The organism is Occultella glacieicola (genome assembly GCF_004353825.1).
In the GTDB taxonomy this organism is placed as follows: domain Bacteria; phylum Actinomycetota; class Actinomycetes; order Actinomycetales; family Beutenbergiaceae; genus Occultella; species Occultella glacieicola.
On the sequence record NZ_SMNA01000006.1, the window covers coordinates 1 to 57671 of the forward strand.

Consider the following 57671-nt stretch of genomic DNA (forward strand, 5'->3'; position numbering starts at 1 on the left):
TGCCGGTATGTTCGGTCGCCCACCACGGCCCGCCCGGCGCCGGGACTCCCGCCGCGGGGATCGGCGCCCTCGTCCGCCCCGGCGGTGCACCCGGGGCCGGTGGGGGCCGCCGCGGCGACCACGCGGGAACGCGCCGTCGGCGTGTCGGTGCAACACGCCGTCGGGCTCCGGGCACCCACGCCCGACCCCGGCGGTGACGCGGGCGACCTGGCCGACGCGATCGCCGCCCTCCTCGACGACGAGGCGGACCTGCGCGGGGTGCGACGGCCATGACCGCCTCCATGCCCCTGGTGGGCGACGTGCCCCTCGCGTCGGTGCAACGCATCGAACACGAGCTGGACGGCGGGTTCGAGGCGGTCGGTGTGCCCGGCCTCGACGGAGACGTGCTGCAGCGCGCCGGGCGCGGCGCCCACGTGATCCGCATGAGCGGCGTGCTGGCCGGTGAGACCGCGCGGGACGACCTCGGCACCCTCCAGGGCCTGGCCGGCGCGGGCGAGGAGGTCGTCTTCTCGGCCGACATCACCAGCGCCCTGGAACTCGAGCGGGTGGTCGTCGCGTATCTGCACGTGCAGGAGGTGGCCGGCACCCAGAACCTCATCGGCTACGAGGTGCACCTGGTGGAGAGCCCGCCCCTGCCCCCGCCCGCCGAGGTGAGCGCGTTCGGGGGCCTCGGTGACTTCGGGCTCGGCGACCTCGGCTTCGACACGGACGTGCTCGGCGACATCGCCGGTCTGGCGGGTGAGGTGGCGGGTGCCGTCGACGCCGTGATGGAGGTCGCCGACCAACTCGCCGCCCTGGCCGCCCTCGGATCCATCGACGTCGGTGGCCCGCTCGCCCCGATGAGTGACGCGGTCGGTGCCCTCACCTCCGGCGCCGGCACATTCGCGACCGTGACACAGTCGCTCGGCACCCTCCTCGGGGGGCCGTGATGAGCGTGTTGACGGTCGCCGCGAGCGCCACGGTCGGCAGCCTGAGCTACGCCTCGAACATCTCCTCGGTCCGGGTGGACCTCGCGCTCGCCCCCGGAGTGGCCAGCGCACTGCTGGTGCTGCCCCGGGACCTGCGCGTCGAGGCCGAGCCGGGCGAGGACGTCGAGATCGCCCTCCGCGGCGAGGGCGAGGATGAGGTGCGCGTGTTCACGGGCACCGTGCAGGCCGTGCGGCGCTCGCTCGGCGAGGTCACCGTGATCTGCGGCGACGCTGCGGCCGCGCTCGCCGGGATCCGCACCGGTGCCACCTTCGAGCAGCAGTCGGCCGGCGCGATCGTGCGGGCCCTGATCCGGGAGGCGGGCGCGCGGGCCGGTACGGTCGACCTGGACCTCGACCTGGTCACCTACGTGGCTCATCAGGGCCGGACCGCACTCGAGCATGTCGCCACCCTCGCGGGCTGGGCGGGCGCCATCGCCTCGTCGAACCCCGACGGCGGCCTGGACGTGCTGCGGTTCCCGTCACCGCCGGCCGACGTGGCGCTTCGCTACGGCCGGGAGATCGCCGAACTCACCCTGACCGCCGGGCAACGGTCGGCCGACGTGGCCCTGGCCGGTTCCGGGCCGGCCGGGAGCACGTCCGCACCGGGTGCCCGCCGGCAGAGCACCGGCGTGGTGCCGAGCGACGCCGCCGGTCCGGACGCGACCACTGTGCGCGAGGCGGCCCCGGCCCTGCGCACGCCGACGGCCGTGAGCGGGGCCACCCGGGCCCGGAACGCTCGCAACGGCGCGCCCCGGCTCACGGGCGGGTGCTGGCTGGTGCCCGGACTGCGGGCCGGCACCACCGTGGAGATCGCGGACGCACCACGACCGGGAGCGGCCGGACCGTGGCTGCTGACCCGGGTGCAGCACCGGGTCGGCCCGGGCGCCCGCGGGCTCACCCGGTTCGAGGGGATCGGCCTCGCGGCCACCGGCGGTGGAGCGCTCGGAGCCCTGCTCGGCGCCGCCGGCGACGCATTCGGGGGACTGCCGTGAGCTCGGCCCTGTTCGACTCGGTGACCCGGATCGCCCGGCACGAGGTATCCGCGCGCCCGGCGGTGGCGATCGGCGTGGTCCGCGACGTGTTCGACGGCTCGGGCGCCCCACCGGACCACGCCGTGACCGTGGAACTGCGGGAGAGCGGACTCGTGCTGCCCGAGGTGACCATCGCCGTCGGAGCGCTCGGGGTCGCGGCCACCCCCGAACCCGGGGACCTCGTCGTCGTCGTGTTCGCCGACGGTGACGTGCACGCCCCGGTGGTGGTGGGCCGGCTCTACCACGCCGACCTCGCTCCACCCGAGCACGGCGCCGGGGATCTCGTGCTCCGGCTGCCCGCCGGTTCCTCCGACCCCAACTTCCAGTTCGTGCTCCGCGGCGGCGATCCGAAACTCACGATCGGGCTCGGCCCCGACGTCCGGCTCGAGGCGGACGACGCCATGGTGCACCTGGTGGTCGGCGACGCCGAGGCGAAACTCGAGGCGGCCGGCGGCGGCCGGGCCGAGATCATCGTCGGCGACGCGACCATCACCCTGACCGGTCGGGGCGACCTGGAACTGAGGACAACCGGAAAGCTCACGCTGCAGGGTGCGGACGTGGAGGTCAAGGGTGACTCCTCGGTGACCATCTCGGCGCCACAGGTGAAGGTGAACTGACATGGGCAGCCCCGCGGCGAACGGCGACTCGACGGTCCAGGGCGTGGACATCCATATCGTCATGGTGCCCTCACCCGGCGGTCCGATCCCGACCCCGCTGCCGCACCCGTTCTCCGGGACGATGTCCTCGGGTCTCGTCTCCAGCGTGCTGATCGCCGGGGCACCCGCCGCGGTGGTCGGCTCCGTCGCCGCCAACAAGCCGGCGCACGTGGCGACCCCGCCCGGGACCTCCTTCCAGAGCCCGCCCAAGGACCAGGGAAAGGTGTCGACGGGCAGCCGGAGCGTGACGATCGGTGGCCAGGGCGCCGCCCGGGCCGGGGACCCGGTCGAGACCTGCAACGACCCCGCCGACGCACCGGTCTCGGTGATCGTCGCCTCCACGTCGGTGCTGATCGGTTGAGTGCCCATGACCGACAGCAGGTACGCGCACCTCGGGACCGACCTCCGCGTCATCCTCGGCCCCGCCGGATTCGGCGCCCACGACACCTCCTCGTTGGACCTGCGGCCCGTGGCCAGGCCCGCACAGCGCGCCGTGCCCACGCGCAGGGGTCTGGGACCCCGGCCGCCGGTCGGTGCCGGCGCCGCCACCGACGTCGGTGCGCCCGGCGAGGGGGGATCGGCGCAGGGCTGGTCGCCCGAGCCGCCGGGCGCCGTCGAACTCGCGGACCTCGACCCGGTCACCGGGCGGGAGAACCTCGCGCAGGCCCTCACCCTGCGGCTGCTCACCCCGAAGGGCACGCTGGCCGCCCTCGGGCACGCCGGGTACGGCTCCCGCCTCGGGGAACTGATCGGACGGAACAAGACCGAGGCGCTGCGCGGGCTGTGCCGCGCTTACATCCTCGAGGCGGTCCGCGAGGAACCCCGGGTGCAGGACAAGCCTCGGGCGATCGTCTTCGATCCGCGCCGTGAGCAGCCGTGGAACTTCGTGGTGGAGATCGTGGTGGTGCCCGTGACCGGCGGCGACCCGGTGACCCTCGGTCTGGAGGTAGGACTGTGACCGAGCAGCCGACCTACGGCCCACGCCTGTACCCGGACATCGTGCGGGACCTGCTCACCACGCTTACCGGCGGCACGGTGCGCGAGGCGGTCACCGCCCCCGTGGACGGACCGGTGGTGCTGGACCGGCTCGCCCAGCGGCCGGTCCGCCGGGTCTCCCACCTGGACGGGCTCACCCCGGTCGGCGCCACGAACGTCCCGGTGCGGTTCACCGACGCGGACTTCGAGCTCGCCGACCTCGACGGCGACGGTGAACCGGACGCGATCGTGTTCCGCGAGAACGGCCGCAAGCCGGCCCCGGGCACCACACTGACGGTCAACTACTACCCGGCGCAGATCGCCAGGCCGGTTCCGTTGACCGACCTGAACGTCGGATCCGTGGTGCGGACCCTGCTCGAGACGGTCGGCCGGGAGGTCGCCCAGACCGAGCAGTACCTCGACCTCATCTACCGGTCGGCGTTCATCGAGACCGCCGAGGGCGGTTCGCTCGACCGGGTGGTCGCGCTGATCGGCATGCAGCGGCTGCCCGCGGGCTTCCCGCTGGTGAGCGTGCAGTTCTCCCGGAACGCGGCCACCGGCGGCCGGGTCACCCTGCCGGCGGGCACCGTGGTCACCGACGCCGCCGCGAACCGGTACGCCACCGTGACGGATCTGAGCCTGGAGCCCGGCGAGGCGTCCCGCTCGGTGCTCGCCGCCGGCCTCACCCCGGACACCGCGCTCGTCGGGCCCGCCGCGCTCGACCGGTTCGAGACGATCGTCGCCGGGGTCACCACGGTCACCAACCCCGGTGAGGCCTACCGGCAGGCGGCCGCCGAGAGCGACACCGACCTGCGCCGCAGGTCCCGCGGTGCCCTGCACGGGGCCGTGCGCGGCACCATCGATGCGCTGCGCTTCGGGGTGCTCGCCGTGCAGGGGGTCCGATCGGTCGAGATCACCGAGTTCCCGAACGGGCGCGCGGGCGAGGTTCGGATCGACGTGGCCTACGAGAGTCCGGACGACACCGTGACACCCGGCGCGGTCGCTCGCCGCATCGAGGAGCTGCGCCCGGCCGGGATCAGGATCGTGCCCTGGCCGCCCGCGCCGGCGGCACGCAGGCAGATCCGGGTGCAGGTGGCCCTCGTGCTCGCCGGGACCGGCGTGTCCGGCGCGGAGTTCGCCGGCCTGACGACCGGCGTCGAGGAACGGGTCACGGCCCGCCTCACCGGTCTGGCCCCGGGCGCCCCGGTGCGGGTGAACGCCCTGGTCGCGGCCGTGCTCGCCGACGCCCGCATCGCCGACGCCGAGATCGGCTTCACCGGTGCCGACGGCACCGCGATCGGCACGCTCACCCTCGCCGCTGGGGAGGTGCTGGACGTGCTGCACCCGTTCGCCTTCCCGCCGCCGACGGCCGAACGCACCGACGCGACCCAGGTCGCGACCGTCTCCTTCGTCGAGGTCAGCCTGCCCGTGCACCTCCAGCCCGGCGTCACCCTCGCGGAGGCCGCGGAGGCGATCGGCCTCGCCATCGACGGCCACCTCGCCACCCGCAGCCCGGACCGCCCGCTCACCGTCGACGGCGTCGCGGCCGCCGTTCGGGACGACACCCGGTACTCGCTCGTGCGGGAACTCGCGAGCCTGCTCGTGGAGCACGCCGGGCAGTTCACCCAGCTCCTCGACGGCCAGGGCAGCTACCAGGTGGGTGCGGCGGAGCAGCTCCAGCGCCGGGGGGACGCCGGCGTGAGCGAGGACGGGACATGAGTGGCCACGCGGAGGCGATGACCGAGCGGTTGCCCACCCTGTACCGCGACGGTGACCTGGTTCGCGGCCTCGCCGAGGTGATCGGCCTCCAGCTCGAGATCCTCGACTCCGAGGCCCGCATCGTGCAGCGGGCACACTGGTTCGACGCCACCGTGGAGCGGGCCGAGGCGGCCGCCCTCGGCGCCCTGCTCGGCATCGGCGCCGAGCCGTGGCAGACCCTGGGCGAGTACCGCGCCTGGTTCCACGCCCTGCGCACCGCCCGGGTGCGCGACGGTGCGGTCACCGGCGCGGCGCTACGGCGGTTCGTCACGATGTTCGCCGAGGCGTTCGAGCGGACCAATCGCCTGGAGGCCCTCGGTCCGTTCGACGCCTGGCCCCCGGCCGCGGTCCGCCGAGGGCACGCGTTCGTGGAGAACCCGCCCACCTCCAACGCGGCCCGGTTCGGCGGGGACGCCGCCGAGCCGCTGACCCGGCAGGCGGTCACGAACACCGGGCTCGATGCCGCGGACGCGAGCATCCTGTTCACCGGCACCGCGGTGGGGGAGTACGTGCCGGTGATCGTCAACCTCACCACCGGGGAGGCGTTGGTCTACCTCGATGCCGTCGGGGTCGGGCAGCGGCTCTGGGTGTACGCCGGCGACGACCACACCGTGACTGCCGAACTCGAGCAGGCGGACGTGACGCACCGGATGCGGCACGTCCGGCGGGTCACCCCCGGGACCGCGTGGACCACCGACGACATCGGCGCCGAGACCCGGGCGTTGCGTCTGCCCCCCGGTGACAACGACCTCTGGTTCCTTCCGGTCGCGCACTTCGACTCCCCGGGCCTGGACCGGGTGCTGCTGGCCCTGGCGGACCTCGACCTGCACCAGGGTCGCTGGGACGCCACGACGTTCGACCACGCGCTGTTCTACCAGGACCCCGGCGTGGTCATCGACCTGACCTGGACCGAGACCGCCCCGGCCCAGGTCCGCCTGGACCTCGACGCGGGCACGCTGCTCAACGACTCCGGTGACACCGACGCCGCCCTGCTGGCCCGCGCCGAACTGGACACCTCGCTCGGGCTGGGGGTCCGGTCGCTGGCCGCCGCCGGCGTGCGCGCCGAGGTACGGCTCCGCCCGCTGCACGACAGCCAGCGCCAACTCGACCACCTGGTGTTCGTCAGCGGACGGCAGGTGAGTGAGGCGGGCACCGTCGGGATCGACCGGCTGCGCGACGCCGGCGGGGTGTACGGCGTCACCGGCTACGGCGACAGCACGTACCAATAGGCAGGAACGGCCCGTGGAGCGGGCCGTCGACCAGGGATCGGAGGGAGCGAGCGATGCGAGCGGTACTGCGACTGGAGCTGCGGGAGAGGTCCGGCGCGCTGCTGACCCGGCGCGAGGCCCACAACACCGTGCTCGCGACCGGTGGCCGGATGATCGCCGACCTGTTCTCCGGGGCGGGCGCGGCCATCACCCACATGTCGGTGGGCACCAGCGACGACGCACCGGACGCCGTCGACGTGACCGCCCTCGCGAACGACGACGGGACCGGGGCACCCGGCCTGGTCGGGGAGACCACCGTCGCGATCGACGCCGGGGCGTTCACGACCGAGGTGGACCAGACCCGCCGGCGGGTGGTGGTGCGGGTGCGGGCCACGCTCGGCGACGCGGCCGCCGTCGGGACCCTGCGGGAGGCGAGCCTGATGTCCCGCCGCTCCGGCGGCGACGTGCTCTACAACCGCGTGGTGTTCCCGCCCGTGACGAAGGGCGACAACCACGACCTCTCCCTGTTCTGGGAGGTCGAGTTCCCGTACGGCGACCTGCAATGGCTCGTCCGATGACCAGCGGCGCGCGCGCCCGAGGCACGAGGAGGCAGTGATGGCTGCGATCAAGGGCAGCTTGAACGTCAAGCTGAGCAACTACCCGCCGGCGAACGCCGGCGCGCTCGTGAAGCTCACGAACCCGTCCACGGGCCAGGTGATCGAGCGCAAGCCCTTCCTGGACGGCTCGCTCGTGGTGCGGGACATCGACCCGGGGGAGTGGCAGGTGCAGGTGCTGCACCCGAACGTGACGCTGCCGCTGTTCGCGAAGCCGATCCGGGTGCTGCCGCAGCGGCTGCCCACGTTCGTGCCGGTCCCGATCGACCCGATCGACTTCCGGGACACGCCCATCGTGGACGTCCCGGACGCGAACCTGGCGCCCGTGCAGCAGGCCGCCTCCGCCGTGCGCACCCAGGCCAGCGCCGTCGGGGGCAAGGGCGCCGGTGAGGTGATCCGTGCGGAGGACTGGAACCAGCTCGTCGGCGCGGTCACCGACCTCGCCGGTGCGGTCCTGGAACTGGCCTCCCTGGTCAGCCCGCGGGGCCACGACCACCCCGAGATCGCCACGAAGATCGACGAGGTCCAGGGCAATCTGCGCCGGTTCGTCACCGCGTTCGGGCAGAGCCTGCTCGAACTGCGCCGCGACATCGAGAACGAGAACCTGCGCCGGTACACGGTCGACATGCTCGACGTCGGGGGCGTGGTCGGTCCGGCGCGGGACCGGATCATCGGCCGGGTCGCCGAGCTGGAGACGTCGCTGTACGCGACCCCGGTGGAGTTCAGCGCCAAGATGGCGGCGACCGGCACCGTGCTCGCCGCGGAGGTGAACGAGATCGCGGTCGGCAAGGGCGCCGAGGCGGCGGAGTTCCTCGCCACGCCGCAGGTGCAGAAGGTCCTCACGCTGTCCCAGTCGCTGGCCGCCTCGGGCGGGCAGATCACGGCCGAGGAGGAGCTCGGCACCTACCGCCGGACCGGGGTGGCCCTGGGCGGGTCCAAGGTCGGGTTCCTGAGATGACCACCGTCGCCGAGATCGAACGGCTCAAGGCCCTGGTCGACCGGCTCCTGCCGCTGGCGGACCGACGACTCGGCGACCTCATCACGGCCGACGACTGGAACACCGTGGTGGGTGCGCTGCTCGAGGTGGCCCGCGCCGTCGTCGAGGACGAGGGCGGCGAGGTCGGCCCACACGAGCACCCCGACCAGGTGACGCTCGGCTGGCTGCACCCGCAACTGCGGGCGCTGATCGAGCGTGGCCCTCTCGACGACCCGGTGGCGGTGGCCCGGGTGAGCGCGCTCGAGCGGGGCGTCACGGCGGCGCAGCTGCGCCTGGACACCGTGGCCCTCGACGTGCGCGGGGTGCGCACGGTCGCCGGCCGCGTGGAGACCTCCGACCTCGAACGCGAGTCGTCGATCACCCAGCTCTCCCGGAAGGTCAACGTGCTCGGCGGGGCCCAGGAGGAGATCTCCGCGCTCCGCGGCACGCTCGACACGCTGCGCGGCGACCTGACCCGGGTGGCGACGTTCGCCGACTCGTTCGCGAACGTGACCCCGGGCGAGGTGCTGGGCGCCGTGCGCGACGTCGGCCACCTCACCGAGCGGTTGACCACGCCCACCGGGGCGCTGCTCGACGTCGCCGAGATCGAGAGACGGCTCACCGTTCTGGCGACCACCCTGGTCACCGAGGACGAGCTGACGGCGGCCCTCGAGAACGTCCGACCGGATCTGCCGGACGGCGTGCTCGACGGACTGCTCGCGCAGACCCGCGCCGCGGCCCTGGAGGAGGTCCAGACCGGTACCGCCGAGCTCTCCGACCGGCTCACCGCACAGATCACCGAGCGACTCGCCGGCGTCGAGGACATCGCCCGCGAGACGGCCCTGGAGGCGGCGGAGCAGTCACAGGGACCGTTGCGGGAGCGGATCACCGAGGCGGTCCGCGGCGAACTCACGGGCCTGGTCGAGGAGGGGGACGACGCCGTGCGGGTCGACCTCGCGGACGCCGTCGAGTCCACGACGCGCTCGCTCCGGCAGCTGATCGACGAACAGTCCGGGCTCCTGAGCCAGCGCATCGCCGAGCAGGTCGAGGGCTCCATCGAGCGGCTCCGCCCGGAACTGGACGCGCAGGTGCGCGAGGTTCTCGCGCGCGACCTGGAGCAGTTCGGGGAACGGTTCAGCGGGGTGGAGCGGGAGCTCGGCGCCATCCGCGAGAACCTGCGGTCGGTCAACGTGGACGTCGCCGCGCTGCGGGAGCGGGTGGGTCTCGACCTGGCCGACCTCGGTCGGACGCTGCGCGCGGAGTTCCAGCAGGGCCTGCGGACCGAGACGCAACGCTTCGCGGCACAGCAGACCGCCCTGACGGAGCAGATCCGCGGTGAATTGGCCATCGAGCGGCTGCGCATCGACAGGCTCGGCCGGCTCGGCGACGGCGGCGTGATCCGGCCGGCCGACCCGATCCTGCGGCCCGTTGACCCGATCCTGCGGCCCACGGACCCGATCCTGCGGCCGACCGACCGCGACGAACCCACGCCACCGAACGCCTGAGACCGAACCGAGGCGCAGATGCTCAGCGAGTACGAGACGCGACTGGCCGACCTGCTCGGCTCGCGCCTCGGCGCGCCGTTCGACGGGCGGGTGTTCGTACCGCCCGGCCCGAGCGCCACGAACGAGCCTGCGCTGCTCGCGGGCCTCGTCGACGCGGTGCCGATCCCGGAGTCGTTCGGCAGCCGCCGTCCCGAGATCGTGCCGGGCGCGGACGACCCGCGCCGCGTCGTCCGGATGCGCACCACCGCCCGGGTGGAGGTGCGCGCGTCCACCGCGGGCGGCCGGGAGGAGACGACCACCGGTCTTGACGCGCTGCTCTACCTCCTCGACGCGCCGGACCTGCGCGATGCGTCGGCGTTCACAGCGCCCGGTGACCCCGGCTTCGCGCTCAGCCGGCAGGTGCCGACCGGCGTGCAGATCGCCCCCGATGCGGGGTTGCCCGCGGTGCTCGTCGAGGCCGAGGGCTGGTTCTGGCCGCCGAACGTGTCCGGCGTCACCGGCAGACCGATCCGCCAGGCGCACGTGCGGATGGCCCAGCTGCCGGTGGCGCTCGAACCGTGGCCGCCCCCGCTCGATGCCGGCGGCCCCGCGGTGGACCTGCGGGTGACGGTCGGCGCCGTCGGCACGATGCGGCTCGACGGCGGCACACCCGCCGGGGTCGCGTTCGGTGCCCTCACGCTGCGTGTCGTCGACGCCGGCGGGCGTCCTGGGGCGGGCACCCTGACCGGGGGCGCAGGCGGCATCGGCGGCACGGATGGAAACCTGGTTGTGCCCCTGGAGGCCGGCGCCGCGTCCTTCACCTACACCCCGCCCGCCGAGCCGGCCCGCGACGTGCTCGTCGTGTCACTCGACCGGCCGGACACCGGTGACGGCGTCGCGATCGGCACCGAAATCGCCCGGTTCGACCTGGTGGTGGCGTGATGAACGCGCTGATCGACACGGTGTCCCTGCTGACCACGTCGCTCGAGCCGGTGGGCGTGGCGAGCTACCAGGTCCAGCCGCTGCAGTTCAGCCTGACCGAGACCGACCTGCCCACGGAGGAGGTCGGCGCCGACGGGCACGCCGTGGTCATCGGCTGGGCCGGTGCCGCCGGCACCGCGACCGTCGAACTGGACCCCGTGCAGCTCACCGTCGAAGGCATCGGTGACCGGCTGTTCCCGGGCTTCCCGCTGGGTGAACTGCCGGCGTCCGTCGCAGCCGGCCAGGTGGTCGTGACCGTGTCGGCGGGCCGGAGGATCCGCGGGTTGCACCTGGCGGACCTGGCGACCGACGAGGCCGAACCGGTGCCGTTGACGGACGAGAGTGGTCTCGGTGCCGGTCGGCGTCTCGCCGTGAGTGCCCGGGATCCCGCGGGGTCCGGGTGGCTCGCCCCCGTGGTCTCGGCGCCCGAGGTGGGGGCGCGCGGTCAGGTGCCGGCCACCCTCACCGGCGGCACGTTCTCAGGTTCGGTGCTGCGACTACCCGACGTGGCGGGATCCCAACTGCGCATCGGGCTCGTGGAGGGGGACACCCCAGGGGAGTTCCAGGCCGCTCCGGTCACGGTCGGCACCGTCACCGGCTGGGCGGCGCCGACCCCGCGGGACCTGGAACTCGTGGGTCCGGACGGCACGGTGCTGTGGGCGTTCCCGGGCGAGCTGCTGCCGGGCACCCGGGTGTCCGCGGACGTCACCGTGGGCGTGGCGGCCGCGCTCCAGACGATGCACGACGGCGCAGCGCCCCTGGCCGGGACGCTCACCCTGCGCGCGGCGCACCCGTGCCGGCTCGGCCTGTCCCTGTCGCAGGTCACGGGTGCGCTGCTCCGACGGATCCCGGGCACCCTGGTCGCCGACCTCGAGGGCGAGCCGGTCGCCGTGGCCCTGCCGGGCGAGCCGGCGGCCGCGACCCCGACCTCCGTGATCGGTGACCTGCACGTGCGCTATCTCGGGATGCGGCTCGCGGACATCTCCGACCCACTCCCGCCGGTGGGTCCGACATCCGGCCTCGTGGTGCGTGCCGACCCGGTCCATCGCGTGTTCCCCGAGGCCGCTCTGCGCGGTGAGTCGGTCACCCGGATCGGACTGATCGGGTTCTGCCCGGAGGAGTCGGCGCTCCTGGTACGGCTGGTGCCCGCCGACCTGGCGACCACCACCGGGACCTCCGCACCGGACCGCACGATCGGACGCCCGGCCGTCGTGAGCGTGCCGCCGGGCGAGCGGGCCGCCGTCGTCTGGGTGGACCTCCCGGAACCGGTGACGGTGACCGAGGCGGTCGCCGTCGAGGTGTCCGCCGGTCAGGGCCGGTTCCACTGGGCCGCCGCGGAGCATCCGCTGGTGCGCATCGTCGTCGTCGACCCGGACCCCGGGAACCGGCCGGTGGTGATCGGCGCCACCGACGGGACCTCGAACACGCTGCTCACGCTCACCGGGCCCGAGGTCACCGTGAACCGGGCGGTCCTGCCCGCCGCGGCGTTCACCGGTACCGGCGTCGTCCTCGCCAGCGCCGTCTTCGCGCGCGTGGAGATCACCGACACCGAGCTGCGGCACCGACAGGGGGTGTGAGGGATGCCCGACTTCGTCGCACAGCTCGAGGGCCTCGACCTCGCCCAGATCGATGCCACCCTCGGGCGGGTCAGGTCCTCGCTCGAGCAGGCCCAGGAGCTCGGCATCGGTGGCCTCGAGCCCACGGTGCTGCTCGGGGACGACCTCGGCACGGCGATCCGGACGGTCTCCGACCTCGGCGCCGAGCCCGACGGCCTGGCCAGGCTCGGTCGCATCGCGCTCGAGGAGCTCGGTGGACTCATCGAGATTCCCGAGCTCGGTGACCTCGACCGGATCCTGGCCGGGATCGGGGACCTGGTCGAGCTGATCACGCAGGTCGCCTCGGTGATCGCCACCGACGGGTCCGACGGTCGGGGAGTCCTCGACCGGATCCTGACCACGGTCGGCGGCTCGATCGGACTGGAGGACCTCGTCGCCGAGGTGACCCGCCGGGCCGCGGCAACCCTCGGGGTGGAGATCCCGGCGTCCCTGGCCGCGACCCTGAGCGCCCTCGAGCGGCTGGGCTCCGCGGGCACGCTGCCCTCCCAGGAGGTGGCCTCGCTGCTGGCCACCGTGTTCGTCGGGCTCGACCTCGGCGACCTGAGCACGGTGACGGCGTCCACCACGGCGACGCTGACGCTCGTCACGGGTGCCGGGAACCGCACCGGCCTGGACGCGGCCGTGGCCGGCGTACGCGCACGGCTGAGCGACGCCTACGACCTCATCGACGACGGTGCGGAGGTTGACATCACCGCGCTCGTCGGAGCCATCGACGCGATCGGCACCGACCTGGACGGTCTTGGCAGCGATCTCGACCGCTTCGTCGCCGGGCTCGCCACGGACCTGCGCACCGCCGCGAACACGATGACCGAGCTCGACCTCACGGGCCGGACCGAACGGCTCCTCGCGGCGCTGCCGCTGCCGGAGGAGGACCTGCCCCGGGTCATGGTCGACTCCCTGGCGAACCTGGCGGAGATGTTCGAGGCCATGACCGTCGAGGCGCTCGAGACGGCGCTGACCGGCGTGACCGAGCACCTCACGGGCCTGCTCACCGCCGGGCCGGTCGGGGACCTGATGGCCGGGATCGACGACGTCTTCGCCGAGCTCGGTCGGCTCATGGACGCGCTGCCGCTGCGCAGCGCACGCGACGCGCTCCTCGACGCGCTTGCCGGCGCGCAACAGGAGATCCTCGCATTCGACGGGTTCGCCTTCCTCGACGACCTGCTCGCCCCGGTCCGCGACCTGGAGCGTGCCGTCCGCGACCTGGATCTGAGCACGATCACCGAGGCAGTCGATGCCGTCGTCGCGCAGGTGAACGGCGTCTTCACCGACTTCCCGATCGAGGACCTGCGCGACGCCGTTGACGCCGTCATCGAGCCGCTCGGGGAGATCCTGGACGAGCTCACCCCGGTCGTGCTGCAGATCGCCGACGAGCTCGAGGGGCTCGTCGCCGAGCTCGAGGGGGTCGACTTCGAGGCGGCCGGCACCGCCACCCTCGACCTGTTCCGCGGGATCCGGGACCAGGTCCGCGAGGCGGTCGACGGCGGCGACGTGCCCGAAGCGGTGAAGGTGGTCGTGGCGGGCACGGCGGCCGTGCTCGCCGAACTCGACCTCGCCGCCGAACTCACCGCACCCTTCGACGACGCGATCGCAGGCATCGACGTCGGGGCGCTCCTGCAACCGATCGAGGAGGTCTGGCAGAGTGCGGGCGACACGTTGCGCCGGGCCACCCCTGCGGCGCTCATCGCCGAACTCGACCCGCCGTTCGACGAGCTCCTGGCCAAGGTGGACCAGCTGTCCGTGGCACCACTGATCGGGTCGCTGTCCGAACTCTTCGGCGACCTGCTCAGCCGGCTCACGGCGCTCGACCCCCGCGCCCTGATGGCCCCACTGGAGCAGGAGTTCCAGGCCCTGCTGCACCGAGTGCGGGCGCTGCTCGACCCGGGCCCGTTGTTCGCGCCGCTGCGCGCCGCCTACGAGGCGCTGCGCACCCTGGTGGACGGCATCGACATCGACGCCGCGGTGCGCGCCGCGCTCGGGGGCCTGATCGACGTCCCGGACGCGCTGAACCAGGCCGTCGGCGGCGCCCTCGCCGCCTCCGGTGGCGGCGGTGCCGCGGTGCCCACGACCGGCGCCGTGTTCCGGTTCGGCGACGTGCTCCGGCCGGCGGCGGCGTTCGTGGGGGAGATCCGCAGCCGACTCGACTCCCTCGCCGACGACGTCCTGGGGGCCGCGCTCGCGCAGCTCAGCGACGTCACGCGGGCGCTGTGGTCGCTCCTGGACCCGGCGGCCGGATTCGCCGTGTCGGTCGCGGACGCGCTCGACGCGCGGCTGGCGCTGGCCGACCCGAACTCCGGCGTCGGTCCCGTGGCGGAACTGCGCAGCGCCGTGGAGTCCTTCACGGCAGCGGTTGCCCGGATCGAGGTCGACGCCGACGCCCGGCTCCGGCTCGAGACTGCGACCGGGTCGCTCCGCTTCGACTCCCGGGTGCGCGTGAGCGCGGAGACCGGCTCGGACCTGTCCACCCACGCCGGCCGGGTCCGCGACGGCGCCGGCGGGACCGAACTCGGCCGGTCCACCCGACTGCTTGCCCGCTCCCTGGAACGCCTGCTACCACGAGAGCTGCTCGGTGGGCCACTCAACCCGAGCGCCGCCGTGGACGTGCTGCTGGACGCCGTGTTCGACCGGTTGCCGCTGGCCGACCTCGCTGACCAGCTGGATGCGATCGGTGACCGGATCCAGGCGCGGCTGCTCGCCTTCGCCGACGAACTGTCGCTCGGGTTGTTCCGGGTCTGGACCGCGCTGTTCGCGAGTCTCGAACCGCTCCTGCCGGACTCCCTGATCGCCCGGATCCAGGCGGGCCTCGACTCGGTGTTCGCCCGTCTTGATGTGCTCGACCCGGCCGTCGTCGAAGGGGAGGTCCGTGCCGTCGTCGATGCCGCCGTCTCCCTCCTCGGGGTGCACTCACCCGCCGCGCTCGCCCGCGAGCTCGGGGCCGTATTCGACGCCGCCCTGGACCGGGTCCGCGAGCTCGACCCGGCCACGCTGCTGGGTGACCTCGACCCGTTCGCCGGGCTCAAGGAGCAACTCGAGCTCCTCCGTCCCTCGGTGGTGCTCGAGCCACTGGTGCTGCGGGCCGAGTCCTTCACGGTCGCGCTCGAGACGATCGCCGGGATCGACCTGAGTTTCGTCGGCGAGCTCGTCGCGGACATCCGCGGCGTCTTCACCACGGTCCTGGACGGAGTGGAGACGGAGTGGGACGCCCTGCTCGCCGAGCTCGCCCAGATCGGTGGTTCCGCCGGTGTCTCGACCAGTGTCTCGACCGGGTGAGGAGGGGGCGATGAGCACCATCGAGGACGTCGGGCCGGGCGTCACCGCGGCTCCGCGGGTGGTCGCGGACGCCGCGCGCGGACGACGGGTCGTCACGCTCGACCCGGCCGGCAGGCCGGTCCGGGTCGAGCTGCCCGACGGCGAGTCGCTGCACGTCACCCGGGACCCGACACTGCAGCGGCTCGCCCTCCGCGACGGCCACGGCACCCTGATCGCCCGGATCCACACCGATACCGCCCCCGGCGCGTGGTACCGGCGTCCTCCGCCACCGGGCGTGGACACCGTGCACCGCGTCAGCGCCGACGATCCGACCGGCACCACGTCCCTGACCGCGTCGGCGACCATGGTCCGCCAGGAGCGCGACGGGGCCGTCCTGCGGATCGACTCCGACCCCGACGGTCGTCCCGCCCGGGTCACCCTGCCCGGGCTCGCCCGGGACCTGCACTACCGGCCGGTGGGCGCCGGCTGTTGGGATGTCACGGTCGGCGGTGTCCGCCTCCTCGGCCTCGCCGGGGGACCCGACGCCCTGCGCTGCGACCTGGGCGAGGGCGCCGGTTGGGTGCGCCGGGAGTGGCCCGGGGTGCTGACGTTCACCGGCACCGACGGCACCGAGATACTCACCGAACGCAGGGACCGGGCGGGCCGGGTGCACTCGCGGCGCTGGCCCGGCACGGCCGAGTTCTCCTACGAGCGGGACGACCGGTCCCGGCTGGTGACCTGGACGCGCACCGGGCCCGACGGCGCCGCGCTCGCGCAGCGACGCACCTACAGTGGGCCGGAACTGTCCGCCGTCGTCACCGGGCGGCGTCGCACCGTGGTCCGCACCGACGTCGGCGGCCGGGTCCGCAGGTTGATCGGCCCGTCGCAGACCGTGACGTTCGACTACGACCCGAACGGACGACGCACCCGGCGCACCTCCGGCACTGGAGACAGGGCCGCGACCGAGTACCGCTACGACGCGCTCGGACAACTGGTCGAGGCGCGCGGTCCGGACGGCGAGTCGACCCGATACGGCTGGGACGGACTGGGCCGACGGCTCTGGGTGGAGCGCGCCGGCCGCCGGTTCACCGAGCACCGCGACCCGACCGGGCGGCTGTGGTCGGTCACCGACGCGGACGGGGCCCTCGTGCACGCGTTCGTGTGGTGGGAGGGGCGGGTGCTGGCCCGCCTCGGCCCGGACGGACGCCTCGACGAGGCGTACCTGACCGACCGGGTCGGTACGCTGCTCGGCCTCGCGACCCCGGCCTCGGGCTGGGTCTTCTCCGAAGCGATCCAGCCGCCGTTCGGTGCCGTGACCGCAGCCTGGCGTCCCACCCTGTTCGGGCACATCGCCGACGGGGCGACCACCCTGATCTGCTTCGGCGGCCGCGAACTGGACACCGAGACGGGGACGTTCCTCACGCCGGACCCCTGGCACGGCGGCCCGGACGATCCCCGGGCCGTCGGCGGTCAGACGGCGACGGAGCTGGCCCGGGTCGCGGAGAGGCCGGCGAGCGGGGTCCACGCCTATCACCTCAGCCAGGGCGACCCGCTGAGCCGGCCGGACGTGGACGGCCACTTCGCGTGGGGCAACCTGGTGCTGACGATCTTCCTCGGCCCGACGTGGGGCTTCCCGCTCACCTCGTTGTCCGTGTTCGCGTTCGAACCGCTGAACCTCTACTTCGAGATCTTCGGCCTGCTCGGTGCGCTGTTCACCTGGAACGGTCACCCCTGGCCGCAACACTCCCTCGGCACGATGCGCGGCGGCACCGCAGGCCGGGTGGGCACGGTCGCGCTGGCGCTGAACGGGTTCATCCCACGCGTCTTCGCCGGCGGTATCGACGCCGACCGCGCCGTCACGATCGGGCACGTCGCCTGGGAGAACCGTCGGTTCTTCGAACTCCTCGACCGGCCCCGGGTGCTCGAACTGGACGATGTCCGCGGCACACCCCGGCCCGACGGCACCCCGAGCGGCGACGCACGCGCGTTCTCCGACGTCCGACAGGGCTCGGTGCTCGCCCTGGTGGGCACCGACACGGACGCCCGCACCTGGGTGCAGGGCACCTGGTGGAGCCGCGGCCCGGGCAACGCGGTCGGCCTTCGCGGGGGTCGGCAGTCGTTCGAGGACCGCGGCGCGGCGGGCGCGGCGCACGTACGCGGCACGATGTTCATGGCGCAGCCGCTGCGCGAGATCATGCCGCGCCCGTTCAGCGCCGATGACGGCGGGCGGATCGAGGTGCACGAGTACGCCGCCGTGGGCGGTCACAGCAGCACCGGGGTACTGGTCAGCGAGGTCTGGTTCGCGTTCTCGGTGCCTGCGGACGCCGGGCTCGCCGCCGCCACCGTGGTCGAGGTCGCCGCCGCCGGGGCAGTGGCCCCGGCCTATGGGGCGATCACGCAGGTGGTCCCCGCGAGCGAACCGGTCGTGATCCTCGACCACGAACTGCCGAGCCGGTTCCACAGCCCGAGCGTGCGCGCGGACGCCGTCGCGCTGCGGGTGATGACGTCCGGCACCGCCACGAGCGCCGGCTGGGCCGCGGTCGCGGCACCGCCGAACCGGGCCGTGCATCTCACGGCGCCCGGCCATCCGGTCGCCGTCGACGACGTCTTCGCCTTCCTGCCCACCGCGCCCGGCGGCCCGGTCCCGGCCACCCCTGAACGTCCGCAGACCTATACCCGCGTCAGCAAGGTCACCCTGACGCTCACCCTCGACCCTCCCATCGCCTCGCTCACCCTCGCCGGCGCGGCCGCGTTCCGGTTGACCACCGACGGCACGGCGCTGCTCGGCTCGGTCGCCGACCCGGCCGCCCACCCGGACGTGGTCACGTTCCTCGACGACCCCGGCCTGGACGTCGGCGACGACCTCGCCGTCGCGCCGACGGGCACCGGGGCCACGGTGCAGTACGCCCGGGTCAGCGCCGTGACCCCGGCGACACCCGCGGTGCCGCCGGACGGGGGCACGCCCGGCACCCCGGCGGTGCCTGCGAGCGTGAGCGTCGAGCCACCACTGACCCTGGCCGCGGCAACCGGGGTGCGGGTGACCCGGCTGAAGGAATCCGATCGGAGTCAGGACACCGGCACCGGCGCCACCCAGTCCGGGGACGACCTCGCCCTCGAGGTGCGCTCCTCGGCCGTGTTCGCCGTCGGCCAGGCGGTGCGCCTCGAGGTCGGTGGCGCCCACCACGTCCGCCGGGTCTCCGCCGTCGCGGACGTGGCACTCGAGACGGTGGACGAACTGGTGGGTACGGCGCCGTTCACCCTCACCAGGTTCACCGGGGCCTCCTCGACCACGAGCGCGCACCTCTCCGCGTCGCGGTTCGTCCGGCACACCGGCGGGGCGTTGCCGTCGGTGTACGGCGACTGGCCCGCGGAGCTGATGGGACTGGTGACCGGGCTCTACTGGCCGGACCACCAGGCGATGGGCTGGCGGTTCTTCCTCAAGGGCGCTCCGGCCGGGCTCCACCCGGACTTCCGGGACACCTGGCAGCCTCTGACCCTGGGCGCGGATCACTATTGGCTGCTCGCCTCCGACCTGAGGATCACCGGCGAGGGGGTGAACCAGTTCTGGGAACCGGATCTCGACGACACCTACCCCGACCGGCACCGTCAGCGCATCTTTCCCGCGTCCGCCAGCCCGCCCGCGCCGCCGATCCCAGTCAGCGTGCGTGGCTTCGTGACGACCGGGGTGCACCGGCCCGACGCGGGTGGCGGCAAAGTGCTGGTCCGACGCGCCGAGGTCCAGGTGCCGGAGGCTCCGCTCGTGCGCTGGAGCCTGGCCGACTCGCTCGCCGAGCACGAACTCTCGCACGCCGTGCAGAACACCTACTGGGGTCCGCTGCTCGGCGCCCTGCCCGTCCAGGGCGTGATCCGCACCCTGAGGGACGTCTGGGCGGCCACCGGCGACGAGCCGCCGACCTGGTTGTCCTGGACCCCGTTCGACGAGGCCGCCGGCGCGGTGGGCTTCAACGACACGAACATCTTCGAGCTGTTCAGCATCGGCGGCATCATGCAGCTGCTCTGGACGTTCGTGATCCTCGGCCCGGCGCTCGGCAACGAGGAGGCCCGGGAGGCGCTGCTCTCCCTGGACTTCGACGATTGGGCCCAGGTGTTCAACCCGGTCAACCAGCAGATCATCCGCAACCTCCCGCAGGTGGACCCGGACGCTCCCGCGGACGAACGGTGGCCGATCGCGCTCGGCCGGTTCTTCGCCTCCGGGCTCGATCTGCGTTCCTGGACCCCCTTCCTCGGGCTCGTGCCCACGTGGCTGCCGGACGGGGAGAAAAACTTCCTCGAGCAGCAGGCGAGCCGGTGGAGCGGTGACCTGTACTCCACCCTGCTGACCGCGAACGACCGGTTCAACCTGACCACGTCGGCGATCGGCCGGGACATCCACGACGCCGACCTGTCCGTGGCGCTGGGTCGGGGGGTGCGGATCATGGGGTTCTTCAACAACCGGGACGACCGCAACACCCAACTCGACTCGTGCGACGCCCCGGGTTCGTCGCTCACACGGCTCGACGCGCCGCCCGACCACCCGTCCGGCACGCCACCGGTCATGCAAGAGTTCAACCAGTTCTTCGAGCTGACCGCGGACGCCACGGGTGCGCACCTGTGGGTGCCCGAGGAGCTCTACGAGTCGGTCCGCACCACCGCGCCGACGACGGTCCAGGTGGACGGCCCGGTGCCGTCCGGCGGCGGGGCGGCACCGACCGCGGGGTTCCTGCGGGTGCCCGCGGGCGGGGTGTTGGCGCCCCGGCTGCGCGCCATCGTGCCGGTCCCGCCGGCCGTGATGCGCTCCGTCGGGTTCTACCTGATCGGCGCCGCGCCCGGCACCTGGCACGTCGCCACCGACACGCCCAGCAGCACACCGGCCGCCGACAACGCCCACACCAACACGGCGGAGATCACCTTTTCGAGCGCCGTGCGGCTGGGCGAGGAGGACGTCGCGTGGAACGAACCGTTCGCCTCGGGCGTCCCGGCGACCACCCCGCAGGCGACCCTGGTCGAGCGGTTCATCACCGAGACGCAGCGGTTGCGGGTCGAGGCCGTCAAGGTGAACCAGCTCGTGGCGCAGGCCGAGGCCCCGATCAGGCTGACCTCCGGAGCGGACGGTGAGGGCTGGGACCTCACCGTCGACCTGCCCGCGCCGCCGGCCACACTGCCGCACGAGGCGAGGGTCCGGATCTGGGCCACGATCGGCAGGAACGACCCTGAGTTGTTCGATCTGCACCAAGCCGACATCGACTCCCTTCGGGACCGGCGCAGTTACCTCGACGCCGACCTGTTCGTCCCGGTCCGGGACTTCCTGGTGCGCGTCGTCGACCTGCCCGTCCTGCCCGACGGGGTCATCGCGGCCGCCGAGGACTTCGACGTGGACGTACCGGTCAAGCTGAGCGGGCCGGCCGCGATCATCCCGACCGGGACCACTCTCGCCGTCGAGCGGGTCGAGGACCGGCCGCCCCGGGGTGAGCGGTGGCGGTTGCACGTCGCCGGGCGCCGGGCGGTGCCCGAGCAGGTGGTGGTGCCCGTGACCGTCCGGTTCGGCACCGGCACCGGCACGGTGGACCGCACGTTCGACGTCACGGTCAACCCGAACTTCACGATCGACAAGGCCCCCGCCGTCGCGGCCTACGAGGCGACCCCGGCCGCGCCTCTGGTCCTGACCGTGACCGGGGCGACCGGGGCGTTGTCCGTGGCGAACGAGCCGCCGGCCGACTCCCGCACGGTCGTCACCATCACCGGGACCACGGTCACGGTCACCGTCCAGGGGCCCGGTCCCCGGGCGGACACCGCCTACGACCTGGTACTCGAGGACGGCAACCAGCGCCTCGGCATCCGCCGGATCACGCTCAAGGGCACCTGGACCACCGTGCGCCTGCACACGAAGGTGCTCACCGAGCCGGATGTCGACGTCGACACCGCGATCGAGGCGATGCGGGAGGTCTACGAGAGCGTGGGCGTCGCCGTCGTGCACGTCTCCACGGAGGAGCTCACCCTGCCCGCACTGAACGACGTCGACGTCGGCACGTGCGTGACGGGGGTGACGACCGCCGAGCAGAACACGCTCTTCGCGAACCGCAACAGTGCCCTGGCCAGCGACGTCGTCGTCTACTTCGTCCGTTCGACGGTCCCGCCGCTCAACGGCTGCGCCGCACACCCGCCGGGCCGGCCGGGTGCGGTCGTCGCGCGGGGCGCCACCCGGTGGACCCTCGGGCACGAGGTGGGACACGTGCTCGGGCTCGCGCACGTCGACCCGACCGACCGGCTGATGACCGGCGGCGGCACGTCGAACATCACGAACCCGCCCCCGGACCTGACCGCCGCCGAGACGGCCACGATGTTCACCAGTCCCTTCACCAACTGAGTAGGCTCGAGATGACCGTCACGATGCAGGACGTCCGCCGGATCCTCGACCCGGAGGAGCCCAGGTACGACCGGATCCCGGCCCTCGGACCGCAGGCCCTGCCCCACCTGCGCGAACTCGCCGCCGGCGACGACCCGATGCTCGCCTCCAAGGCCGTCTTCGCCGCCAGCATGCTCGAGGGTGCCACCGGTGCCCCGGTGGTCGACGCGGGTGCCCACCACGAGGACCCGATCGTCCGGGTCGCCGCTGCCGCAGCGACCCAGAATCTCCCGGCCGAGGAAGCCGGGGCGGTGCTGCGCGACCTCGTCGGCGACGACGACTCCGGCGTGCGCAAGGTCGCCCTCGCGTCGGCTCCCCGACCGGACCCCGGCCCATCCGTCAGCGCCTGATGTGGTGTGGGTCCTGCCCTCCGGTTCCGGCCGTCCGTCCGGTCCTGACGGCGTAGCCTGGGGTGGTGCCACGCAGTGCCGTGCGGCATGCCCGTCGTGCCCTGACCGACCGTGGGAGCGCGCGCCGAGCCACGCTCCTGCTGGTGTCCTGCGAGAGCGTCGTCGGCGCCTGTGTCCTCGTGCTCGCGCTGGCCGGCCTCGGTCTGCTCCAGCGCGGCCCGTCGTGGTCCACGCCGACGTCGGGGGAGTTGTCCTCGGCGTTCGGGCCACGGGCCGACCCGTTCACCGGCGTCCCCGGCCTGCACGCCGGGCAGGACATCCGCAACGACTGTGGGACTGCGGTGTTCGCCGCGGCGGACGGCGTGGTGCGTTACGCGGCACCTGGCCCGTACCAGGGCCGGACCGGCAACCAGATCGTCATCGACCACTCAGGCGGCATCAGCACGCGGTACGGCCACGTCCTCACCGGAACTATGGTGGTCGAAGCAGGGGATCGGGTCACCGCCGGGTCACAGATCGCGCAGATGGGTGGCGACCAGGACCTGGACCCGATCGGCGCCGGCAACAGCACCGGCTGTCACCTGCACTTCGAGGTAAACATCGACGACGAGCCGGTCGATCCGCTCGCGTACCTGCTCACGCTGGGCGTGACGATCGCGGCCGAGCCCTGAGGCAGCACCCCGGCGACGCGCCGGTGCCTGACGCGAACAGGCCCGTCCGGAACGTTCCGAACGGGCCTGCATCCTCTGGGTGGGCGATACTGGGATCGAACCAGTGACCTCTTCCGTGTCAGGGAAGCGCGCTACCGCTGCGCCAATCGCCCGGGCTGCGAGGTGGGTACGGGATTCGAACCCGTGTATACGGCTTTGCAGGCCGCTGCCTCGCCTCTCGGCCAACCCACCGGTGGTACGTGCTGGGACCCACCGGAGTGGTGCCTCCGAGCGGACGACGGGACTCGAACCCGCGACCCTCACCTTGGCAAGGTGATGCTCTACCAACTGAGCCACGTCCGCATGCTCGCATTGTGCCACCGAAGTGGTTTCTGCGTGCGTCGGAGACTCTAACCCAGTCTCGTGGCGAACGTCCAACTCGCCCCACCTGGGTAGCGTGTGACCGTGACCACACCGCCGCCCCCGCCCGATCGGGGCCGGGCCTGGTTCCGCGGAGTCCGTGCCCGGGACGTCGTCGACTACGCCGATCTGGCCCGGGAGCCGGAGGCGCTGGCCGCCGGCGGCTGGTGGGTGGTGGTCGCCGAGTTCGAGGGCCCGGTGCACGCCTGGCGCTTCGGCGACGTGCACCGAACCGGTGCCGCCGACGCGGTGGTGCGCGAGGCTCCGCCGTGGCGGGGACCGGCCCCGGGGCGCTGGCGCACCAGCATGTCGCGGGAGGAGTACGTCGGCGCCGTCGAGGCGGTCCGCTCCGCCGTCCTCGAGGGCGAGGTCTATCAGGCGAACATCTGCCGGGTGCTGTCCGCGCCCCTGACGGGGCCGCAACCGTCGCCCGCGGTGCCCGACGGCGGTGGCTGGCGTCCGGATGCCGCCGCCCTCGCCGTACGCCTCGCCACGGGCAATCCCGCGCCGTACGCGGCGCTCGTGGACGTTCCGGCGGCACCCGAGTGGCCGGGCAGCTGGGTGGTCAGCGCCTCCCCGGAGCTGTCCGTGCGGGTGCGCGACGGGTACGTCACGTCCGGGCCGATCAAGGGCACCGCGGTCACGGCCGACGGGCTCGGCGCGAAGGACCGCGCCGAAAACATCATGATCACCGACCTGGTCCGCAACGACCTGGCCCGGGTGTGCCTGCCCGGCACCGTGGAGGTCACCGACCTCCTCGCCACCGAGGAGCACCCCGGCCTGGTGCACCTGGTCTCCCGGGTGCGGGGCAGGTTGGCGCCGGGACCGGGCGGTGGGGTGGACTGGGCGGCCCTACTCGCGGCGACCCACCCGCCCGGCTCGGTCTCCGGGGCACCGAAGTCCTCCGCGCTCCGCCTCATCGGCGAGCTCGAGCCCACGTCCCGGGGGCCGTACTGCGGCCAGATCGGCTGGCTGGACGCCGATGCGGGCGAGGCGCGTCTCGCCGTCGGGATCCGGACGTTCTGGTGGGCGGACGGCATGCTGCGCTTCGGCACCGGCGCCGGGATCACCTGGGGCAGCGACGCCCAGGCCGAGTGGGAGGAGACCGAACTCAAGGCTCGTCGGCTCGTCGGACTCGCGTCCACGTCGCGCTAGGAGCCGAGTGCGTCCGGTCACGGCCGGCAGTGTCGTTCAGCCCTCTCGGGCGCTGCTAGTATCGTTCCTCGTCAGCCGCACGGCTCGAACAGCGTGCAGCGCGGGCGATTGGCTCAGTGGTAGAGCGCCTCGTTCACACCGAGGAGGTCACTGGTTCGAACCCAGTATCGCCCACACCCGGACCCGCTGGTCAGAGGTCAGAACCTCCGGCCAGCGGGTCTCTTGCGTTCACGGTGCGCCGTTCCGCAGCCCGACTGCCACCGAGTGTGCGGGGGCTTCCCCTATGGACTCTCGCCAGATCGCCACGCAAGCATCCTTGCCGCGACATCACGCCAGTCAATCGGGTCGTCGCGCTCCTCGGCCTCCTCGACGTACTCGGCGAGCCTCTGGAACAGCATCTCGGCGGTGACTCCCTGCCAACGGCCCGGATGGTCATACGCGTCGTCGCGGAGGTCCCAGAAATTGTCCACGAGTCTGCGCTCGACGTCCGCCATCGAGAAAGGATAGGCGTGGCGACGAGTTGCGCTTCCTCTCCACGGCCCGCGCGGGCCTGAGCGTGATGCATCACGTGGTGCAGAACGGACACGATGGCCGGGCGCCGATGGCTACTCTGAGCGCGAGACCGGCGAGGTGGCCGGCCTGATCTGGAAGGCCAGATGATGACGATCTTCGAGGGCATCACCGCCGAGACGGTCCAGACTCCCCGCCTGCGCGCGAACGTGCTCCGCCGGCCCGCGACGGACGCCGTCCGGCGCACGGTGGTGTTCGTGCACGGCAACGTGTCCTCGTCGCTGTTCTGGCAGCCGCTGATGCTCGCACTGCCCTCCGACATCGACGCGTACGCGATCGATCTGCGCGGGTTCGGCGGCTCCGAGACACTGCCCGTCGACGCGACCCGCGGACTGCGGGACTTCAGCGACGACCTCCACAGCGTGGTCGAGGAACTCGGCCTCGGCGGCCCGGACCTCGACGTGGACCTGGTCGGGTGGAGCATGGGCGCCGGCGTCGTCATGCAGTACGCACTCGACCACCCGGCCCGCACCCTCACGCTGCAGGCACCGGTGTCGCCGTACGGGTTCGGCGGCACCCGCGGCACCGACGGCGAGCGCCTCACCCCCGACGACGCCGGTGTCGGTGCCGGCGGCGCGAACCCCGACTTCGTGGCCCGCCTCGAGACCGGGGACACCACCGAGGAGTCACCCACCTCGCCGCGGGCGGTGTACCGCTCGGCCTATGTGGCCGCCGGCTTCGTCTCCGAGCACGAGGATGTCTGGGTCGAGTCCATGCTCACCACGAGGACCGGCCCCGACAACTACCCCGGGGACTCCGTCGCCACCGAGCCCTGGCCCGGGTTCGCCGCCGGCACCCGCGGCGTGCTGAACACGATGGCCCCGCAGTACTTCGACGTGTCCGGGATCGTGGACCTGCCGACGAAGCCGCCGATCCTGTGGGTGCACGGCAGCGTGGACGCCATCGTCGGGGACGCCTCCTACTTCGACATCAACCAGCTCGGTGCGGCCGGGGTGATCCCGGGCTGGCCCGGCGCCGACGTGGCCCCGCCGAGCCCGATGGTCGCCCAGACCCGGACGGTGCTGGACGCCTACGCCGCCGCGGGCGGCACCTACCATGAGGTGCTGTTCGAGGGGGCCGGGCACTCCCCGCACCTTGAGCGCCCGGCGGAGTTCCTCAACGCCCTGGCCCGGCACCTCGCCTGATCACCGACCGCGCGCCGCCCCGGGGGGAACGGTCCCGGGCGGCGTAGCCTGACCGGTGCGGGCTGTGGGTAGGAGGCGGTTGAGGAGTCTGGCATGGGGATCGACGACATCATCAGCAAGGCGAGGGCCGAGGCGAGCGACGAGGGCGTCGACGCCCTCTCGGGGCAGATCGCCGAGCAGATCAAGGACCACACGCCCGAACAGATCGACGAGATCGTCGACCAGGCCGCGGCGAAGGCCAAGGAACTGGGCTGACCCGCACCGGGGCGAACAACACTGGGCGGACTCGCTACGATCGAGGCGTCAGTTCCTCGACCCGACCAGCCCGCTGGGAGCCACAACGTGCCCGAGAAGAACCTGCTCATCGATGGTGTCGAGCGCTCGGTCGAGGCCGGCACCACGGCGACCGACGTGTACGCCGAGCAGCGGACCGTCGTCGCCGTCCGGGTCGATGGCGAACTTCGGGACCTGACCGTCGCGCTCGACGGTGCCTCCGCCGTCGAGGCCGTGACCATCGACAGCCCCGACGGGCTGAGCATCCTGCGGCACTCCGCCGCGCACGTGCTCGCCCAGGCCGTGCAGCAGGTGGACCCGGACGCCAAGCTCGGCATCGGCCCGCCGATCACCGACGGCTTCTACTACGACTTCGACGTCACCGAGCCGTTCACCCCCGACTCGTTGAAGGCCCTGGAGAAGGCCATGCAGCGGATCATCAAGGAGGGCCAGACCTTCCGCCGTCGGGTGGTCTCGGACGACCAGGCCCGCGCCGAGCTCGCCGACGAGCCCTACAAGCTGGAGCTGATCGGCCTGAAGGGCTCCGGCGCGGACGCCGCCGCCGCGGCGGAGGGTGCCGCAGCGGAGGTCGGGGCCGGCGAGCTCACCATCTACGACAACCTGCGCCGGGACGGCTCGACCGCGTGGAAGGACCTCTGCCGTGGCCCGCACCTGCCCTCGACCCGGCTGATCGGCAACGGGTTCTCGCTGATGCGCAGCGCCGCCGCGTACTGGCGGGGCAGCGAGAAGAACCCGCAGCTGCAGCGCATCTACGGGACGGCCTGGCCCACGAAGGATGAACTGGTCGCCTACAAGGAGCGGCTCGCCGAGGCCGAGCGGCGCGACCACCGCAAGCTCGGCTCGGAGCTGGACCTGTTCTCCTTCCCCGAGGAGGTCGGCTCCGGGCTCCCGGTGTTCCACCCCAAGGGTGCGATGATCCGGATGGAGATGGAGGACTACTCCCGCCGCCGGCACGTCGAGGCCGGGTACTCCTTCGTGAACACCCCGCACATCACCAAGGCCAAGCTGTTCGAGACCTCGAGGCACCTGGACTGGTACGCCGAGGGCATGTACCCCCCGATGCACCTGGACGAGATCCGGGACGGCGAGGGCGCGATCACCAGGGCCGGCCAGGACTACTACCTCAAGCCGATGAACTGCCCGATGCACAACCTGATCTACCAGGCCCGCGGCCGCTCCTACCGCGACCTGCCGATGCGCCTGTTCGAGTTCGGGCACGTGTACCGCTACGAGAAGTCCGGGGTGGTGCACGGGCTCACCCGGGCCCGCGGGTTCACCCAGGACGACGCGCACATCTACACCACCCGTGAACAGATGCGCGACGAGCTCGCCTCGCTGCTGAGCTTCGTGCTCGACCTGCTCAAGGACTACGGGCTCGACGACTTCTACCTGGAACTGTCCACCCGCGATCCGGAGAAGTCCGTCGGGGACGAGGCCACCTGGGAGGAGGCCACCCGGGTCCTGGAGGAGGTCGCCACCTCCTCCGGCCTGGACCTGGTGCCCGACCCGGGCGGCGCCGCGTTCTACGGGCCGAAGATCTCCGTGCAGGCCAAGGATGCGATCGGGCGGACCTGGCAGCTGTCCACGATCCAGCTCGACTTCTTCGAGCCGGAGCTGTTCGAGCTCGAGTACACCGCACCCGACGGCAGCCGGCAGCGCCCGGTGATGATCCACCGCGCCCTGTTCGGCTCCATCGAGCGGTTCTTCGGGGTGCTCCTGGAGCACTACGCCGGCGCGTTCCCCCCGTGGCTGGCCCCCGTGCAGGTGGTCGCGGTCCCCGTGGCGGAACCATTCAACGACTACCTGGCCGACGTCGTCGCCCAGCTCCGCGCGGCCGGTGTGCGCGCCGAGGTGGACACCTCGGACGACCGGTTCAACAAGAAGATCCGCACCGCCACCAAGGAGAAGGTGCCGTTCGTGCTGATCGCGGGCGGTGAGGACGCCGAGGCCGGCGCCGTCTCGTTCCGGTACCGGGACGGCACCCAGCGGAACGCGGTGCCGATCGCGGAGGCGATCACCCTGATCACGGACGCGATCCGGCAGCGGGTCCAGGTCTGACGTGGCGCTCGACGTCGAGGACGCCGGCGCCCACCCGGGTCCGGCGGACGGTTACCAGCGGCTGTGGACCCCGCACCGGATGGCCTACATCGGTGGTGAGTCCAAGCCGGTGTCCGACGAGGCCGGGGACTGCCCCTTCTGCACGGCACCCGGCCGCTCCGACGACGACGCCCTGATCGTGCACCGGGGCGTCACCGGGTACGTGCTGCTCAACCTGTACCCGTACAACTCCGGGCACCTGCTCGTCTGCCCGTACCGGCACGTCGCCGACCTGGTGGACCTCACCGTGGCCGAGCGGCACGAACTCGACGATCTGGTGGTCGGATCGATCCGCGCGCTCACCGCCGCCAAGCACCCGGACGGCTTCAACCTCGGCATGAACCAGGGCGTCGCCGCCGGCGCGGGCGTGGCCGCGCATGCGCACCGGCACGTGGTGCCCCGGTGGTCCGGGGACGCCAACTTCCTGCCGATCGTCGGCCGCACGAAGGCGCTGCCCGAGCTGCTCGGGGACACCCGGGCCGAGCTCGCCGCCGCCTGGGGGAGCACCGATGGTTCTCGGTAGCCGGGGCCGCGGCTTCACGTCGGCGGTCCTCGGGCCGGTGGCCCGGCTGCTCGTGCGCCTGGGCGTCAGCCCGGACGCGGTGACGGTCGCCGGCACCGTGGCGGTCTCCGTGGTCGCCCTGGCCCTGTTCCCGCAGGGCCACCTGGTGGTCGGAGCCCTGGTGGTCGGGGTGATCGTGCTGACGGACTCCATCGACGGGCTGATGGCCCGGCAGGTCGGGCGGACCAGCCAGTTCGGTGCGTTCCTCGACTCGACGATGGACCGGATCTCGGACTCGGCGATCTTCGCCGGCCTGGTCCTGTACTTCGTGAACGGCATGAACGGAATGGACGACGGGTGGCGGATGCCCGGCATCGTGGCGGCGCTGGCCTGCCTGGTCCTCGGCGGCCTCGTCTCCTACGCCCGTGCCCGCGCGGAGGGCCTCGACTTCACCGCGAAGGTCGGGATCGCCGAGCGCGCCGACCGGCTCATCCTCGCGCTCGTGGCGACCCTCGCCGTCGGGCTCGGTGCTCCGGCCGCGGTGCTCGTGATCGCCCTCTGCCTGCTCGCCCTGGCCAGCCTCTACACGGTGGGCCAGCGCGCCGCCACCGTGTACCGGCAGGCCACCGCGCGGGACCTCGCCGAAGCGGCCGCGCGGGACCGCGCCTCCCACGACCCTGCACCCCACGACCCTGCCTCCCACGACGCGGAGGGACGCGAGTGAGGCGCCCCGACCCGGCCAAGGCGTTCCAGCTCGCATGGAGGGTCGTCGGACGGATGCCCCGGTCCCTGGCCCGCGGCATCTTCGACGTGATCGCGCTGGTCGCGCACACGGCCCGGATCGGCGGGGTCCGCCAGCTCGAGTCGAACCTGGCCCGGGTCCGACCCGAGGCCGACGCCCGGGAACTGCGCCGCCTGTCCCGGGCCGGGATGCGTTCCTACATGCGGTACTACTGCGAGTCGTTCCAGCTCCCGTCGATGTCCGAGACGGAGCGGGACGCCCGGGTCCGGGCCATCGGTGCGGAGAGGGTCCGGGACCACGTGCTCGCCGGCGGCTCCGTGGTGATGGCCCTGGGCCACGCGGGCAACTGGGACCTCGCCGGCGCGTGGGCCCAGCAGCACGTCGGCCGGGTGGTCACCGTCGCCGAGAAGCTCGAACCGGAGGAGCTCTTCCGGGAGTTCCTCGCGTTCCGGGAGGGTCTCGGGATGGTGATCGTGCCCTACGAGCGTGGCTCCGGGGTGTTCCGGCGGCTGATCTCGGAGGCTCGCGACCCGGCGATCATCCCGTTGCTGGCGGACCGGGACCTGTCCCGGTCCGGGGTGGAGGTGCTCCTGGGCGACGTGCCGATCCGGGTGGCGCCGGGACCGGCGGCCCTGGCGATCGCCTCGAGATCGGCGCTGAGCCCCGTGTTCATCCACTACGAGCGCCTCCGGGGTGAGCGCCGCAGGAAGGCACGCAGCCCGTGGGGCATCGTCATCGAGTTCTGTGAGTTCGTCGAGACCTCCGACGGCCCAGCGCCGGTCGGCTCCGGTGGTGCGGCGCGTGAGCAACGCACCCAGGCACTCACGCAGCGGTGGTTCGACGTGTGGGCGGCGCGGGTTCGGGAGCACCCCGAGGACTGGCACATGCTCCAGAAGGTGTTCACGGCGGACCTGGACCCGGAGCGGCTCGCCCGCGCGGCCGCGGAGCCGGCGTCATGAGGATCGGCCTGGTCTGCCCGTACTCCTTCGACGCCCCCGGGGGCGTGCAGTTCCACATCCGGGACCTGGCCGAGAAGTTCCTCGACCTCGGCCACGAGGTGTCCGTGCTCGCGCCCGCGGACGAGGACACCCCGGTCCCGGACTACCTGGTCTCGGTCGGCGGGGCGCTGCCGGTGCGGTACAACGGCTCGGTGGCGCGGCTCTCGTTCGGCCCGGTGGTCGCGGCGAAGACGCGTTCCTGGCTGTCCGCCGGGGATTTCGACGTGGTGCACATCCACGAGCCCCTCGCGCCGTCGGTCGGCCTGATCGCCCTCATGCAGTCCGACGCGCCGGTGGTCGCGACGTTCCACAGCGCCCAGCTCCGGTCCCGGGCCATGCAGCTCGGCTACCCGCTGGTGCGGCCCGGGCTGGAGCGGATCAGCGCCCGGATCGCGGTGTCCGAGGATGCCCGGCGCACCATCGTCGAACACATGGGTGGGGACGCCGTCGTCATCCCGAACGGTGTGTACACGAAGGTGTTCGCCGACGCCGAACCCGAGCCGCGGTGGCGGGGCACGCCGCAGGCACCCACGATCTCCTTCCTCGGGCGCCTGGACGAGCCCCGGAAGGGTCTGGCGGTCCTGGCCGCTGCGGCCCCGCAGATCCTGGCCGCCCACCCGGGTGCCCGGTTCCTGATCGCCGGCAAGGGCGACATGTCCGAGGCCCGTGGGCTGCTGGGGGACCGGGCCGGTGCGCTCGAGGAGCTCGGCCCGATCACCGACGAGGAGAAGGCCGCCATGCTGGCGTCGGCGGACCTGTACGTGGCGCCGCAGCTCGGCGGGGAGAGCTTCGGCATCGTGCTCGTCGAGGCGATGAGCGCCGGCGCCGGTGTGGTCGCCAGCGACCTGCCCGCGTTCCGCCGGGTCCTGGACGATGGCGGCTCCGGGTTCCTGTTCACCACCGGTGACCCGGAGTCCCTGGCGACCACGATCCTCGGTGCCCTGGCCGACCCGGCCGAGACCCAGCGACGGCGCGCCTACGCACGCACCGCCGTCGAGCGGTTCGACTGGGACCGCGTCGCCGCGCGGATCCTGGACGTCTACGCGATGGTGACCGAGCACGAGACGGCCGAGCCCCGCTCGCTGCTCGGGCGGCTGTTCGGGCGCGGTGACGGGCGATGAGTGACCGATGAGTGCGGCAGAGATCACGCTCGTCGTCCTCGCTGTGCTGGCGTTGGCCGGCTTCGGGCTGTGGCGGATCGCGCAGCGACTGGACCGGCTGCACCAGCGCGAGCTGTCCTCCCGGGCCACCCTCGACGCCCAACTGGTCCGGCGCGCGGAGGTGGCCGCCGCCCTCGCCGAGTCCGGCACCCTGGACCTGGCCAGCGCGCTGATCGTCGGCGACGCCGCCTGGCGGGCCGCCGTCGAGGCCCGCCGGCTCGTCGGCGACGACACCGGCGACCCGGCCAGCACCGATGACACCCGCGGCCGGGCCGAGAGCGAACTGACCCAGGCCCTGCGCGCGGCCCTCGGCGACACCGCCGACCAGGCCAAGATCGCCGCCGAACCCGAGGGCGCCGACCTGCTGGAGCGCCTCGCCCAGGCGAACTACCGGGTGCAGCTCGCCCGCAGGTTCCACAACGATGCGGTGGTCCAGATCATCCAGATCCGCGGCACCGCGCTGGTCCGCACGTTCTATCTGGCCGGCCGGGCGAGGCTGCCGCAGACCTTCGAGATGGACGACGACCTCACCGTCCGTTCCGAGGGTGCCAGGCCCTAAGGTTGGGGCCATGTCGAACCAGTACGGGTACCCGAACCCCGGCGGGTCCGGTCCTGGCGGGTACGGTTCCGGTCAAAGCCCCCAGCGGGCCCAGCAGCCGCAGCGACAGGCCTACCCGACGGCGTACCGCCCGGGCGGCTTCGCGCCGTCGCCCGCGGACTGGGGCACCATGAACGCCGCCACCGCCCCGCCGCCGAACACGACGGGCCCGATCGAGCAGGTCTGGGCTCCCGGGCAGCGACGCAGCAACCGGCACCTGTTCAACGTGATCGGCTACACGCTCGGCGGCGTGACGTTGATCATCGCGCTCGTCATCATCATGTACCAGACCGGGGTCGGGGAAGCCACCGCGGCGTTCTTCCTGGCGCTGCTCCCGCTCGCCATCGTGCTGTTGGGCGTCCGCTGGCTGGACCGCTGGGAGCCGGAGCCGAAGGGGATGCTGTTCCTGGCGCTGCTCTGGGGTGCCGGGGTGTCGGTGCTGAGCGCGCTGCTGGTGAACACCGCGGTCATCCAGTGGATCTACCAGCAGACCCTCGACGCCCAGGGCGCGAACACACTCGGCGCCGTCGTGGTCGCCCCGGTGGTCGAGGAGACCGTGAAGGGCCTCGGCGTGTTGTTGATCTTCCTGTTCCGGCGCCAGCACTTCGACGGACCCGTCGACGGCGTCGTGTACGCAGCGACGGTCGCGGCCGGGTTCGCGTTCACCGAGAACATCCTGTACTTCTCCCAGAACGCGGACATGGTCTGGACCGTGTTCGTGCTGAGGGGCATCTTCTCCCCGTTCGCGCACGCCCTGTTCACCTCCTGCGTGGGGATCGCATTGGGCATGGCGGCCCGGTCCAGCCGGACCGGTGCCGTGGTGTTCGCGTTCCCGGTGGGCCTTGTCGGCGCGATGGGGTTGCACGCGCTCTGGAACGGCAGCGCCAGCCTCGGCAACAACTTCGTGCTCCTCTACCTGGTGATCCAGGTGCCGCTGTTCATCGCCACCGTGGTGCTGCTCGCCTGGTTGCGACGGCAGGAGGCGGACGTGATCCGGGCCCGACTCGGCGAGTACGCCCAGGCGGGCTGGTTCGCTCCGCACGAGGTGGAGATGCTCTCCTCGCTACGGATGCGCGGCCAGGCCCGCGGCTGGGCGGACGGGTACGGCGAACGAGCGAAGGACGCGATGCGCTCGTTCCAGCGGGACGCGACCTCGCTGGCCTATCTGCGTCAGCGGGTCCTGACCGGGCGCGCGGACCTGCGCGCCTCGCAGAGCGAGCACGAGCTGCTGAACATGGTGCAGCGCGACCGGCACGTGTTCACCACGAACGCCCGCGGGATCGCCCCGATCTGAGGCCCGGCCGACGCACGCGGGAGTGCATGGGGAAGGGCCGCCGTCGGGACTAAACTGGTGGCTCACATCCCCCTGCCCCACACCGATCCGAGGTCACAGTGTCCGAGCAGTCCCAGTCCGAGCCGATTCCGTCCACTGTGCCCGACCTTCCGGACCGGCCGGACCAGCCCCGTGGAGCGGCCCCCGAGGTCGGCACCGCACGTGTGAAGCGCGGGATGGCGGAGATGCTCAAGGGCGGCGTCATCATGGACGTGGTGACCGCCGACCAGGCGAAGATCGCCGAGGACGCCGGCGCCGTGGCCGTGATGGCCCTCGAGCGGGTCCCCGCGGACATCCGCGCCCAGGGCGGGGTCTCCCGGATGAGCGACCCGGACATGATCGACTCGATCATCGAGACGGTATCGATCCCGGTGATGGCCAAGGCGCGGATCGGCCACTTCGTCGAGGCGCAGGTGCTGCAGAGCCTCGGGGTGGACTACATCGACGAGTCCGAGGTGCTCACCCCGGCCGACTACTCCCACCACATCGACAAGTGGCAGTTCACCGTGCCGTTCGTGTGCGGCGCCACCAACCTCGGCGAGGCGCTGCGCCGGATCACCGAGGGTGCGGCGATGATCCGCTCCAAGGGCGAGGCCGGCACCGGTGACGTGTCCAACGCGACCACCCACATGCGCACCATCCGCGACGAGATCCGCCGCCTCACGTCGCTGCCGGAGGACGAGTTGTACCTCGCGGCCAAGGAACTCCAGGCGCCGTACGACCTGGTCAAGGAGGTCGCCGAGAACGGCAAGCTGCCGGTCGTGGTGTTCACCGCCGGTGGCATCGCCACCCCCGCGGACGCCGCGATGATGATGCAGCTCGGCGCCGAGGGCGTGTTCGTCGGATCCGGGATCTTCAAGTCCGGCAACCCCGAGCAGCGGGCCCAAGCGATCGTCAAGGCCACCACGTTCTACGACGACCCGGACGTGATCGCGAAGGTCTCCCGCGGCCTCGGCGAGGCGATGGTCGGCATCAACGTCGACGACATCCCGGTGCCGCACCGCCTCGCCGAGCGCGGTTGGTGACCGATCTCGGCCCGGAGTGGCACATCGGCCCGGACGGGCGGTACTTCCGGCGGGCGGCCCGCGTCCTATTGTTCGACGACGCGAACCGGCTCCTGCTCGTGCGCGGTCACGACGTCGACCAGCCCGAGCGGACCTGGTGGTTCACCGTCGGCGGCGGGATCGACGCAGGGGAGAGCGCCCGGGACGCGGCCGTGCGGGAGCTGGTCGAGGAGACCGGGCTGAGCCTGCGCCCGGACGCCCTGATCGGGCCCGTGCTGACCCGGTCGGCGATCTTCGACTTCTTCGCCCGTGACGTCCGTCAGGACGAGGAGTTCTTCATGGCCCGCATCGACGCCCCGGGCGAGCTGAGCGCGGCGGGCTGGACGCAGGTCGAACAGGACTTCATGGACGAGATGAGGTGGTGGGACCTGGATGCCCTCGAGTCGGTGACCGTGGAGATCTTCCCCGCCCAGTTGGTCGAGATCACCCGCGAGCTCCTCGAGGGCTGGGACGGGACCGTCCGGCATCTCGGCGAGGTCTCCGAGTGAGGTCCGGATGAGCCGACCCCTGATCGGCGTGCTGGCCCTGCAGGGGGACGTCCGCGAACACACCCATGCGTTGCAGGCCTGCGGCGTCGACGTGGTGCCGGTGCGTCGCCGCAGCGAGCTCGCCGCCGTCGACGGGCTCGTGATCCCCGGCGGGGAGTCGACCACGATGGACCGGCTGCTCAAGGTCTTCGAGCTGTACCAGCCGCTGCGTGAGCGGATCGCCGACGGTCTGCCCGTGTACGGCTCCTGCGCCGGGATGATCCTGCTCGCGGACCGGATCCTCGACGGCGTCGGCGGGCAGGCCACCGTCGGCGGGCTCGACGTCACGGTGCGCCGGAACGCGTTCGGGCGGCAGGTGGACTCCTTCGAGGAGGACCTGGACGCTCCGCTGCTCGGCGCCGGTCCCATGGACGAGCCGCTGCACGCCGTCTTCATCCGGGCACCGTGGGTCGAGGCGGTCGGCGCGGGCGTGGAGGTCCTGGCCACGGTGAGGTCCGGGCCGGCGGCAGGTAGGATCGTCGCCGTACGCCAGGGGGTGCTGATGGCAACGGCCTTCCACCCGGAGATCGGTTCGGACCATCGCGTCCATCGGGCCTTCATCGACCTGGTCCGCGCGCACCGCCGGCGCGAGCACACCCGCCGGTAGGCGCGGATCACCAGCAGCACGGGTAATGAGAAGAGGGTAGGGACATGTCCGGTCACTCAAAGTGGGCGACGACCAAGCACAAGAAGGCCGCGATCGACGCCAAGCGCGGTCAGCTGTTCGCGAAGCTCGTCAAGAACGTCGAGGTCGCCGCGCGGACCGGCGGCGGGGACCCCGCGGGCAACCCGACCCTGTTCGACGCCATCCAGAAGGCGAAGAAGTCCTCGGTCCCGAACGACAACATCGACCGCGCGGTCAAGCGGGGCTCCGGGCTCGAGGCCGGCGGCGCCGACTACCAGACCATCATGTACGAGGGCTATGGCCCCGGCGGGGTCGCGGTCCTGGTCGAGTGCCTCACCGACAACCGGAACCGGGCGGCCTCGGACGTGCGCGTCGCGTTCACCCGCAACGGTGGCTCGCTCGCCGACCCTGGCAGCGTCTCCTACCTGTTCACCCGTAAGGGCGTCGTGATCGTGCCCAAGGCCGGCGAGCTGACCGAGGACGACATCCTCGAGGGCGTCCTGGACGCCGGCGCCGAGGAGGTCAACGACCTTGGCGAGGCGTTCGAGGTGATCAGTGAGGCGACCGACCTGGTGGCCGTCCGGACCGCCCTGCAGGGCGCCGAGATCGACTACGACTCGGCCGAGGCCCAGTTCGTGCCGGCCACCCAGATCGAGGTGGACGCCGACGGCGCCCGGAAGGTGCTGCGCCTGATCGATGCCCTCGAGGAGAGCGACGACGTGCAGAACGTGTTCGCGAACTTCGACGCCTCCGACGAGGTCATGGCCGAGCTCGACAACGACTGATCCGGCCTCGCCCGGGGCGTTCGGCCGACGGGGCGTGCGTGGCGCTACCGCGCCATGTCCGACGACGGTGCGAGAGTAACGGGGTGAGCTTCCGTATCCTCGGGGTCGACCCGGGCCTGACCCGGTGCGGGTTGGGCCTCGTCGAGGCCGGTCGCGGTCGCAGCCTGCGGCTGGTGGACGTCGGGGTGGCCCGGACCCGGGCGGACGAGGACCCGGCGTTGCGGCTGGCGCACATCGCGGACGAGCTGGAGGCGTGGATCCGGCGGCTCGAGCCGGACGCCGTCGCGGTGGAGCGGGTGTTCGCCCAGCACAACGTCCGGACCGTGACCGGCACCGCTCAGGTGGCCGGGCTGGCCATGGTCGCGGCCACCCGTGCCGGCGTGCCGGTGGCCCTGCACACGCCGAGCGAGGTCAAGGCCGCGGTCACCGGCAACGGCCGTGCCGAGAAGGCGCAGGTCCAGGAGATGGTGCGCCGCATCCTCGACCTGGACGAACGGCCCCAGCCGGCGGACGCCGCGGACGCCCTCGCGCTGGCGATCACCCACGCCTGGCGCTCCCACGCCGTCGGGCAGGTACACGCCGGTGCGCCGGGCGAGCGGCAGACGGCCGCCCAGCAGGCCTGGGCCCGCGCCGAGGCGGCCGCTCGCTCCGGCGGCCGGGCCGCCCCGCGCCTCGGAGCCCGCCCGGCGGGTCGCGGGTAGGTGCGGCCGGGGACAGGTTACGCTCGTGGCTCGTACGGATGTTCGCTGCAGCGGGAGGGTGGAGTCGAGTGATCGCATCGGTGCGGGGACGGGTCGAGCATGTCGGGCTGGACGCGGCGGTGCTCGAGGCCGCGGGACTGGGTTACCGGATCCATGCGACGCCCGGCACCCTCGCCACCCTGCGTGACGGCGCCGAGGTGACGCTGGCCACCACCCTGGTGGTCCGTGAGGACTCGATGACACTGTTCGGGTTCGCCGACGACGAGGAGCGGGACATCTTCGAACTGCTCCAGACCGTCAGCGGGGTCGGCCCCCGGCTGGCCCTGGCGATGCTCGCCGTGCACACCCCGAACGGACTGCGGCGGGCGGTCGCGGGGGAGGACCTCAAGGCCCTGACCCGGGTGCCCGGGATCGGTGAGAAGGGCGCGAGGCGGATCGTCCTGGAACTCGGTGACCGGCTCGGACCTGCGAGCGAGGAGGGCACCCGCCCGGCGCCGACGCCGGCCGGGTCGCAGGCGGACGTGGTCGCGGCCCTGGTCGGTCTCGGCTGGGCCCCGAAGCAGGCCGAGGCGGCGGTGGACAAGGTCCTCGCCGCCGGCGGCGTGGACGAGGCGGACACCGGTGCGGTCCTGCGTGCTGCGCTGCAGCAGTTGGGCGGGAGCACGCGTGGCTGACCGCAGGCGCGACGCCGACCACGCTGAAGGCACTGAGGGCACCGTTGATGGGTACGCGGGGCTCGACAGCTTCGATGAGCACCCGGAGGCCGGCGAGCACCTGCTCGCCGCGGAGGCAGACGAGCTCGACCGGGCGGCGGAGGCGGCGCTGCGCCCGCGGCGGCTCGCGGAGTTCATCGGGCAGCCGGTCGTCCGCGACCAGCTCTCCCTCGTGCTGGACGCGGCCAACGCCCGTGGCCGCACGCCCGACCACGTGCTGCTGGCCGGCCCACCGGGTCTGGGCAAGACCACCCTGGCGATGATCATCGCCGCCGAGGTGGACGGGGCGCTGCGGCTCACGTCGGGACCGGCGGTCCAACACGCGGGGGACCTGGCCGCGATCCTGTCCGCCCTGCAGGAGGGCGACGTCCTCTTCATCGACGAGATCCACCGGCTCGCCAGGCCCGCCGAGGAGATGCTCTACCTGGCCATGGAGGACTTCCGGGTGGATGTCGTGGTCGGCAAGGGGCCGGGCGCGACGGCCATCCCGCTGTCGCTGCCCCGGTTCACCGTGGTCGGTGCGACCACCCGGTCCGGGTTGCTGCCGGCGCCGCTGCGGGACCGGTTCGGGTTCACGGCGCACATGGACTTCTACTCGACGGCGGAGCTCGAGTCGGTCCTGCGGCGTTCGGCCCGGCTGTTGGGCGCTGAGCTCGAGGACTCAGCGGCCGCGGAGATCGCGAAGCGGTCCCGGGGCACCCCGCGGATCGCGAACCGGCTCCTGCGGCGGGTGCAGGACTGGGCCCAGGTGCGCGGCACCGGGGAGCTCGACCACGCGGCCGCGATGGCCGCGCTCGAGGTGTTCGAGGTGGATGTCCTCGGCCTGGACCGGCTGGACCGTTCCGTGCTGCGGGCCCTGTGCGAACGGTTCGGTGGCGGACCGGCCGGGCTCACCACGCTCGCGGTCGCGGTCGGTGAGGAACCGGAGACCGTGGAGACCGTTGCGGAGCCGTTCCTGGTCCGGGAGGGCCTGATGGCCCGCACGCCCCGGGGCCGGGTCGCCACGGCCGCGGCGTTCGCCCACCTCGGCCTGAGCGCCCCGAACCAGCCCGGGACCCTCTGGGACTGACCCGGTTCCGCGGGCGCCGGACCGGCGGATCCGTGACGGGGCATGGTTGGTGCCGCCAGTCTTGTCGCCTAGAATCGGGCGAACCCCCTCAACCTTGGAGTATTCCCTCATGGATGGTCAGAGCCCGATCCTGCTCATTGTGCTCGGCGTGGCGATCGTCGGCCTGTTCTTCATGAACAGCCGCGCGAAGAAGCAGCAGCAGCAGAAGCTCTCGTTCCGGGACTCGCTGGCACCGGGCCAGGACGTCCAGACCATCGGCGGGCTGGTGGGCACCGTCACGCACGTGGAGGGCGACCTGATCACGATCGCGACCACCCCGGGCACCGAACTGCGGTTCGTGCGCGCGGCGATCGCCAAGCTGGTCGAACCGACAGAGGAGCTGGCCGACGAGGCCGCCCACGACGAGGTCGACGAGGACTCCGGTGCCGTCGAGGAGTCCGACCCCACGCCGTCGGCCCCCGCGTCCGGCGAGCGGCCCACCGGTTTCCTCTCCGACGACGACCTGAAGAAGCCCTACCGGGACGGCGAGAAGCCGTAACGCACGCCCCGTTCCGCCCACTTGTGGCGCTGACGCGCGCCCACACGGAAGAAGACCTCGTTGGCATCACCTAAGAAGTCCCCGGTACGTCCGCTGCGTACCCTGACGTTTCTGGCGGTGCTGATCGCCATCGTGTTCGGAACGGTCGCCGCCGGCACGAAGTGGTCCGATGCCACCTGGACGCCGAGCCTCGCCCTCGACCTCGAGGGCGGCACGCAGCTGATCCTCACCCCGAAGACCGAGGACGGCGACCCGATCACCTCCGACCAGGTGAACGAGGCGATCCGGATCATCCGCCAACGCGTCGACGCCTCCGGGGTGGCCGAGGCGGAGATCACCAGCCAGGGTGGCCAGAACATCGTGGTCGCACTGCCCGGCAGCCCGTCGGAGGAGACCCTCGACCTGGTGCGCCGGAGCGCGCAGATGCGGTTCCGGCCGGTGCTCGTGGAGGCCGGGCCGGGTCAGATCGACCCCGCTCAGCTCGCGGCAGCGCAGGAGCAGGCGACCGACCCGTCAGCGGTGGACCCGGGCGCCGTCGACCCAGGCACCGTGGACCCGACGGACACCGCGACCGACCCGGCCACGGACCCGGCGACCGAGGAGACCACCGAACCTGCTGCGGACGGCGTCGTGCGCGGCACCGTGGGCACAACGGGCACCGAGGTGACGACCCCGCCGAGCGAGGAACCCACCGAGGAACCGGCCGAGGAGCCCACGGCGACCTCCTACACCCAGGAGGAGATCGAGGCCGCGGCCATGACCGCCTCCGACACGAACGGTGACGGCGTGCTCTCGGACGAGCCGACCGCCGAGCCGACCAGCGCCAGCGACCAGGCCTGGATCACCGAACAGCTCACCTACGACTTCTACATGCTCGACTGCACCGACCCGGCGAACCTGGTAGGCGGCGGCGGGGACGACCCGGACGCGCCGCTGGTGGCGTGCGCGGACGACGGCACCGCGAAGTACATCCTCGGGCCGATGGAGATCGCCGGCACCGAGATCTCCTCCGCGAGCTCCGGCCTGCAGGTCACCGAGTCCGGAACCGTGACCAACGACTACGTGGTCAACATCGAGTTCACCTCCGAGGGTGGCGAGAAGTTCGCCACGGTCACCGAGCGGCTGGCGTCGCCGGAGCAGCAGGCGAACGGGACCAACAGGTTCGCCATGGTTCTGGACGGACTCGTCATCTCGGCACCGAGCGTCACCGAGAAGATCCCGAGCGGTGAGGCGCAGATCAGCGGCAGCTCGGCCAACCCGTTCACCCGGGACCAGGCCACCGCGCTGGCGAACCAACTGAACTTCGGTGCGCTGCCGATCACGTTCGAGGTGCAGAGCGAGGAGCAGATCTCTGCGACGCTCGGCACCGAGCAGCTCGAGCGCGGCCTGCTGGCCGGCCTGATCGGGCTGATCCTCGTGGTGATCTACTCACTGATCCAGTACCGCGGCCTGGCCGTGGTCACGGTCGCCAGCCTCGTCGTGGCCGGCTCCCTCGTGTACGGGGTCATCGCGATGCTGTCGTGGGTGCAGGGCTACCGACTGTCCCTGCCCGGGGTGGCCGGTCTGATCGTGGCCATCGGTATCACCGCCGACTCCTTCATCGTGTACTTCGAACGGATCCGTGACGAGGTCCGGGAGGGCCGACGCCTCGATGCCGCGGTGGAGGAGGGGTGGAAGCGCGCCCGGCGGACCATCCTGGCCTCGGACGCGGTGAACCTGCTCGCTGCGATCGTGCTGTACTTCCTCGCCGTCGGCGGGGTCCGCGGGTTCGCCTTCACCCTCGGCCTGACGACGATCATCGACCTGATCGTCGTGATGCTGTTCACCCACCCGATGGTCCAGCTGCTGACCCGGACGAAGTTCTTCGGCGAGGGACACCGGCTGTCCGGCCTCGACCCCGAGCATCTGGGCGCCACCGTCTCCGCATACAAGGGGCGCGGCCGGTTCCGCAGCGCCGAGGAACGGATGAGCATCGCCGAGCGCAGGCGTCGGGACGCCGAGGTCGCGGCCGAGTCCGCCGCCTCACCCGAACCCGCCGAGGACTCCCCGGACGATCCGGGCGGCTCGGCCGATGAGAGCGTCACCTCCGCCACGGCCAAGGACGGTGAGAAGTGATGGCGAACTTCGCCAAGTTCGGCAACGAGCTGTACTCCGGGAAGCGTTCCTTCGACATCGTCGGACACCGACGCCGGTGGTTCGCGATCGCTATCGGGCTGATCGTGCTCTCGGGTCTGCTTGTCGGCATCCGGGGGATCAACCCCGGGATCGAGTTCCGCGGCGGTTCGGAGTTCACCGTCTCCGGAACCTCCAACCCGGACCCGCAGCTCGCCCAGGACGCCCTCGCCGAGGTGAACAGCGAGCAGGTCGCGCGGGTCACCACGGTGGGTTCGTCCGCGATCCGGGTGCAGACCGAGGAGCTCACGGACACTGAGACCAGCGAGCTCGCCGACCTGCTCGCGGAGGCGTACGACGTGCCGGCGGGGGATGTGACGTCGTCCTTCGTGGGACCCTCGTGGGGCGCGGACGTGACCGCGAAGGCCGTGCAGGGGCTGGTCATCTTCCTGGTCCTGGTCACCCTCGTGATGGCGCTCTACTTCCGCCGATGGTCGATGGCGATCGCCGCGCTCATCGCGCTGCTGCACGACCTCGTCATCACGATCGGTCTCTACGCCGGGGTCGGCTTCGAGGTCACCCCCGCCACTGTGATCGGGTTCCTGACCATCCTCGGCTACTCGCTGTACGACACGGTGGTGGTCTTCGACAAGGTCCGTGAGAACACCGAGGGCGTCCTCGACCAGACCCGGTACACCTACGCCGAGGCGGCGAACCTGGCCGTGAACCAGACGCTCGTCAGGTCGATCAACACCTCGGTCGTCGGGTTGCTGCCGGTGGCGTCCATCCTGTTCGTCGGCGCGTTCCTGCTCGGCGCCGGCACGCTGCGTGACATCGCCCTCGCCCTGTTCATCGGGATGCTCTTCTCCACCCTGTCCTCGATCTTCATCGCCACCCCGATGGAGGTGGTGCTGCGCCAGCGTGACCCGAAGATCGCCGCGCACACCGCGAAGGTTCTCGAGCTGCGCGAGCGACGCGTGGCCGAGGCCGAGGAGGTCGGGCTCAGTGCGGATGAGGTGCTCGCCGGGTCCCGGGCCGGTGGACTGGTCGCCGGGCGGCACCTCGGCCAGGGTGCCCAGCCGCGTCGTCGGGCCAAGCGGTGACGCCGAGGATGATCTCCACGGGGCTGCACGACCTGATCTCGGAGCGGGTGCGGGACGTGCCGGACTTCCCCGAGCCCGGCGTGATGTTCCGCGACATCACCCCGCTGCTCGCGGACGGCACCGCGTTCTCCGCCGTGGTGGGACACCTGGCGGACGTGTTCGGTGGTGAGGTGGACCTGGTCGCCGGGATCGAGGCCCGCGGGTTCCTGCTGGCTGCGCCGCTGGCCGCGGTCCTCGGCGTCGGGGTCGTGGCGGTCCGCAAGGCCGGCAAGCTGCCCCCGCCGACCAGGCGCACGGCCTACGATCTCGAGTACGGCAGCGCCGAGATCGAGGTATCCCCGGCGGGGCTGCGACCGGGCGCCCGCGTGGTCCTGATCGACGACGTCCTCGCCACCGGAGGGACCGCGGCCGCCGCCTGCCGGCTCCTGGAGGACGCCGGCACCACCGTGACCGGGATCGGGTTCCTCATCGAACTGCTCGCCCTCGGCGGACGGGACCGGCTCCCCGACCGGCCGCTGCACGCACTGGTCAGCTACTGAGTCCGGTACGTCGTAGCATGGCCGGATGAGCGAGGACGTCGCGGTCGGGACGCCGTCCGACCCCGGGAACCGGGATCAGGCCGGCGACCCGACCGTGCCCGGCTCGCGGATGCGTTCGCGCCTGGTGCGGCTCGGTTCGCGTGGGCACTCCACGCCGCCCGCCATCGAGCCGCTCATCCAGGTGGTGCGCAGCAACCACCCGAAGGCGGATACCGGCCTGCTCGAACGGGCCTACCGGGTGGCCGAGCGCGCCCACCAGGGCCAGTCCCGCAAGAGCGGCGATCCCTACATCACCCACCCGGTCGCCGTCGCCACGATCCTGGCCGAGCTCGGCATGACGCCGCCCACCCTGGCCGCGGCCCTGCTCCACGACACCGTCGAGGACACCAGTTACAGCCTGGACGCGCTCCGCGCCGACTTCGGTGACGAGATCGCCGTGCTGGTCGACGGCGTCACGAAGCTCGACAAGGTGAAGTACGGCGAGGCCGCGCAGGCCGAGACGGTCCGCAAGATGGTCATCGCCATGGCGCGGGACATCCGGGTCCTGGTCATCAAGCTCGCCGACCGGCTGCACAACGCTCGGACCTGGAAGTACGTCTCGGCCGAGTCCGCGTCCCGGAAGGCGAAGGAGACGCTCGAGATCTACGCCCCGCTCGCACACCGGCTGGGCATGAACACGATCAAGTGGGAGCTCGAGGACCTGTCCTTCGCGGCGCTGTACCCGAAGGTGTACGAGGAGATCGTGCACCTGGTCGCCGAACGGGCCCCGGCCCGGGAGGAGTTCCTGGCGATCGTGCGCGAACAGGTCACCGCGGACCTGAAGGCCGCGAGGATCAAGGCCACCGTGACCGGCCGGCCGAAGCACTACTACTCGATCTACCAGAAGATGATCGTCCGCGGCCGTGACTTCGCCGACATCTACGACCTCGTCGGGGTCCGGGTCCTGGTGGACTCGGTCCGGGACTGCTACGCCGCCCTCGGCGCGCTGCACGCGCGTTGGAACCCGGTGGCCGGGCGGTTCAAGGACTACATCGCGATGCCGAAGTTCAACATGTACCAGTCGCTGCACACCACGGTGATCGGACCGACCGGGAAGCCGGTCGAGATCCAGATCCGCAGCATGGACATGCACCGGCGGGCGGAGTACGGCGTCGCGGCGCACTGGAAGTACAAGGAGACCGGCAAGCAGCAGGGCAAGCAGGCCAAGGAGTCCGAGGCGGACGCGATGCTGTGGCTGCGCCAGCTCGTCGACTGGCAGCGCGAGACCGCGGACCCGGGGGAGTTCCTGGACTCCCTCCGGTTCGAGATGTCCGGCGCCGAGGTGTATGTCTTCACCCCGAAGGGCGACGTGCTCGCCCTGCCCGCGGGTTCCACGCCCGTCGACTTCGCGTACGCCGTGCACACGGAGGTCGGGCACCGGACCGTCGGCGCCCGTGTGAACGGTCGCCTCGTCAACCTCGAGTCGACCCTCGAGAACGGGGACACCGTCGAGGTGTTCACCTCCCGCGCCGAGGGAGCCGGGCCGAGCCACGACTGGCTCAGCTTCGTGAAGAGCCCGCGGGCCCGGAACAAGATCCGGGCGTGGTTCACGAAGGAGCGGCGCGAGGAAGCCATCGACTCCGGGCGCAACCTGATCGCGAAGGCGATGCGCAAGCAGAACCTGCCGATGCAGCGGCTGCTGAACCACGACACCCTGGTCGCCCTCGCGGACGAGATGCGCTACGGCACCGTCGGCGAGTTGTACGCGGCCGTCGGCGAGGGCCATGTGTCCGCGACGAACGTGGTGCAGAAGCTCGTGGCGTCCCTCGGGGGCGAGGAGGTCACCGAGGAGGACGTCGCCGAGGTGACCCGGCCCGGCACCCGGTCACCGCGGTCCCGGTCCGGCGACCCGGGGATCATCGTCAAGGGCATGGGCAACACGGACCTGTGGACCAAGCTCGCCCGATGCTGTACCCCGGTGCCGGGCGACCCGATCGTGGGGTTCATCACGCGCGGCTCCGGGGTGTCGGTGCACCGGGCCGACTGCTCGAACGTCGAGGGCCTGCGGGCGCAGCCCGAGCGGATGATCGAGGTGGACTGGGCCCCGAACGCGCAGAGCGTGTTCCTGGTGCAGATCCAGGTGGAGGCGCTCGACCGGAACGGGCTGCTGTCCGACGTGACCAAGGTGCTCTCGGACAACCACGTGAACATCCTGTCCGCCAACGTCGCCACCTCCAGGGACCGGGTGGCGATGTCCCGCTTCGTGTTCGAGATGGCTGAACCCTCGCACCTGGGCCACGTGCTCCGGGCGGTCCGCAACATCGAGGGCGTCTTCGACGTCTACCGGATCACGGGATCCCGCGCTGACAAGGCGACGGGGGCCGCGACGGTCTGAACCGCCGCGCCCCCCGAGCCACCCGGGTCCACGGGTCAGCGGGCGTCGTCCGCGGCGCGGAGCACCTGCTCCAGCCACGCCTTCCGGGCCTCGAGCGCCTCGGTGGCGTCCTTGACCCGGCGGGAGTCACCGGACGCCTTCGCCTTCTCCAGGTCCTCCTCCAGGCCCGCGATGGCGGACTCGAGCTGAGCGGCCGCGCCCTCCGCGCGGGCCCGGACCCGCGGGTTGGAGGTCTTCCACTCTCGCTGCTCGGCGTCCCGGACGGCCTCCTCGACGGCGCGCAGCCGCCCTTCGACCCGTTGCAGGTCGCCGCGGGGCACCTTGCCGGCAGCCTCCCACCGGTCCTGGATGTCCCGCAGCGTGGCCTTGGCCGAGCGCAGGTCCCGCACAGGCAGGATCGCCTCCGCCTCGGTGAGGATCGCGAGCTTGACCTTGAGATTCTCGCCGAACTCGGCGTCGGTCTCGGCGTTCCGGGCGTTCCGAGCCTCGAAGAACGTGTCCTGGGCCGCGCGGAAACGCGCCCACAGGGCGTCGTCCTCCTTGCGGGAGGCCCGCCCGGCCCGCTTCCACTCGTCCATCAGGTCCCGATAGGCGGCGGCGGTCGGGCCCCAGTCGCTGGAACCGGAGAGCGCCTCGGCCCGCTCGATCAGGCGCTCCTTGGCGTCCTTGACCTGGGCGTGCGTCTTGTCGAGCTCGGCGAAGTACTGACGCCGGTTCCGGTCGAACTGTGAACGCGCGTGCGAGAACCGCTTCCACAGCGCGTCCTCGGACGGCCGGTCCAGCCGCACGCCGGTCTTCTGGGCGTGCTTCCATTCGTCGAGGAGCTTGCGCAGTTCCTCACCCTGCTGGCGCCACTGCACCCGGGCCGGATCCGCTCCGGCGATCGTCTCGGCGCGCTCGACGATGACGGTGCGCTCGGCGAGGGCTTGCGCGCGAGCGGCCTCCCGTTCGGCGGCGATCTCCTTGCGACGCTGCCCGGCCTGCTCGCGCAGGTCCTCCAGTTCCGCGCGGAGCCCGTCGACGTCGCCGACCACGGCCGGGTCCTCGAACTGCGCCGTGAGCCCGGACAACGTCGAGTCCAGATCCTTCACGCTCAGCGTCGACAGGCGGGCACCGAACAGCCGGACCTGCGCCTGCAGGTCCAGGAACCGGCGGATGTAGAGCGAGAGCGCCTCCTCCTCGGAAACCCCGGGGTATTGTCCGACGACGCGTTCGCCGGCCGCCTCGCGCACGTGGACCGTGCCGTCGGCGTCGACCCGGCCGTACTCGGCGGCGGCGGCGACCTCGACCGGGTCCAAGGGTGCCTCGGCGCCGGCGTCGACCGGTGCGGGTGCGGCGACCGCGGGGACGACGGCGGGGGTGCTCTGCGCGAGCACCGCCGGCGTGGGCGTCGGGCCCGGTCGGGGACCGGGCCGCGGCCCCGGCCGTGGCATCGGCTTCGGGCCGGGGGTGGGCGCCGCGGAGTCCGTCCCGGCGGCGGGGGCGAGGGCGACCTGCTCGACGGCGGGTGCCGGCTCGGTCGGCGACGTGGCCCCGGCAGCCGGTGCTTCCGCCGCGACCGGGTTGGCGACTGGTGCCTCGGTGGCTGGTGCCTCGGTGGCTGGTGCCTCGGTGGCTGGTGCCTCGGTGGCTGGTGCCTCGGTGGCTGGTGCCTCGGTGGCTGGTGCCTCGGTGGCTGGTGCCTCGGTGGCTGGTGCCTCGGCGGCTGGTGCCTCGGCGGCCGGTGCCTCGGCGGCTGGTGCCTCGGCGACGGCTGCTTCCGTGCCCGCGGGGAGCTCGGCGGCCCTTTCGGCGATCACGGCCTCGGCGACTGGTGCTTCGGTATCCGGTGCCTCGGCGGTCGGTGCCTCGGCGACCGGCTCCTCGGTGGCTGGTGCCTCGGTGGCTGGTGCCTCGGTGGCTGGTGCCTCGGCGGCTGGTGCCTCGGTGGCTGGTGCCTCGGCGGCTGGTGCCTCGGCGGCTGGTGCCTCGGTGGCTGGTGCCTCGGCGGCTGGTGCCTCGGCGGCTGGTGCCTCGGTGGCTGGTGCCTCGGCGGCTGGTGCCTCGGCGGCCGGTGCCTCGATGCTCGGCGCCTCGGTGCCGGCGGCGTCGGTCGTTGGCACGTTCTGGTCCTGCGGCAACTGGCTCTCCACGTCTGTGCTCGGCTGGTCCTGCTGGGCCGGGTCGTTGGTGTGCTCGGTCACTGGACCTCCACGCTCTCGATGATGACGTTCTCGATCGGTTGTCCGTCCGGGGAACCGTCGGCGGTGCCGGCCGCGCCGATCGCCTGCAGGATCTCCAGGCCGCTGTCGATCGTGCCGAAGACCGAGTAGCCGCCGGCCGTGTCCGACGGCAGCGGAACGTCATTGAAGACCAGGAAGAACTGCGACCCCTGACTCTCGGCGTTGTCGGGCTGCCGGGCCATGGCGATGGTGCCGGCGGGGTAGACGTCGTCGGTGGGCGCGTTCTCGATCGGACCGAACGAGTAGCCGGGGCCACCGCTGCCGGAGGCCGTCGGGTCCCCGCACTGCAGCAGCGAGTCGGGCAGCAGCCGGTGGCAGGCGGTGCCGTCGAAGAAGCCGTTGGAGGCGAGCATCACGAACGAGGCCACGGTCTGTGGTGCCGCGGCGCCGTCGAGGGTCGCCGCGACGTCACCCATGTTGGTGTGGATGACCACGCTCCAGTCCTGGTCCAGGGAGTCCGAGGCCGGCGGCGGGGCCTGGTAGGTCTGCGGGTTCGTGGTCGGCAGGGCGCCGGGCTCGGGCGCCGGCGACTCGGTGCCGGTCGTGTCGCTCGCGCTCGGTTCCGCGGCGGGGTCCTGCTGCAACTGCCTGTTCCAGAGGAACAGGCCGGCGGCGACCACAACCAGGGCGAGCACCGAGATCGTCGCGACGATCCGGCGTTCGCGCGCGAGCGCGTTCTGCTTGGCCATCTTGGCGGCACGCTTGTTGTATCGACGACGCGCGTACTCGCGTTCCCGCTTACTCGGGGACACCCATTTCCTCCTCGGAACAGACAACGGCCACGATGCGGACTCACACCCCGCTCCCACGCCGATTCGCGCGTGTGCGGGGACGCCGAAGGTGGCGCACGTGCCCGATTCTAGGCAAGGCTGCCACACCCACCCCGCCACGGGGCACGCGCGGCCGGTCACGGGATGGTCACAAACGTGCCGGCGTCCGCTCGATGGAATGATGGGGGCATGGCTCGAATCGCACCCCTGTCCGGATTTCCCGAGTGGCTCCCCGAAGGCCGCGCCGTCGAATCGCACATCCTGCGCACCGTGGCCCACGTGTTCGAGCTGCACGGCTTCGTCGGGATCGAGACCCGCGCCGTGGAACCGCTCGAGCAGTTGCTCAGCAAGGGTGAGACGTCCAAGGAGGTGTACCTCCTGCGGCGCCTGCAGGAGGACGGGGAGCAGAGCGGAAGCGGCGACAAGACCCTCGGCCTGCACTTCGACCTGACCGTGCCGTTGGCACGGTACGTCCTGGAGAACGCCGGCCACCTCTCCTTCCCGTTCAAGCGCTACCAGATCCAGAAGGTCTGGCGTGGCGAGCGGCCCCAGGACGGCCGGTTCCGGGAGTTCACGCAGGCGGACATCGACGTGGTCGGTTCCGAGGAGCTGCCGTTCCACTTCGAGGTGGAACTCCCGCTGGTGATCGCCGAGGCGTTCGCCGCGTTGACCGGGATCGGGCTGCCGCCGGTGCGGATCTCGGTGAACAACCGGAAGGTCGCCCAGGGTTTCTACGAGGGACTCGGTCTCGCCGACGTCGATGGCGTGCTCCGCACGATCGACAAGCTCGACAAGATCGGACCGGACGCCGTCGTGGCGGCGCTCCAGAGCGACAACGGGGCGACCGAGGAGCAAGCGCGCGCCTGCCTGGCGTTGGCGTCGATCACCGGCACCGACGCGTCGGTGGCGGAGCGGGTGCTCGCCCTCGGTGTGCGCACGCCCCGCCTGGAGGAGGGCCTCGACGAACTGGTCCGGCTCGTCGAGACCGCCGCGGCCCGCGCTCCGGGGGTGGTCGTCGCGGATCTGAGGATCGCCCGTGGCCTCGACTACTACACCGGCAGCGTCTACGAGACCACCCTGGTCGGGCACGAACAGCTCGGTTCGATCTGCTCGGGCGGCCGGTACGACTCGCTCGCCTCGGACGGCAGCCGCACCTATCCGGGGGTCGGCCTGTCGATCGGGGTGTCGCGGTTGGTCTCGCGGCTGCTCGGCGCGGGCCTGTCGGCGCCCAGCCGGGCGGTCCCGACGGCGGTGCTCGTCGCGGTCTCGGACGAGGCACACCGCGGCGCGTCCGATGCCGTGGCCGCGGCGCTGCGCGGCCGCGACATCCCCACGGACGTCGCCCCGAACGCGGCGAAGTTCGGCAAGCAGATCCGGCACGCGGACCGCCGCAGCATCCCGTTCGTCTGGTTCCCTGGCGCGGACGGCGCCCCCGACCAGGTCAAGGACATCCGCACCGGTGAGCAGGTCGACGCGGACCCGGCCACCTGGGAGCCGCCCGTAGCGGACCGCTGGCCGGCCGTTCTCCCGCAACCCTCGTAGGAGTCCGCGGAAGCGACGAGACCCCCAACACCGAGGTGCTGGGGGTCTCGTCGTGGTGTCAGCGGGGAACGCTGCGCGAGGGGCGCTGGCCGCCGTACTTGCCGGCCGGCTTGCCGGAGTACGGCTTGCCCGACCGCGGCTTGTCCCACTGGCCGCGGGCGCCGTGCGGCTTGTCGACGTGACCCTTCGCGTCGCCGACGCGGGGGCCGCGGCGCGGGCCGCCCTCGTCCGGGCGGATCTTCAGGGCCTGGCCGGCCACCCGGGCGTTGCCGATCCGGCGGGACGCCTCCGGTGTCACGTCCGCGGAGATCTCCACGAGGGAGAACCGGCTGAAGATGTCGATCTTGCCGAGGTCGCTGCCGCGCAGGCCACCCTCGCCGGTGATCGCGCCGACGATGTCCTGCGGGCGGGCGCCGTGCGTGTGGCCGACCGCCACCCGGTAGACGGTGCCGGTGCCGGACGGGCGGTGTCCACGGCTCGGGCCACGGCGCTCGTCGTGCGCGCCCCGGGCGACCCGCTCGGGACGCTCGGTGTCGAACCGGGCGGAGAACTCGCCGTCGGGGTTCTCGACTGCTTCATCCTCCCGCCACGGCTTCGGGCCGGTGTCCCCGACCGCCAGGGCAAGCAGGGCGGCGGCGACGTCGAGCGGGTCACCGGCGGCCGTGTCCTCGCCCTCGAGCAGGTAGCCGGCCAGCTGTTCGCGGTAGGACTCGAGCCGGCCGTTGCCGATGCGCTCGGTCACGGAGTCGAGCACCGTGGTCGCGCGGTGGGCGCTCACCTGCGCCGGGGTCGGGATCGGAACCTCGGTCAGCGGGGTGCGGGTGACCCGCTCGATGGCGCGCAGGCGGCCCCGCTCGCGCGGGGTCAGGAACGTCAGCGCGATGCCGGTCCGCCCGGCCCGCCCGGTCCGGCCGATCCGGTGCACGTACGCCTCCGGCTCGCCCGGGACGTCGAAGTTCACGACGAGCCCGATCCGGTCCACGTCGAGGCCACGGGCGGCCACGTCGGTCGCGACCAGCACGTTCAGGGTGCCGTTGCGCAGGCGCTCCACGATCCGCTCGCGTTCGCGCTGGGCCACGTCACCGGAGATGGTCGCGGCGTTGATGCCGCGCTCGATGAGCGCCGAGCCGACGTCCTCCGCGGTGCCGCGGGTGCGCACGAACACCAGCGCCGCCTCCGCGGGGGTGGTGGCGAGTACGCGGGCCAGCGCACCGATCTTGTGGCGGAACGGGACGACGGCGTAGGTCTGGGTGATCGTGTCCGTCGTCGAGGACTGGCGTGCGGTGGCGACCTCGACCGGGTCGTTCATGTGGGTGCGGGCGACCTTGCGGATCGCCGGCGGCATCGTGGCTGAGAACAGGGCGGTCTGCCGGTCGTCCGCGGCGTGGGTGAGGATCTGGTCGACGTCCTCCGCGAAGCCCATCCGGAGCATCTCGTCGGCCTCGTCGAGGGCCAGGAACTTCAGGCCGGCGAGGTCCAGGGCGCCGCGCTCGAGCATGTCGATGACACGCCCGGGGGTGCCGACGATCACCTGCGCGCCGTTCTGGATGCCCCGCAGCTGCGGTCCGTACGGGGAGCCGCCGTAGATCGCCAGCACGTTCACGCCGCGACTGGCGGCGGCCATCGCGCCGATCGCGTCGCTGACCTGCATGGCCAGTTCCCGGGTCGGGGTCAGCACCAGTGCCTGGACGCTGCGCCGCTCGGGGTCGATGGTCGCCAGCAGGGGCAGCCCGAACGCGGCCGTCTTACCGGTGCCGGTCTGGGCCACGCCGGTCACGTCACGCCCGGCCAGCAGGGTCGGGATGACCGCGGCCTGGATGTCCGTCGGGGTGGTGAAGCCCATCCGGGAGACGGCGTCGAGCAGGTCCCGCGGCAGGCCGAGATCGGCGAACGTGCCAGGTGCCGCGGCGGCGGTGGCGTGGGTGTCGTGGGCGCCGTGCGTGGGCACGTCGGAGGACAGGACGGATTCAGTCATGGTGGGGCCTTCGTCTGATGCGGAGCCGGCGGACCGGACGGTCCTTCTCCGCATCGGCCCGTCTCCTGTCGATGGCGCACTCTGCGACATCCGCACGTGAACACCCGCACTCGGCGGGTCGTGATGTGGGCCCTCTCGCGGCATGATGCGCTCCAGGTGCCTCCAGCCTACCGGGCCCGGAGCCTACGGTGCCGGGTGGGGGCGAAGATGTGCCGTAACTCACGCACTGGCATGATCAGCGCCATGGAGTCCGCGCTGACCGCCCTGAGGGCGGCGATCGAGGCGGCGCACTTCCCGTTGGAGGTGCCCGGCGCGGACCCGGCCCGCGGCCTACGGGCGCACCTGCTGAACCAGCTCGACGACTACATCCTGCCCCGCTACGACCAGCTCGACGCGCCGCTGCTGGCCGTGGTCGGAGGGTCCACCGGCGCCGGGAAGTCGACCCTCGTCAACGCCCTGGTCGGTGCGCCGCTGACCCGACCCGGCGCGCTGCGCCCGACCACCAGGGACCCGGTCCTCATCCACCACCCCGCGGATGCTCGCTGGTTCGCCGACCAGCGCATCCTCCCGTCGCTGCCACGCGTGCGCGGCGACGGCACCATGCCGCCCGCCGGCATCGCCGGCGGCGCCGGGGGAGCCGCGCTGCGGCTGCAGCCCTACGAGGGACTGCAGCAGGGCCTCGCGCTGCTCGACGCGCCGGACATCGACTCGGTGGTCGAGGTGAACCGGCAACTGGCCTCCCAGCTCCTGGCGGCCGCGGACCTGTGGATCTTCGTGACCACCGCGAACCGGTACGCCGACGCGGTGCCGTGGGAGCTGCTCCGGGACGCCTCCCGCCGCCAGGTGGTCGTCGCCGTAGTCCTGGACCGGGTGCCGCCGCCCGTGCTGGAGGAGATCAGCCACGACCTGGCCGCGATGCTCGCGAGCGAGGGACTGGACCGGGCGCCGCTGTTCCTACTGCCCGAGACCGACCTGGACGCCTCCGGCGGGCCGGAGGGGTACAGCATGCTGCCTGCCCACCTGGTGACCGACCTGCGGAACTGGCTGCTGAACCTGACCGCCGACGAGCAGGCCCGCGCCGCGGTCATCCGGCAGACGCTCGCGGGGGCCACCATGGACGTGGCCCGGCAGTCGTCCGACCTCGCGGCCGCCGCCGAGGCCCAGGAACGGGCTGCCCGCGAGATCCGGGAACGCATCACCACCGCGTACGCCTCCGACGCCGTGCTGGAGGCGTTCGCCGACGGTGCGGTGCTGCGCGGGGAGGTCCTGGCCCGGTGGCAGGACTTCATCGGCACCGGCGACTTCATCCGGGGGCTGGAGCACCGGGTGGGCCGGATCAGGGACCAGGTGACGGCCTTCGTCACGGGCCGTCCACAGCCGGAGGTCGAGGTGAAGGAGGCGATCGGCACCGGACTGCAAGCACTCCTGGTGGCCGAGGCCGACGCCGCCGCCGAACGGGCCCAACAGTCGCTGCGGCAGGACAACGCGGGGCGAGCCCTGCTCGCCGGCCGGGACTGGGGCCGGGCCACCGGCGGCTTCGGTGAGCGCGCCGCCGAACAGGTGCGCCAGTGGCAGGGCTACCTGCTCGACCTCGTTCGCGGGGAAGGGCAGGGCAAGCGCACCATGGCCCGGATCCTCGCGTTCGGGGTGAACGGCGTCGGTGTCGCGCTGATGGTCGTGGTGTTCGCCTCCACCGGTGGGCTCGTCGGCGGCGAGATCGTCGTGGCCGGGGGCACCGCCGTGGTCGCCCAGAAGGTGCTCGAGGCGATCTTCGGCGACCAGGCGGTCAGGCGGCTCGCGGAGTCGGCTCGCAACGACTTCGCCGAACGGGCGACGGCGTTGCTCGCCACCGAGCGGCAACGGTTCCTCGACCTGCTCGGGCCGGTCGAGGGCGCACAGGAGATCGCGGCCGAGCTGCGGGTGCGCGGCGAGGCGGTCCTCGAACGCGGCGCCACCACCCTCGAGTCCGCTCCCGCGCCGGCGGCGCTCGGTGCCGGCACCACGGGGGACCTCCCGGCAGGCTCCGGGCCTGGAGACCCCAGCCCGGCCCGCGTGATCGAGACCACCGACTACGTCGTCACCGACACCCCCGGGCACCGCGCGTCCGCCACCGGCCCGGACGGCGCCCCGAACGAGGCACCCGGCAGTCCCGACACGGAGCGCCCATGGCACGGCTGACCGCGCGGGCCCGTGCCACCGAACGGGCCGACCTCGGCCCCCGGCTCGCCGGCCTACGGGACGCCGTCGAGGTCCTCGACCGGGTCGGCGCGGACACCCTGGCCGACCCCACCCACGGCAGGCACAGCACGGGCGGGCCGCACCGCAGCGACCCACCCGAGCCCGCCGCCCCGTTGGCCCGCGCGCACGCGGTGCTCGCCCGGGTCGGACGGCGTCGTGAGCTGTCCACCGAGCACACCGTGGTCGCCCTCGCCGGTGCGACCGGCAGCGGGAAGTCGTCGGTGTTCAACGCCCTGTCCGGCACCGACGTCGCGGCCGTCGGGGCGCGCCGGCCGACGACCTCGCACCCGCTCGCGGTGATCTGGGGACCCGCCGCGCCGGCCGGCGAGCTGCTCGACTGGCTCGAGGTCACCCAGCGCGTCGAGGTGGCTCCCGACCACGGTGTTGCCGATGGCACCGACGGCACTGACGGCACTGACGGCACTGCCCTGTCCGGCCTGATTCTTCTCGACCTGCCGGACATCGACTCCGTGCAAACCGAGCACCACCAGCGGGCCGCCCGTCTCGCCGAGTCGGTCGACGTCCTGGTCTGGGTCCTGGACCCGCAGAAGTACGCCGACGCCGTGGTCCACACCCAGTACCTACGGCCGATGTCCCGGCACGCCGAGGTCACGGTCGCCGTGCTGAACCAGGCGGATCTGCTCGCACCGGGTGACCGGGCGCCGGTCCTGGCGGACCTGACCGAACGGCTCGTCGACGACGGGCTGCGCGGGGCCCAGGTGCTCGCGGTGTCGGCGCGCACCGGGGAGGGTCTGGCGGACCTGCGCGAGGTGATCGCGAGGTTCGTGTCCCAGCGGCGGGCCGCGGATGCCCGACTGTCGGCGGACCTCGCGACCGTCGCGGCCCAGCTCCAGTCCGCCTACGCCGCCGATGTCGCCGGCGAGCTCGCCGCGCCGGACCGGCGTCGCCTGGTGGCCACCCTGGCCAGGTCCGCCGGCGTGGACGAGGTGGCGGACGCCGTCGCCGGCTCGTTCCGACACCGGGCCCGGGCCGCGACCGGCTGGCCGGTCACCCGCTGGCTCGGCCGGTTCCGCCGCGACCCGCTGCGTCGGCTGCACCTGGACCGGGTGCCCGAGCGCGGTGAGGGCGGTGCCGTTGTGGCCACGTCCTCGATCCCGTCCGCGACCCCGGTGCAGCGGGCCCAGGTGGCGACCGCGCTGCGGGACCTCGGGGACGCGACCTCCGCCGGCAGCGCCGAGCCCTGGCGGTCGTACGTGCGAGCCGGCGCCACCGGCGCCCTGGCGACCCTGCCCGATGCCCTGGACCAGGCCATCGTCTCGACCCCGTTGGCGGGCCGCTCCGACCCGCGTTGGTTCCGGGTGGTCGGAGCGCTGCAGTGGTTGGTGTTCGCGACGCTCGCCGCCGGGGCCCTGTGGCTCGGCGTACTCGCCGGCCTGCGCTACCTCGGGCTGCCGGTGACCTGGCTGCCGCAGCTGGGTCCGGTGCCGGCGGACCCGCCCTGGCCGGAGCTGCCCGCGCTGCCGTGGCCGACGGTGCTCGTGATCGCGGGCGCCGCGCTCGGGCTGCTGATCTCGCTGATCTCCGCGGTGGTCGCCCGGGTGGGCGCCGCCCGCCGGTCCCGCAAGGCCCGGGCCGACCTGAACCGTGCCGTCACCGAGGTCGCCGAGCGGCTCGTCCTGGACCCGGTCCGGGACCGGATCGCCGACGTGGCCACGTTCGCCGCCGGGATCCGCGCGGCCGGGGGCTGAGCAGCCGAGCCGGGCGCACTAGGATCGTGCAGGCGCCGGGCACCCACCGGCGCTCCTCGTTCGGAAGGATCACCCGTGCTTCGCACCCACAAGGCCGGCTCCCTGCGCGCCGGTGACATCGGTACCACCGTCACCCTGACCGGGTGGGTGGATCGCCGTCGGGATCACGGTGGGGTGGCGTTCATCGACCTGCGGGATGCGTCCGGCATCGTGCAGGTGGTCATCCGGGACGAGGCCGTGGCCCACCCGCTGCGCTCGGAGTTCGTGCTCAAGGTGACCGGTGAGGTCTCCCGGCGCCCCGAGGGCAACGCGAACCCGAACCTGGCCACCGGCGAGATCGAGGTCATCGCGACCGACGTCGAGGTGCTGAACACCGCCGCCGCGCTGCCGTTCCAGGTGTCCACCGCCCTGGACGAGCAGGTCACGGTCGGGGAGGAGACCCGGCTCAAGTATCGCTACCTGGACCTGCGCCGGCCCGCGCCGGCGCACGCCCTGCGGCTGCGCGCGAAGGTGAACGCCGCGGCCCGTCGGGTCCTGGACGCGGAGGACTTCGTCGAGGTCGAGACCCCCACGTTGACCCGGTCCACCCCGGAGGGGGCCCGGGACTTCCTCGTGCCCGCACGGCTCTCGCCGGGCTCCTGGTACGCCCTGCCGCAGTCCCCGCAGCTGTTCAAGCAGCTGCTCATGGTGGCCGGGATGGAGCGGTACTACCAGATCGCCCGCTGCTACCGCGACGAGGACTTCCGCGCCGACCGGCAGCCCGAGTTCACCCAGCTCGACGTCGAGATGAGCTTCGTCGACCAGGACGACGTGATCGCCGTCGCCGAGCGGGTCCTGGTCGCGCTCTGGGAGCTGATCGGCTACACGATCCCCACCCCGATCCCGCGGATGACCTACGCCGAGGCGATGCGCCGGTTCGGCTCGGACAAGCCCGACCTGCGGTTCGGTCTGGAGCTGACCGAGCTCACCGAGTACTTCGCGAACACCCCGTTCCGGGTGTTCCAGGCCCCCTACGTCGGTGCCGTGGTCATGCCCGGCGGTGGCTCGCAGCCGCGTCGGCAGTTCGACGCCTGGCAGGAATGGGCCAAGCAGCGCGGGGCCAGGGGCTTGGCGTACGTCACCGTCGGCGAGG

Annotated in this window: 47 protein-coding genes and 4 tRNA genes (1 of these 51 running past the window's edge); 44 read left to right on the forward strand and 7 right to left on the reverse strand. The window is 72.6% G+C overall.

What is annotated here, in order from left to right; genetic code table 11:
* The 17 genes from EXU48_RS24770 to EXU48_RS12820 all read left to right on the forward strand — a co-directional run.
* A partial coding sequence (locus EXU48_RS24770) for a hypothetical protein (protein ID WP_207947723.1) occupies positions 1 to 273 on the forward strand: 273 nt, incomplete at its 5' end.
* A complete protein-coding gene (locus EXU48_RS12745) occupies positions 270 to 929 on the forward strand; it encodes a hypothetical protein (RefSeq protein ID WP_133108062.1) in 660 nt (219 codons plus the stop codon). The genes EXU48_RS24770 and EXU48_RS12745, both read left to right, overlap by 4 nt.
* Positions 929 to 1960: a hypothetical protein gene (locus EXU48_RS12750; RefSeq protein WP_133108063.1), complete on the forward strand. Its 1032-nt coding sequence runs from the start codon at positions 929 to 931 to the stop codon at positions 1958 to 1960. Before EXU48_RS12745 ends, EXU48_RS12750 begins: the two co-directional genes overlap by 1 nt.
* Positions 1957 to 2616, forward strand: a complete 660-nt coding sequence (locus EXU48_RS12755; RefSeq protein WP_133108064.1) for a phage baseplate assembly protein V — start codon at positions 1957 to 1959, stop codon at positions 2614 to 2616. Before EXU48_RS12750 ends, EXU48_RS12755 begins: the two co-directional genes overlap by 4 nt.
* 1 nt (position 2617) lies before the next feature.
* Positions 2618 to 3016: a PAAR domain-containing protein gene (locus EXU48_RS12760; protein WP_133108065.1), complete on the forward strand. Its 399-nt coding sequence runs from the start codon at positions 2618 to 2620 to the stop codon at positions 3014 to 3016.
* Positions 3017 to 3022: 6 nt separating this feature from the next.
* The gene (locus EXU48_RS12765; RefSeq protein WP_133108066.1) at positions 3023 to 3613 is read left to right on the forward strand and encodes a hypothetical protein; all 591 of its coding nucleotides are present in this window, start codon (positions 3023 to 3025) and stop codon (positions 3611 to 3613) included.
* Positions 3610 to 5349: a baseplate J/gp47 family protein gene (locus EXU48_RS12770; protein WP_133108067.1), complete on the forward strand. Its 1740-nt coding sequence runs from the start codon at positions 3610 to 3612 to the stop codon at positions 5347 to 5349. The genes EXU48_RS12765 and EXU48_RS12770 overlap by 4 nt, the downstream gene beginning before the upstream one ends.
* Positions 5346 to 6617, forward strand: a complete 1272-nt coding sequence (locus tag EXU48_RS12775; protein WP_133108068.1) for a hypothetical protein — start codon at positions 5346 to 5348, stop codon at positions 6615 to 6617. The genes EXU48_RS12770 and EXU48_RS12775 overlap by 4 nt, the downstream gene beginning before the upstream one ends.
* A gap of 53 nt (positions 6618 to 6670) precedes the next feature.
* Positions 6671 to 7174, forward strand: coding sequence for a hypothetical protein (locus EXU48_RS12780; protein ID WP_133108069.1), 504 nt, complete (start codon positions 6671 to 6673; stop codon positions 7172 to 7174).
* Positions 7175 to 7211: 37 nt separating this feature from the next.
* Complete coding sequence (locus EXU48_RS12785) at positions 7212 to 8168, forward strand: hypothetical protein (protein WP_133108070.1); 957 nt, start codon at positions 7212 to 7214, stop codon at positions 8166 to 8168.
* Positions 8165 to 9691 carry a hypothetical protein gene (locus EXU48_RS12790; RefSeq protein ID WP_133108071.1) on the forward strand — a complete coding sequence of 509 codons (1527 nt, stop codon included), beginning with the start codon at positions 8165 to 8167 and terminating at the stop codon, positions 9689 to 9691. Before EXU48_RS12785 ends, EXU48_RS12790 begins: the two co-directional genes overlap by 4 nt.
* Positions 9692 to 9709: 18 nt before the next feature.
* Positions 9710 to 10612, forward strand: coding sequence for a hypothetical protein (locus EXU48_RS12795; protein WP_133108072.1), 903 nt, complete (start codon positions 9710 to 9712; stop codon positions 10610 to 10612).
* On the forward strand, positions 10612 to 12228 hold the full coding sequence (locus EXU48_RS12800) for a hypothetical protein (RefSeq protein ID WP_133108073.1): 1617 nt from the start codon (positions 10612 to 10614) through the stop codon (positions 12226 to 12228). Before EXU48_RS12795 ends, EXU48_RS12800 begins: the two co-directional genes overlap by 1 nt.
* 3 nt (positions 12229 to 12231) lie before the next feature.
* Positions 12232 to 15537 (forward strand): hypothetical protein, encoded by a 3306-nt coding sequence (locus EXU48_RS12805; RefSeq protein ID WP_133108074.1) that lies wholly within the window; start codon positions 12232 to 12234, stop codon positions 15535 to 15537.
* 10 nt (positions 15538 to 15547) lie between these two features.
* A complete protein-coding gene (locus EXU48_RS12810; RefSeq protein ID WP_133108075.1) occupies positions 15548 to 21880 on the forward strand; it encodes a hypothetical protein in 6333 nt (2110 codons plus the stop codon).
* A gap of 11 nt (positions 21881 to 21891) precedes the next feature.
* On the forward strand, positions 21892 to 22269 hold the full coding sequence (locus tag EXU48_RS12815) for a HEAT repeat domain-containing protein (RefSeq protein ID WP_133108076.1): 378 nt from the start codon (positions 21892 to 21894) through the stop codon (positions 22267 to 22269).
* Between the two features lie 65 nt (positions 22270 to 22334).
* Entirely contained in the window at positions 22335 to 22940 is a 606-nt protein-coding gene (locus EXU48_RS12820; RefSeq protein ID WP_165962803.1) for a M23 family metallopeptidase, read from the forward strand.
* Positions 22941 to 23020: 80 nt separating this feature from the next.
* Here the strand turns inward: EXU48_RS12820 and EXU48_RS12825 are convergent.
* From EXU48_RS12825 to EXU48_RS12835, 3 genes are all read right to left on the reverse strand, one after another.
* Positions 23021 to 23092: transfer RNA gene (locus EXU48_RS12825), tRNA-Val, on the reverse strand.
* An 8-nt stretch (positions 23093 to 23100) separates the two neighbouring features.
* A tRNA-Cys gene (locus tag EXU48_RS12830) sits at positions 23101 to 23171 on the reverse strand.
* Between the two features lie 38 nt (positions 23172 to 23209).
* Positions 23210 to 23282 (reverse strand) — tRNA-Gly (locus EXU48_RS12835).
* A gap of 102 nt (positions 23283 to 23384) precedes the next feature.
* Here EXU48_RS12835 and EXU48_RS12840 point away from each other — a divergent pair.
* Both EXU48_RS12840 and EXU48_RS12845 read left to right on the forward strand, forming a co-directional pair.
* Positions 23385 to 24494: a chorismate-binding protein gene (locus EXU48_RS12840; RefSeq protein WP_133108078.1), complete on the forward strand. Its 1110-nt coding sequence runs from the start codon at positions 23385 to 23387 to the stop codon at positions 24492 to 24494.
* Positions 24495 to 24596: 102 nt separating this feature from the next.
* Positions 24597 to 24668 (forward strand) — tRNA-Val (locus EXU48_RS12845).
* Between the two features lie 107 nt (positions 24669 to 24775).
* Here EXU48_RS12845 and EXU48_RS12850 read toward each other — a convergent pair.
* Positions 24776 to 24988 (reverse strand): hypothetical protein, encoded by a 213-nt coding sequence (locus EXU48_RS12850; RefSeq protein ID WP_133108079.1) that lies wholly within the window; start codon positions 24986 to 24988, stop codon positions 24776 to 24778.
* Between the two features lie 165 nt (positions 24989 to 25153).
* Between EXU48_RS12850 and EXU48_RS12855 the strand changes: the two genes are divergently transcribed.
* From EXU48_RS12855 to EXU48_RS12950, 21 genes are all read left to right on the forward strand, one after another.
* The gene (locus EXU48_RS12855; RefSeq protein WP_207947753.1) at positions 25154 to 26209 is read left to right on the forward strand and encodes an alpha/beta fold hydrolase; all 1056 of its coding nucleotides are present in this window, start codon (positions 25154 to 25156) and stop codon (positions 26207 to 26209) included.
* 93 nt (positions 26210 to 26302) lie between these two features.
* Positions 26303 to 26464 carry a hypothetical protein gene (locus tag EXU48_RS24510; protein WP_165962804.1) on the forward strand — a complete coding sequence of 54 codons (162 nt, stop codon included), beginning with the start codon at positions 26303 to 26305 and terminating at the stop codon, positions 26462 to 26464.
* Between the two features lie 87 nt (positions 26465 to 26551).
* On the forward strand, positions 26552 to 28561 hold the full coding sequence (thrS, locus tag EXU48_RS12860; RefSeq protein ID WP_133108081.1) for a threonine--tRNA ligase: 2010 nt from the start codon (positions 26552 to 26554) through the stop codon (positions 28559 to 28561).
* Position 28562: 1 nt separating this feature from the next.
* Entirely contained in the window at positions 28563 to 29123 is a 561-nt protein-coding gene (locus EXU48_RS12865; RefSeq protein ID WP_235857004.1) for an HIT family protein, read from the forward strand.
* The gene (gene pgsA, locus EXU48_RS12870; RefSeq protein ID WP_133108082.1) at positions 29110 to 29826 is read left to right on the forward strand and encodes a phosphatidylinositol phosphate synthase; all 717 of its coding nucleotides are present in this window, start codon (positions 29110 to 29112) and stop codon (positions 29824 to 29826) included. Before EXU48_RS12865 ends, pgsA begins: the two co-directional genes overlap by 14 nt.
* A complete protein-coding gene (locus EXU48_RS12875; protein ID WP_133108083.1) occupies positions 29823 to 30803 on the forward strand; it encodes a phosphatidylinositol mannoside acyltransferase in 981 nt (326 codons plus the stop codon). Before pgsA ends, EXU48_RS12875 begins: the two co-directional genes overlap by 4 nt.
* Entirely contained in the window at positions 30800 to 31963 is a 1164-nt protein-coding gene (locus tag EXU48_RS12880; protein ID WP_133108084.1) for a glycosyltransferase family 4 protein, read from the forward strand. Before EXU48_RS12875 ends, EXU48_RS12880 begins: the two co-directional genes overlap by 4 nt.
* Before the next feature lie 7 nt (positions 31964 to 31970).
* On the forward strand, positions 31971 to 32561 hold the full coding sequence (locus tag EXU48_RS12885; protein ID WP_133108085.1) for a hypothetical protein: 591 nt from the start codon (positions 31971 to 31973) through the stop codon (positions 32559 to 32561).
* A gap of 10 nt (positions 32562 to 32571) precedes the next feature.
* A complete protein-coding gene (locus EXU48_RS12890; protein WP_235857005.1) occupies positions 32572 to 33894 on the forward strand; it encodes a PrsW family intramembrane metalloprotease in 1323 nt (440 codons plus the stop codon).
* A 137-nt stretch (positions 33895 to 34031) separates the two neighbouring features.
* Positions 34032 to 34958 (forward strand): pyridoxal 5'-phosphate synthase lyase subunit PdxS, encoded by a 927-nt coding sequence (gene pdxS, locus EXU48_RS12895; protein ID WP_165962827.1) that lies wholly within the window; start codon positions 34032 to 34034, stop codon positions 34956 to 34958.
* Complete coding sequence (locus EXU48_RS12900; protein WP_235857007.1) at positions 34955 to 35485, forward strand: NUDIX hydrolase; 531 nt, start codon at positions 34955 to 34957, stop codon at positions 35483 to 35485. The genes pdxS and EXU48_RS12900 overlap by 4 nt, the downstream gene beginning before the upstream one ends.
* A 7-nt stretch (positions 35486 to 35492) precedes the next feature.
* A complete protein-coding gene (gene pdxT, locus EXU48_RS12905; RefSeq protein WP_133108088.1) occupies positions 35493 to 36131 on the forward strand; it encodes a pyridoxal 5'-phosphate synthase glutaminase subunit PdxT in 639 nt (212 codons plus the stop codon).
* A gap of 44 nt (positions 36132 to 36175) precedes the next feature.
* On the forward strand, positions 36176 to 36934 hold the full coding sequence (locus EXU48_RS12910; RefSeq protein ID WP_133108089.1) for a YebC/PmpR family DNA-binding transcriptional regulator: 759 nt from the start codon (positions 36176 to 36178) through the stop codon (positions 36932 to 36934).
* An 83-nt stretch (positions 36935 to 37017) separates the two neighbouring features.
* Entirely contained in the window at positions 37018 to 37635 is a 618-nt protein-coding gene (gene ruvC / locus EXU48_RS12915; RefSeq protein ID WP_133108090.1) for a crossover junction endodeoxyribonuclease RuvC, read from the forward strand.
* Positions 37636 to 37703: 68 nt separating this feature from the next.
* Positions 37704 to 38309: a Holliday junction branch migration protein RuvA gene (gene ruvA / locus EXU48_RS12920; protein ID WP_133108091.1), complete on the forward strand. Its 606-nt coding sequence runs from the start codon at positions 37704 to 37706 to the stop codon at positions 38307 to 38309.
* Positions 38310 to 38409: 100 nt separating this feature from the next.
* Positions 38410 to 39417 (forward strand): Holliday junction branch migration DNA helicase RuvB, encoded by a 1008-nt coding sequence (gene ruvB / locus EXU48_RS12925; RefSeq protein ID WP_133108435.1) that lies wholly within the window; start codon positions 38410 to 38412, stop codon positions 39415 to 39417.
* A gap of 109 nt (positions 39418 to 39526) precedes the next feature.
* A complete protein-coding gene (yajC, locus tag EXU48_RS12930) occupies positions 39527 to 39955 on the forward strand; it encodes a preprotein translocase subunit YajC (protein ID WP_133108092.1) in 429 nt (142 codons plus the stop codon).
* 60 nt (positions 39956 to 40015) lie between these two features.
* The gene (gene secD / locus EXU48_RS12935; protein WP_133108093.1) at positions 40016 to 42070 is read left to right on the forward strand and encodes a protein translocase subunit SecD; all 2055 of its coding nucleotides are present in this window, start codon (positions 40016 to 40018) and stop codon (positions 42068 to 42070) included.
* A complete protein-coding gene (gene secF / locus EXU48_RS12940) occupies positions 42067 to 43170 on the forward strand; it encodes a protein translocase subunit SecF (RefSeq protein WP_407938735.1) in 1104 nt (367 codons plus the stop codon). The genes secD and secF overlap by 4 nt, the downstream gene beginning before the upstream one ends.
* 8 nt (positions 43171 to 43178) lie before the next feature.
* Complete coding sequence (locus EXU48_RS12945) at positions 43179 to 43709, forward strand: adenine phosphoribosyltransferase (RefSeq protein ID WP_133108095.1); 531 nt, start codon at positions 43179 to 43181, stop codon at positions 43707 to 43709.
* Positions 43710 to 43734: 25 nt separating this feature from the next.
* Positions 43735 to 46083 (forward strand): RelA/SpoT family protein, encoded by a 2349-nt coding sequence (locus tag EXU48_RS12950; protein ID WP_133108096.1) that lies wholly within the window; start codon positions 43735 to 43737, stop codon positions 46081 to 46083.
* A gap of 35 nt (positions 46084 to 46118) precedes the next feature.
* Here the strand turns inward: EXU48_RS12950 and EXU48_RS12955 are convergent, their stop codons facing one another.
* Together EXU48_RS12955 and EXU48_RS12960 are read right to left on the reverse strand one after the other, a co-directional pair.
* On the reverse strand, positions 46119 to 48266 hold the full coding sequence (locus EXU48_RS12955) for a DUF349 domain-containing protein (RefSeq protein WP_235857008.1): 2148 nt from the start codon (positions 48264 to 48266) through the stop codon (positions 46119 to 46121).
* Positions 48263 to 49057, reverse strand: coding sequence for a peptidylprolyl isomerase (locus EXU48_RS12960; RefSeq protein ID WP_235857009.1), 795 nt, complete (start codon positions 49055 to 49057; stop codon positions 48263 to 48265). Before EXU48_RS12960 ends, EXU48_RS12955 begins: the two co-directional genes overlap by 4 nt.
* 207 nt (positions 49058 to 49264) lie before the next feature.
* Here EXU48_RS12960 and hisS point away from each other — a divergent pair, with 207 nt between their 5' ends.
* Entirely contained in the window at positions 49265 to 50617 is a 1353-nt protein-coding gene (gene hisS / locus EXU48_RS12965; protein ID WP_133108097.1) for a histidine--tRNA ligase, read from the forward strand.
* Positions 50618 to 50675: 58 nt separating this feature from the next.
* Here the strand turns inward: hisS and EXU48_RS12970 are convergent, their stop codons facing one another.
* On the reverse strand, positions 50676 to 52592 hold the full coding sequence (locus EXU48_RS12970; protein ID WP_133108098.1) for a DEAD/DEAH box helicase: 1917 nt from the start codon (positions 52590 to 52592) through the stop codon (positions 50676 to 50678).
* A 243-nt stretch (positions 52593 to 52835) separates the two neighbouring features.
* Between EXU48_RS12970 and EXU48_RS12975 the strand changes: the two genes are divergently transcribed.
* From EXU48_RS12975 to aspS, 3 genes are all read left to right on the forward strand, one after another.
* Positions 52836 to 54770, forward strand: a complete 1935-nt coding sequence (locus tag EXU48_RS12975; RefSeq protein WP_235857010.1) for a dynamin family protein — start codon at positions 52836 to 52838, stop codon at positions 54768 to 54770.
* Positions 54758 to 56539 (forward strand): GTPase, encoded by a 1782-nt coding sequence (locus tag EXU48_RS12980; RefSeq protein WP_133108099.1) that lies wholly within the window; start codon positions 54758 to 54760, stop codon positions 56537 to 56539. Before EXU48_RS12975 ends, EXU48_RS12980 begins: the two co-directional genes overlap by 13 nt.
* 75 nt (positions 56540 to 56614) lie before the next feature.
* On the forward strand, positions 56615 to 57671 hold the 5' portion of the coding sequence (aspS, locus tag EXU48_RS12985; protein WP_133108100.1) for an aspartate--tRNA ligase. The gene runs 776 nt beyond the window's last position; only the first 1057 of its 1833 coding nucleotides appear in the window; the start codon lies at positions 56615 to 56617; its stop codon lies off the right edge, out of view.

Excerpts from the sequence above, each read along its gene's own strand:
- EXU48_RS12910 (WP_133108089.1), top strand. The coding sequence starts at position 36,176 with ATGTCCGGTCACTCAAAGTGGGCGACGACCAAGCACAAGAAGGCCGCG.
- EXU48_RS12980 (WP_133108099.1), top strand. The coding sequence starts at position 54,758 with ATGGCACGGCTGACCGCGCGGGCCCGTGCCACCGAACGGGCCGACCTC.
- EXU48_RS12855 (WP_207947753.1), top strand. The coding sequence starts at position 25,154 with ATGACGATCTTCGAGGGCATCACCGCCGAGACGGTCCAGACTCCCCGC.
- EXU48_RS12970 (WP_133108098.1), bottom strand. The coding sequence starts at position 52,592 with ATGACTGAATCCGTCCTGTCCTCCGACGTGCCCACGCACGGCGCCCAC.
- EXU48_RS12805 (WP_133108074.1), top strand. The coding sequence starts at position 12,232 with ATGCCCGACTTCGTCGCACAGCTCGAGGGCCTCGACCTCGCCCAGATC.
- EXU48_RS12790 (WP_133108071.1), top strand. The coding sequence starts at position 8,165 with ATGACCACCGTCGCCGAGATCGAACGGCTCAAGGCCCTGGTCGACCGG.
- hisS (WP_133108097.1), top strand. The coding sequence starts at position 49,265 with ATGGCTCGAATCGCACCCCTGTCCGGATTTCCCGAGTGGCTCCCCGAA.
- EXU48_RS12775 (WP_133108068.1), top strand. The coding sequence starts at position 5,346 with ATGAGTGGCCACGCGGAGGCGATGACCGAGCGGTTGCCCACCCTGTAC.
- EXU48_RS12765 (WP_133108066.1), top strand. The coding sequence starts at position 3,023 with ATGACCGACAGCAGGTACGCGCACCTCGGGACCGACCTCCGCGTCATC.
- EXU48_RS12890 (WP_235857005.1), top strand. The coding sequence starts at position 32,572 with ATGTCGAACCAGTACGGGTACCCGAACCCCGGCGGGTCCGGTCCTGGC.
- EXU48_RS12950 (WP_133108096.1), top strand. The coding sequence starts at position 43,735 with ATGAGCGAGGACGTCGCGGTCGGGACGCCGTCCGACCCCGGGAACCGG.
- EXU48_RS24510 (WP_165962804.1), top strand. The coding sequence starts at position 26,303 with ATGGGGATCGACGACATCATCAGCAAGGCGAGGGCCGAGGCGAGCGAC.
- EXU48_RS12760 (WP_133108065.1), top strand. The coding sequence starts at position 2,618 with ATGGGCAGCCCCGCGGCGAACGGCGACTCGACGGTCCAGGGCGTGGAC.
- EXU48_RS12745 (WP_133108062.1), top strand. The coding sequence starts at position 270 with ATGACCGCCTCCATGCCCCTGGTGGGCGACGTGCCCCTCGCGTCGGTG.
- EXU48_RS12880 (WP_133108084.1), top strand. The coding sequence starts at position 30,800 with ATGAGGATCGGCCTGGTCTGCCCGTACTCCTTCGACGCCCCCGGGGGC.
- EXU48_RS12800 (WP_133108073.1), top strand. The coding sequence starts at position 10,612 with ATGAACGCGCTGATCGACACGGTGTCCCTGCTGACCACGTCGCTCGAG.
- EXU48_RS12975 (WP_235857010.1), top strand. The coding sequence starts at position 52,836 with ATGGAGTCCGCGCTGACCGCCCTGAGGGCGGCGATCGAGGCGGCGCAC.
- pgsA (WP_133108082.1), top strand. The coding sequence starts at position 29,110 with ATGGTTCTCGGTAGCCGGGGCCGCGGCTTCACGTCGGCGGTCCTCGGG.
- EXU48_RS12750 (WP_133108063.1), top strand. The coding sequence starts at position 929 with ATGAGCGTGTTGACGGTCGCCGCGAGCGCCACGGTCGGCAGCCTGAGC.
- EXU48_RS12780 (WP_133108069.1), top strand. The coding sequence starts at position 6,671 with ATGCGAGCGGTACTGCGACTGGAGCTGCGGGAGAGGTCCGGCGCGCTG.
- EXU48_RS12885 (WP_133108085.1), top strand. The coding sequence starts at position 31,971 with ATGAGTGCGGCAGAGATCACGCTCGTCGTCCTCGCTGTGCTGGCGTTG.
- EXU48_RS12850 (WP_133108079.1), bottom strand. The coding sequence starts at position 24,988 with ATGGCGGACGTCGAGCGCAGACTCGTGGACAATTTCTGGGACCTCCGC.
- EXU48_RS12785 (WP_133108070.1), top strand. The coding sequence starts at position 7,212 with ATGGCTGCGATCAAGGGCAGCTTGAACGTCAAGCTGAGCAACTACCCG.
- pdxT (WP_133108088.1), top strand. The coding sequence starts at position 35,493 with ATGAGCCGACCCCTGATCGGCGTGCTGGCCCTGCAGGGGGACGTCCGC.
- EXU48_RS12795 (WP_133108072.1), top strand. The coding sequence starts at position 9,710 with ATGCTCAGCGAGTACGAGACGCGACTGGCCGACCTGCTCGGCTCGCGC.
- EXU48_RS12815 (WP_133108076.1), top strand. The coding sequence starts at position 21,892 with ATGACCGTCACGATGCAGGACGTCCGCCGGATCCTCGACCCGGAGGAG.
- EXU48_RS12810 (WP_133108075.1), top strand. The coding sequence starts at position 15,548 with ATGAGCACCATCGAGGACGTCGGGCCGGGCGTCACCGCGGCTCCGCGG.
- EXU48_RS12945 (WP_133108095.1), top strand. The coding sequence starts at position 43,179 with ATGATCTCCACGGGGCTGCACGACCTGATCTCGGAGCGGGTGCGGGAC.
- yajC (WP_133108092.1), top strand. The coding sequence starts at position 39,527 with ATGGATGGTCAGAGCCCGATCCTGCTCATTGTGCTCGGCGTGGCGATC.